At 66.1% G+C, this 56,431-nt stretch carries 57 protein-coding genes and 1 tRNA gene (1 of these 58 cut by a window edge); 42 read left to right on the top strand and 16 right to left on the bottom strand.

Annotated elements, in window-relative coordinates; translation table 11 throughout:
• Both Q4G50_RS06975 and acnA read right to left on the bottom strand, forming a co-directional pair.
• Positions 1–35, bottom strand: partial view of a TetR/AcrR family transcriptional regulator gene (locus Q4G50_RS06975; protein WP_303376928.1) — the 5' end (the start) only. The gene continues 532 nt to the left of window position 1, outside the view; 35 of the gene's 567 nt are visible here — the first part of the coding sequence; it begins with the start codon at positions 33–35; the stop codon falls past the left edge of the window.
• A gap of 116 nt (positions 36–151) precedes the next feature.
• A complete protein-coding gene (acnA, locus tag Q4G50_RS06970) occupies positions 152–2,929 on the bottom strand; it encodes an aconitate hydratase AcnA (protein WP_303376927.1) in 2,778 nt (925 codons plus the stop codon).
• A gap of 268 nt (positions 2,930–3,197) precedes the next feature.
• Between acnA and Q4G50_RS06965 the strand changes: the two genes are divergently transcribed.
• From Q4G50_RS06965 to Q4G50_RS06955, 3 genes are all read left to right on the top strand, one after another.
• Entirely contained in the window at positions 3,198–3,701 is a 504-nt protein-coding gene (locus tag Q4G50_RS06965; protein WP_303376926.1) for a DUF6676 family protein, read from the top strand.
• A 447-nt stretch (positions 3,702–4,148) separates the two neighbouring features.
• A complete protein-coding gene (locus tag Q4G50_RS06960; protein WP_303376925.1) occupies positions 4,149–5,918 on the top strand; it encodes a DIP1281 family NlpC/P60 protein in 1,770 nt (589 codons plus the stop codon).
• Between the two features lie 37 nt (positions 5,919–5,955).
• On the top strand, positions 5,956–7,020 hold the full coding sequence (locus Q4G50_RS06955) for a ferrochelatase (RefSeq protein ID WP_303376924.1): 1,065 nt from the start codon (positions 5,956–5,958) through the stop codon (positions 7,018–7,020).
• Here Q4G50_RS06955 and Q4G50_RS06950 read toward each other — a convergent pair.
• On the bottom strand, positions 6,987–7,700 hold the full coding sequence (locus Q4G50_RS06950) for a hypothetical protein (protein ID WP_303376923.1): 714 nt from the start codon (positions 7,698–7,700) through the stop codon (positions 6,987–6,989). The two genes, Q4G50_RS06955 and Q4G50_RS06950, sit on opposite strands and share 34 nt — an antisense overlap.
• Positions 7,701–7,733: 33 nt before the next feature.
• On the opposite strand from Q4G50_RS06950, the gene Q4G50_RS06945 reads away from it, so the two are divergent.
• The 3 genes from Q4G50_RS06945 to Q4G50_RS06935 are packed head-to-tail and all read left to right on the top strand — an operon-like array spanning position 7,734 to position 10,276.
• Positions 7,734–8,582 (top strand): DUF3097 domain-containing protein, encoded by an 849-nt coding sequence (locus Q4G50_RS06945; RefSeq protein ID WP_303376922.1) that lies wholly within the window; start codon positions 7,734–7,736, stop codon positions 8,580–8,582.
• A 23-nt stretch (positions 8,583–8,605) separates the two neighbouring features.
• Positions 8,606–9,034 carry an NfeD family protein gene (locus tag Q4G50_RS06940; protein WP_303376921.1) on the top strand — a complete coding sequence of 143 codons (429 nt, stop codon included), beginning with the start codon at positions 8,606–8,608 and terminating at the stop codon, positions 9,032–9,034.
• A 6-nt stretch (positions 9,035–9,040) separates the two neighbouring features.
• The gene (locus Q4G50_RS06935) at positions 9,041–10,276 is read left to right on the top strand and encodes an SPFH domain-containing protein (RefSeq protein WP_303376920.1); all 1,236 of its coding nucleotides are present in this window, start codon (positions 9,041–9,043) and stop codon (positions 10,274–10,276) included.
• A gap of 3 nt (positions 10,277–10,279) precedes the next feature.
• Here Q4G50_RS06935 and Q4G50_RS06930 read toward each other — a convergent pair whose 3' ends face one another.
• Complete coding sequence (locus Q4G50_RS06930; RefSeq protein ID WP_303376919.1) at positions 10,280–10,852, bottom strand: MarR family transcriptional regulator; 573 nt, start codon at positions 10,850–10,852, stop codon at positions 10,280–10,282.
• A 10-nt stretch (positions 10,853–10,862) separates the two neighbouring features.
• Positions 10,863–11,564 carry a TVP38/TMEM64 family protein gene (locus Q4G50_RS06925; RefSeq protein ID WP_303376918.1) on the bottom strand — a complete coding sequence of 234 codons (702 nt, stop codon included), beginning with the start codon at positions 11,562–11,564 and terminating at the stop codon, positions 10,863–10,865.
• 64 nt (positions 11,565–11,628) lie between these two features.
• Between Q4G50_RS06925 and Q4G50_RS06920 the strand changes: the two genes are divergently transcribed.
• Complete coding sequence (locus Q4G50_RS06920) at positions 11,629–12,054, top strand: cupin domain-containing protein (protein ID WP_303376917.1); 426 nt, start codon at positions 11,629–11,631, stop codon at positions 12,052–12,054.
• 164 nt (positions 12,055–12,218) lie between these two features.
• Here Q4G50_RS06920 and Q4G50_RS06915 read toward each other — a convergent pair.
• A tRNA-Leu gene (locus tag Q4G50_RS06915) sits at positions 12,219–12,307 on the bottom strand.
• A gap of 291 nt (positions 12,308–12,598) precedes the next feature.
• Here Q4G50_RS06915 and Q4G50_RS06910 point away from each other — a divergent pair.
• From Q4G50_RS06910 to Q4G50_RS06895, 4 genes are read left to right on the top strand one after another with little or no spacing between them, the layout of a single operon-like run.
• The gene (locus Q4G50_RS06910; protein WP_303376916.1) at positions 12,599–14,026 is read left to right on the top strand and encodes an ABC transporter ATP-binding protein; all 1,428 of its coding nucleotides are present in this window, start codon (positions 12,599–12,601) and stop codon (positions 14,024–14,026) included.
• Between the two features lie 56 nt (positions 14,027–14,082).
• Positions 14,083–15,795: an ABC transporter ATP-binding protein gene (locus Q4G50_RS06905; protein ID WP_303376933.1), complete on the top strand. Its 1,713-nt coding sequence runs from the start codon at positions 14,083–14,085 to the stop codon at positions 15,793–15,795.
• A 25-nt stretch (positions 15,796–15,820) separates the two neighbouring features.
• Complete coding sequence (locus tag Q4G50_RS06900) at positions 15,821–16,360, top strand: YbhB/YbcL family Raf kinase inhibitor-like protein (protein ID WP_303376915.1); 540 nt, start codon at positions 15,821–15,823, stop codon at positions 16,358–16,360.
• A gap of 12 nt (positions 16,361–16,372) precedes the next feature.
• Complete coding sequence (locus tag Q4G50_RS06895) at positions 16,373–16,771, top strand: hypothetical protein (protein ID WP_303376914.1); 399 nt, start codon at positions 16,373–16,375, stop codon at positions 16,769–16,771.
• A gap of 66 nt (positions 16,772–16,837) precedes the next feature.
• Here Q4G50_RS06895 and Q4G50_RS06890 read toward each other — a convergent pair whose 3' ends face one another.
• From Q4G50_RS06890 to Q4G50_RS06880, 3 genes are read right to left on the bottom strand one after another with little or no spacing between them, the layout of a single operon-like run.
• Positions 16,838–17,947: a quinone-dependent dihydroorotate dehydrogenase gene (locus tag Q4G50_RS06890; RefSeq protein ID WP_303376913.1), complete on the bottom strand. Its 1,110-nt coding sequence runs from the start codon at positions 17,945–17,947 to the stop codon at positions 16,838–16,840.
• Between the two features lie 13 nt (positions 17,948–17,960).
• Positions 17,961–18,980, bottom strand: a complete 1,020-nt coding sequence (locus Q4G50_RS06885; protein ID WP_303376912.1) for a hypothetical protein — start codon at positions 18,978–18,980, stop codon at positions 17,961–17,963.
• A 24-nt stretch (positions 18,981–19,004) separates the two neighbouring features.
• Positions 19,005–19,910 (bottom strand): aldo/keto reductase, encoded by a 906-nt coding sequence (locus Q4G50_RS06880; protein ID WP_303376911.1) that lies wholly within the window; start codon positions 19,908–19,910, stop codon positions 19,005–19,007.
• A gap of 78 nt (positions 19,911–19,988) precedes the next feature.
• Here Q4G50_RS06880 and Q4G50_RS06875 point away from each other — a divergent pair, with 78 nt between their 5' ends.
• From Q4G50_RS06875 to Q4G50_RS06835, 9 genes are all read left to right on the top strand, one after another.
• Complete coding sequence (locus tag Q4G50_RS06875) at positions 19,989–20,816, top strand: undecaprenyl-diphosphate phosphatase (RefSeq protein WP_303376932.1); 828 nt, start codon at positions 19,989–19,991, stop codon at positions 20,814–20,816.
• Between the two features lie 132 nt (positions 20,817–20,948).
• Positions 20,949–22,184: a cysteine--1-D-myo-inosityl 2-amino-2-deoxy-alpha-D-glucopyranoside ligase gene (gene mshC, locus Q4G50_RS06870; RefSeq protein WP_303376910.1), complete on the top strand. Its 1,236-nt coding sequence runs from the start codon at positions 20,949–20,951 to the stop codon at positions 22,182–22,184.
• A gap of 24 nt (positions 22,185–22,208) precedes the next feature.
• On the top strand, positions 22,209–22,586 hold the full coding sequence (locus Q4G50_RS06865) for a hypothetical protein (protein WP_303376909.1): 378 nt from the start codon (positions 22,209–22,211) through the stop codon (positions 22,584–22,586).
• Between the two features lie 4 nt (positions 22,587–22,590).
• The gene (locus tag Q4G50_RS06860) at positions 22,591–23,283 is read left to right on the top strand and encodes an HAD family phosphatase (protein ID WP_303376908.1); all 693 of its coding nucleotides are present in this window, start codon (positions 22,591–22,593) and stop codon (positions 23,281–23,283) included.
• Positions 23,284–23,311: 28 nt separating this feature from the next.
• A complete protein-coding gene (locus tag Q4G50_RS06855) occupies positions 23,312–23,575 on the top strand; it encodes a phosphoribosyl-ATP diphosphatase (protein WP_303376907.1) in 264 nt (87 codons plus the stop codon).
• 10 nt (positions 23,576–23,585) lie between these two features.
• Entirely contained in the window at positions 23,586–24,431 is an 846-nt protein-coding gene (hisG, locus tag Q4G50_RS06850; RefSeq protein ID WP_303376906.1) for an ATP phosphoribosyltransferase, read from the top strand.
• Between the two features lie 86 nt (positions 24,432–24,517).
• Complete coding sequence (gene aspA / locus Q4G50_RS06845) at positions 24,518–25,972, top strand: aspartate ammonia-lyase (RefSeq protein ID WP_303376905.1); 1,455 nt, start codon at positions 24,518–24,520, stop codon at positions 25,970–25,972.
• A 101-nt stretch (positions 25,973–26,073) separates the two neighbouring features.
• Entirely contained in the window at positions 26,074–27,384 is a 1,311-nt protein-coding gene (locus Q4G50_RS06840; RefSeq protein ID WP_303376904.1) for an anaerobic C4-dicarboxylate transporter, read from the top strand.
• Between the two features lie 16 nt (positions 27,385–27,400).
• Positions 27,401–29,065 carry a formate--tetrahydrofolate ligase gene (locus tag Q4G50_RS06835; RefSeq protein ID WP_303376903.1) on the top strand — a complete coding sequence of 555 codons (1,665 nt, stop codon included), beginning with the start codon at positions 27,401–27,403 and terminating at the stop codon, positions 29,063–29,065.
• A 92-nt stretch (positions 29,066–29,157) separates the two neighbouring features.
• On the opposite strand, the gene Q4G50_RS06830 is transcribed toward Q4G50_RS06835, so the two are convergent.
• Complete coding sequence (locus Q4G50_RS06830; protein WP_303376902.1) at positions 29,158–29,970, bottom strand: RecB family exonuclease; 813 nt, start codon at positions 29,968–29,970, stop codon at positions 29,158–29,160.
• Positions 29,971–30,005: 35 nt separating this feature from the next.
• Between Q4G50_RS06830 and Q4G50_RS06825 the strand changes: the two genes are divergently transcribed.
• From Q4G50_RS06825 to tatC, 10 genes are all read left to right on the top strand, one after another.
• A complete protein-coding gene (locus Q4G50_RS06825; protein ID WP_303376901.1) occupies positions 30,006–31,268 on the top strand; it encodes a M18 family aminopeptidase in 1,263 nt (420 codons plus the stop codon).
• Between the two features lie 16 nt (positions 31,269–31,284).
• Positions 31,285–32,121 carry a tRNA (adenine-N1)-methyltransferase gene (locus tag Q4G50_RS06820; protein ID WP_303376900.1) on the top strand — a complete coding sequence of 279 codons (837 nt, stop codon included), beginning with the start codon at positions 31,285–31,287 and terminating at the stop codon, positions 32,119–32,121.
• A 163-nt stretch (positions 32,122–32,284) separates the two neighbouring features.
• A complete protein-coding gene (gene arc / locus Q4G50_RS06815; protein WP_303376899.1) occupies positions 32,285–33,790 on the top strand; it encodes a proteasome ATPase in 1,506 nt (501 codons plus the stop codon).
• 4 nt (positions 33,791–33,794) lie between these two features.
• Entirely contained in the window at positions 33,795–35,357 is a 1,563-nt protein-coding gene (dop, locus tag Q4G50_RS06810) for a depupylase/deamidase Dop (protein ID WP_303376898.1), read from the top strand.
• A gap of 16 nt (positions 35,358–35,373) precedes the next feature.
• A complete protein-coding gene (locus Q4G50_RS06805; RefSeq protein WP_303376897.1) occupies positions 35,374–35,562 on the top strand; it encodes a ubiquitin-like protein Pup in 189 nt (62 codons plus the stop codon).
• A gap of 21 nt (positions 35,563–35,583) precedes the next feature.
• Entirely contained in the window at positions 35,584–36,978 is a 1,395-nt protein-coding gene (gene pafA / locus Q4G50_RS06800; RefSeq protein WP_303376931.1) for a Pup--protein ligase, read from the top strand.
• Positions 36,979–37,932: a YafY family protein gene (locus Q4G50_RS06795; protein WP_303376896.1), complete on the top strand. Its 954-nt coding sequence runs from the start codon at positions 36,979–36,981 to the stop codon at positions 37,930–37,932.
• Positions 37,929–38,933: a YafY family protein gene (locus Q4G50_RS06790; RefSeq protein ID WP_303376895.1), complete on the top strand. Its 1,005-nt coding sequence runs from the start codon at positions 37,929–37,931 to the stop codon at positions 38,931–38,933. Before Q4G50_RS06795 ends, Q4G50_RS06790 begins: the two co-directional genes overlap by 4 nt.
• Before the next feature lie 7 nt (positions 38,934–38,940).
• Entirely contained in the window at positions 38,941–39,243 is a 303-nt protein-coding gene (tatA, locus tag Q4G50_RS06785; RefSeq protein WP_303376894.1) for a Sec-independent protein translocase subunit TatA, read from the top strand.
• A gap of 97 nt (positions 39,244–39,340) precedes the next feature.
• Positions 39,341–40,249 carry a twin-arginine translocase subunit TatC gene (gene tatC / locus Q4G50_RS06780; protein ID WP_303376930.1) on the top strand — a complete coding sequence of 303 codons (909 nt, stop codon included), beginning with the start codon at positions 39,341–39,343 and terminating at the stop codon, positions 40,247–40,249.
• On the opposite strand, the gene Q4G50_RS06775 is transcribed toward tatC, so the two are convergent.
• Positions 40,246–40,692 carry a tautomerase family protein gene (locus Q4G50_RS06775; protein ID WP_303376893.1) on the bottom strand — a complete coding sequence of 149 codons (447 nt, stop codon included), beginning with the start codon at positions 40,690–40,692 and terminating at the stop codon, positions 40,246–40,248. The two genes, tatC and Q4G50_RS06775, sit on opposite strands and share 4 nt — an antisense overlap.
• A gap of 59 nt (positions 40,693–40,751) precedes the next feature.
• On the opposite strand from Q4G50_RS06775, the gene Q4G50_RS06770 reads away from it, so the two are divergent.
• Positions 40,752–43,532: an RNA helicase gene (locus Q4G50_RS06770; RefSeq protein ID WP_303376892.1), complete on the top strand. Its 2,781-nt coding sequence runs from the start codon at positions 40,752–40,754 to the stop codon at positions 43,530–43,532.
• Between the two features lie 91 nt (positions 43,533–43,623).
• Here Q4G50_RS06770 and Q4G50_RS06765 read toward each other — a convergent pair whose 3' ends face one another.
• The gene (locus tag Q4G50_RS06765; protein WP_303376891.1) at positions 43,624–44,232 is read right to left on the bottom strand and encodes a trypsin-like serine protease; all 609 of its coding nucleotides are present in this window, start codon (positions 44,230–44,232) and stop codon (positions 43,624–43,626) included.
• Positions 44,233–44,261: 29 nt separating this feature from the next.
• Between Q4G50_RS06765 and Q4G50_RS06760 the strand changes: the two genes are divergently transcribed.
• Genes Q4G50_RS06760 through Q4G50_RS06750 form a run of 3 tightly spaced genes read left to right on the top strand, consistent with a single transcriptional unit; the run spans position 44,262 to position 46,873 of the window.
• Positions 44,262–45,371: a Xaa-Pro peptidase family protein gene (locus tag Q4G50_RS06760; RefSeq protein ID WP_303376890.1), complete on the top strand. Its 1,110-nt coding sequence runs from the start codon at positions 44,262–44,264 to the stop codon at positions 45,369–45,371.
• Positions 45,372–45,376: 5 nt separating this feature from the next.
• Positions 45,377–46,150, top strand: coding sequence for a 4,5-DOPA dioxygenase extradiol (ygiD, locus tag Q4G50_RS06755; protein ID WP_303376889.1), 774 nt, complete (start codon positions 45,377–45,379; stop codon positions 46,148–46,150).
• A 3-nt stretch (positions 46,151–46,153) separates the two neighbouring features.
• Positions 46,154–46,873, top strand: a complete 720-nt coding sequence (locus Q4G50_RS06750; RefSeq protein ID WP_303376888.1) for an SDR family oxidoreductase — start codon at positions 46,154–46,156, stop codon at positions 46,871–46,873.
• On the opposite strand, the gene Q4G50_RS06745 is transcribed toward Q4G50_RS06750, so the two are convergent.
• The gene (locus tag Q4G50_RS06745; protein WP_303376887.1) at positions 46,870–47,502 is read right to left on the bottom strand and encodes a hypothetical protein; all 633 of its coding nucleotides are present in this window, start codon (positions 47,500–47,502) and stop codon (positions 46,870–46,872) included. The genes Q4G50_RS06750 and Q4G50_RS06745 overlap by 4 nt on opposite strands.
• Positions 47,503–47,531: 29 nt before the next feature.
• Here Q4G50_RS06745 and Q4G50_RS06740 point away from each other — a divergent pair, with 29 nt between their 5' ends.
• From Q4G50_RS06740 to Q4G50_RS06725, 4 genes are read left to right on the top strand one after another with little or no spacing between them, the layout of a single operon-like run.
• Positions 47,532–48,818 (top strand): lipase family protein, encoded by a 1,287-nt coding sequence (locus Q4G50_RS06740; protein WP_303376886.1) that lies wholly within the window; start codon positions 47,532–47,534, stop codon positions 48,816–48,818.
• Between the two features lie 9 nt (positions 48,819–48,827).
• Entirely contained in the window at positions 48,828–49,328 is a 501-nt protein-coding gene (locus Q4G50_RS06735) for an FxsA family protein (protein ID WP_303376885.1), read from the top strand.
• A complete protein-coding gene (gene lnt / locus Q4G50_RS06730) occupies positions 49,325–50,824 on the top strand; it encodes an apolipoprotein N-acyltransferase (protein ID WP_303376884.1) in 1,500 nt (499 codons plus the stop codon). The genes Q4G50_RS06735 and lnt overlap by 4 nt, the downstream gene beginning before the upstream one ends.
• The gene (locus Q4G50_RS06725) at positions 50,821–51,627 is read left to right on the top strand and encodes a polyprenol monophosphomannose synthase (RefSeq protein ID WP_303376883.1); all 807 of its coding nucleotides are present in this window, start codon (positions 50,821–50,823) and stop codon (positions 51,625–51,627) included. Before lnt ends, Q4G50_RS06725 begins: the two co-directional genes overlap by 4 nt.
• 58 nt (positions 51,628–51,685) lie before the next feature.
• Here Q4G50_RS06725 and Q4G50_RS06720 read toward each other — a convergent pair whose 3' ends face one another.
• Complete coding sequence (locus Q4G50_RS06720; protein WP_303376882.1) at positions 51,686–52,075, bottom strand: RNA polymerase-binding protein RbpA; 390 nt, start codon at positions 52,073–52,075, stop codon at positions 51,686–51,688.
• 115 nt (positions 52,076–52,190) lie between these two features.
• Between Q4G50_RS06720 and Q4G50_RS06715 the strand changes: the two genes are divergently transcribed.
• Genes Q4G50_RS06715 through Q4G50_RS06705 form a run of 3 tightly spaced genes read left to right on the top strand, consistent with a single transcriptional unit; the run spans position 52,191 to position 53,415 of the window.
• Complete coding sequence (locus tag Q4G50_RS06715) at positions 52,191–52,520, top strand: hypothetical protein (RefSeq protein WP_303376929.1); 330 nt, start codon at positions 52,191–52,193, stop codon at positions 52,518–52,520.
• An 8-nt stretch (positions 52,521–52,528) separates the two neighbouring features.
• The gene (locus Q4G50_RS06710; RefSeq protein WP_303376881.1) at positions 52,529–53,233 is read left to right on the top strand and encodes a YceI family protein; all 705 of its coding nucleotides are present in this window, start codon (positions 52,529–52,531) and stop codon (positions 53,231–53,233) included.
• A gap of 8 nt (positions 53,234–53,241) precedes the next feature.
• Positions 53,242–53,415, top strand: a complete 174-nt coding sequence (locus tag Q4G50_RS06705) for a hypothetical protein (protein WP_303376880.1) — start codon at positions 53,242–53,244, stop codon at positions 53,413–53,415.
• 672 nt (positions 53,416–54,087) lie between these two features.
• Here the strand turns inward: Q4G50_RS06705 and Q4G50_RS06700 are convergent.
• Positions 54,088–54,618 carry an SRPBCC domain-containing protein gene (locus tag Q4G50_RS06700; RefSeq protein ID WP_303376879.1) on the bottom strand — a complete coding sequence of 177 codons (531 nt, stop codon included), beginning with the start codon at positions 54,616–54,618 and terminating at the stop codon, positions 54,088–54,090.
• A gap of 18 nt (positions 54,619–54,636) precedes the next feature.
• A complete protein-coding gene (locus tag Q4G50_RS06695; protein ID WP_303376878.1) occupies positions 54,637–55,911 on the bottom strand; it encodes a class I SAM-dependent methyltransferase in 1,275 nt (424 codons plus the stop codon).
• Positions 55,912–56,040: 129 nt separating this feature from the next.
• Here Q4G50_RS06695 and Q4G50_RS06690 point away from each other — a divergent pair.
• A partial coding sequence (locus tag Q4G50_RS06690) for an NAD(P)/FAD-dependent oxidoreductase (protein ID WP_303376877.1) occupies positions 56,041–56,431 on the top strand: 391 nt, incomplete at its 3' end.

Raw genomic sequence — 56,431 nt, 5'->3', positions numbered from 1 at the left:
CGACGCGAGAGTTCGTAGTCGCTGACCACGGGCATGGGGAACACTCCTGGAGGGGGAAAAGGGGAGAGGGGGCTGCCCTCCCCGGCGGCGTGGACGCCTTATCCGGGGATGCAGCCCCCTCTCAGAGGCAGTTCACACTGCGGGAGATGAACTACTTGGACGCAGCGATCATCTGACGCAGAACGTACTGCAGGATGCCGCCGTTACGGTAGTAGTCGGCCTCGCCGGGGGTGTCGATGCGGACAACCGCGTCGAACTCGACGGTGGAGCCGTCCTCCTTGGTGGCGGTGACCTTGACGGTCTTCGGGGTCTCACCGTTGTTCAGAGCGGTGATGCCCTCGATGTCGAAGGTCTCGGTACCGTCCAGGCCCAGGGACTCGTGGGACTCGCCGGCCGGGAACTGCAGCGGGATGACACCCATACCGATGAGGTTCGAGCGGTGGATACGCTCGAAGGACTCGGTGATGACGGCCTTCACGCCGAGCAGGATGGTGCCCTTCGCAGCCCAGTCACGGGAGGAACCGGTGCCGTACTCCTTGCCACCCAGGACGACCAGCGGGGTGCCGGCCTCCTTGTAGTTCATGGCGGCGTCGTAGATGAAGGCCTGCGGGCCACCCTCCTGGGTGAAGTCACGGGTGTAGCCACCGGTGACGTCGACCAGCTGGTTGGCCAGACGGATGTTGGCGAAGGTGCCGCGCACCATGACCTCGTGGTTACCACGACGGGAGCCCAGGGAGTTGTAGTCCTTGCGCTCGACACCCTTGGAGTCCAGGTACTGGGCTGCCGGGGTGCCCGGCTTGATGGAGGAGGCCGGGGAGATGTGGTCGGTGGTCACGGAGTCACCGAGCTTGGCCAGGACGCGGGCGCCCTTGATGTCCTCGACTGCCTCCGGCTCGAGCGGCATGCCGTCGAAGTAGGGAGCCTTGCGGATGTAGGAGGAGTTCTCGTCCCACTCGAAGGTCTTGCCGGTCGGGATGTCCAGGTTCTGCCACTGCTCGTCGCCCTTGAAGACGTCGGCGTAGTCAGCCTCGTAAAGCTCGCGGGAGATCGCGCCAGCGATGGTCTCCTCGATCTCCTCAGTGGAGGGCCAGACGTCCTTGAGGAAGACGTCGTTGCCGTCCTTGTCCTGACCCAGGGCATCGTTCTCGAAGTCGAAGTCCATGGTGCCGGCGATGGCGTAGGCGATGACCAGCGGCGGGGAAGCCAGGTAGTTCATCTTCACGTCGGGGGAGATACGACCCTCGAAGTTACGGTTGCCGGACAGGACTGCGGTGGCGGCCAGGTCGTGCTCGTTGATGGCGGAGGAAACCTCAGCCGGGAGCGGACCGGAGTTACCGATGCAGGAGGTGCAGCCGAAGCCGGAGAGGTAGAAGCCGAGGGCCTCCAGGTCCTTCCAGAGGTCGGCGCGCTTGAAGTAACCGTCGACGACCTGGGAACCCGGGGCGCAGATGGTCTTGACCCACGGCTTGGACTTCAGGCCCAGCTCGTTGGCCTTGCGGGCCAGCAGGCCAGCGGCGACCAGCACGGACGGGTTGGAGGTGTTGGTGCAGGAGGTAATGGAGGCGATGGCCACCATGCCGTGGTCGAGGGTGTACTCGCCACCCTGCGGGGACTCGACGATGACCGGCTTGGAGGCGCGGCCCTCGGCGGAGTCGGCGGCGGACTCGCCGTTGCCCGGGAAGGACTGGTTGTAGTCGTCGCCCTCGGCCTTGGTGGCGCGGACCGGCTCAGCGGTCTCGTCGGAGGCGTAGGTCGGCAGGTCCTTGCGGAACTGAGCCTTGGACTCGGACAGCAGGATACGGTCCTGCGGGCGCTTCGGGCCGGCGATGGACGGCACGACGGTGGACAGGTCCAGCTCGAGGTACTCGGAGTACTCGGCCTCCGGGGCATCCTCGTGGAGCCACATGCCCTGTGCCTTGGCGTAAGCCTCGACGCGGGCGATGTCCTCCTCGGAGCGGCCGGTGAGCTCGAGGTACTTGATGGTCTCCTCGTCGATCGGGAACATGGCACAGGTGGAGCCGAACTCCGGGGACATGTTGCCGATGGTGGCGCGGTTGGCCAGCGGGACGGACTTGACGCCGTTGCCGTAGAACTCGACGAACTTCTGGACCACGCCGTGGTTACGCAGCATCTCGGTGATGGTGAGCACCACGTCGGTGGCGGTGACGCCAGCCGGGATCTCACCGGTCAGCTTGAAGCCGACGACGCGCGGGATGAGCATGGAGACCGGCTGGCCGAGCATGGCTGCCTCGGCCTCGATGCCGCCGACGCCCCAGCCCAGGATGCCCAGGCCGTTCTCCATGGTGGTGTGGGAGTCGGTGCCGATGCAGGTGTCCGGGTAGGCGACGCCCTCGTTGTCGAAGACCACGCGGGACAGGTACTCGATGTTGACCTGGTGGACAATACCGGTTCCCGGGGGGACGACGCGGAAGTTGGAGAAGCTCTCAGCACCCCAACGCAGGAACTGGTAACGCTCCTCGTTGCGCTGGTACTCGATCTCGACGTTCTTCTCCAGGGCCTCCGGGGTACCGAAAGCCTCGACGATGACGGAGTGGTCGATGACCATCTCAGCCGGGTTGAGCGGGTTGACGTCATCCGGGTTGCCGCCGAGGGTCTTCACAGCCTCGCGCATGGTGGCCAGGTCGACGGCACAGGCGACACCGGTGAAGTCCTGCATGAGAACTCGTGCCGGGGTGAACTGGATCTCGATGGAAGGCTCAGCCTTCGGATCCCAGTTGGCGATTGCCTCGATGTGCTCGGTGGTGATGTTGGCGCCGTCCTCAGTACGCAGCAGGTTCTCGCCGAGAACCTTCAGGGAGTACGGCAGCTTCTCCATGCCCGGCACGGCGTCGAGTGCGAAGTAGTCGTAGGACTTCTCGCCGACCTCGAGGGTGCGCTTGGCGTTGAAGGAGTTCTTGCTTTCGGTCACAGGGAGCTCCATTTCCTCTTCATTGAACTGGAATGTTCGATACCTGTACCCGTCCGGCCCGATCAAGGCAGGCGTGTACCGGCAGAACGCGGTGGTACTCCTCCAAGTCTAGGGATTCGTACCAACGACCGCCGCTAATTCTAACAGTACGAGCGTTTTGTTTGTGGCTTTCGGCTGGCTGGGCGGCGCGTCGCCACCCCCGTCCCACCCGCGGGGGATAGAAAAGGGGTGAACCGGAACTACATTTCGCCCCCGAAAGTGATTGCTGATGATTCCTGAAGGTGTCGATATCGACGACCTTGCCCGCCAGATCGACGAGGACTCCGTCGCCTTCGGCTCCTTCGTGCCGGCGGAGAAGATGGGGGAGTTGGAACCTGGGCTTATCGACGCCGCGTCGCACGCCGAGTCCTCCGGTTTTGGGTCGTTGGGGGTCGTTGTTTTAGAGCACACGCCAGCGCATACCCCGGATCTGCGGGATATCGCCCAGGATGTGCTGGTGGCCACGGAGGTGGAGACGGTAATTGTCCGGGCGCCGGGATCGGGGGCGATTGTCTCCGATGTTCACTCGCGGGCTGAGATAGAGACCGCGCAGTACCCCTTCCTGGCGGACGGGGATGTGGTGGGGGGCGTCCATCGCTTTATCGACGACGTCAACGGGTGGTCACTGAACTGGGTGGGGATCCTGGTGGTGGTGTTGCTGCTGGTCGCTGTGGCGGCTGCGCTAACGGCATGGAACGCCCGGAGGGTGGCGCCGTCAAGGTTGAGCGCTTGACGCGCTGAGATGTTTTGACGGGCAAACTGTTGCCGCATTGTTATGTGGCTAGCATGCCGACACGCCGGGTGGAGCACAAAGTGTGACTGAACTCACACATTTGTTATCGATTCGTCATTTCGCAGGTCAACCGGCCCTGTTGGTCATGGGGTCAGGCTTTACTGATGTGAATCTTGATAAACGTTGGGTCACAGGAGCCTCACGTGTTCTATGGTGCCAATATCGGCTCACGGGTCGATGGAAGCCACCGGCATCTAACAGAGTCACGGCCAACCGGGTCGTCATCGTCATCGCACGGGCATGTGGGGAAGCACGCCAAGCGCGAAGAGACACTTAAGGATGAGGCGGGTCCGGATACCCGTGTGCCTACACCGATGATCAACCGATTCGGCACCCGCCTTCGTCAAGCCTGAGGTCTTGTCATGGGTGGGTTCGTGAGGAGTTCACGTGGCCTCGACCACCGCCATCCGCGCACGCCTGCGCACCGTGCTTGCCACCGCCCTGTGCGCAGGCAGCCTGACAGCCTTCACCCCGGCTGTCGTCTCCGCGACCCCCGCTACCCCGACGGAATCGGGCGTGGCCTCGCTCGCCACCGACGTCTCCCGCACGGAGTCTGAGATGGACCGCCTGGCGCTGGAGATCGGTGGACTCCACGAGGAGGTCAACAAGGCTCTCGTTGATCTGCACGATGCCCAGGCCACCGCCGAACAGGCTCGCCAGGCCGTCATCGTCGCCCGCGCGGAGCTGGACAAGACCCAGGCCGAGATCGATGAGGCGCAGGCCAAGCTCGACGAGATCTCCCGCGCCGCCTACCGTCGCACGGCTACCCCCACCGCCGTCGCCACGCTCGCCGGCGAAGAAGCCTCCAACGACTCCCTCGACCGCCAGACGTACCTGCGCACCAATGCCGAAAAGCAGCGCGCTGCCATCGAGGAACTGGATCAGCTGCGCACCGAGCAGGCCAACCGCGAGTCCGAGCTGCGCTACCTGCGCAACGTCGCCGAAGCGCGCGAGGCCCGCGCCGCCGAGCGCGAGACGCAGGCCCGCGCCGCCATCGAGACCAACAATTTCCGCATCGGTGAGTTGACTGCCGAGCGCGATCGCCTGGCTGCTGAGCGCGATGCTGCCCAGGCCCAGCTCAATGAGGCCCGCGAGGAGATCGCCGCCGGCAACGCCGCCCGCCAGGACGCTGAGGAGTACCGCGCGGCAGATGCCCAGCGCCGCGCCGCCGAAGACAATGCGGCGGCGGACACGGCCGCGGCTGAGGAAGCACGCCGCGTCGCCGCAGAAGAGTCCGCAGCCGCGGACTCCGCCCGCCAGGCCGCTGAGACCGCCGCCGCTGAGGCCGCCGCAGCGGAAACAGCGGCGCAGGAAGCTGTGGAGCGCGACGCACGCGAGCGTCGAGAAGCAGAAGAAGCCGCCGCGGCTGCCCGCCAGGCCGCCGAGCAGGCCGAGGCAGAGGCCGCGGCCCGCCAGGAAGCGCAGGCCCGCGCCGAGGAAGAAGCCGCCGCCACCGCCGCCCGCGAAGCCGAGGCCCAGGCCTTCCGCGACGCCGCCACCGCTGCTGCCGTGGCTGCCGCGGCCGCCGTCATCGTCGCCTCCCAGCCCGACCACGGCAACCTGGACAACCCCTACCCGTCCACCAGCGATGAGGACACTGCCCCTGCCCCCATCGCGGCGGTGCAGAACCCGGAACCGGAGGTCGTCGAGGAGGATCTGCCGCAGGCGCCGGTGCTGGAGACCATCGAGGATGTCACCGAACAGGCCGCCGAGCAGGTCGCTGACATCGGTGACCGTTCGGCGAAGATCGAGGCAGTCATCGCCCGCGCCCAGTCCCAGATCGGCGTGCCCTACGCCTGGGGCGGCGGCAACGCCAGCGGCCCGACCCGCGGCATCCGCGACGGTGGTGTGGCCGACTCCTTCGGTGACTTCAACAAAATCGGTTTCGACTGCTCCGGCCTCGTGCTCTACGCCTTCGCCGGTGTCGGCATCGCTCTACCGCACTACACCGGCTACCAGTACAACCACGGCACCAAGGTCGACCCCAGCCAGATGCAGCGCGGTGACCTCATCTTCTACGGCCCCGGTGGCAACCAGCACGTGGCCATCTACCTGGGGGACGGCACGATGATCGAGGCCCCGAACTCCGGTTCCTCCGTTAAGATCTCCCCGGTCCGCTGGTCTGGAATGTCGCCCCACGCCGTGCGCCTGATCTAGCGCAGCCCTCAACCTAAAGGTTGATAGGCTCGGGTGCATGACTGAACTGAATTTCGACGCCCTCCTCGTCCTCTCCTTCGGTGGCCCCGAAGGGGACGAGGAGGTCGTCCCCTTTCTGGAGAACGTCACCCGCGGCCGCGGCATCCCGCGCGAGCGCCTGGCCCAGGTCGGTGAGCATTACTTCCACTTCGGGGGAGTCAGCCCGCTCAACCGCCTGAACAAGGAGATCATCGCGAACCTGAAGTCCGAGCTCGCCTCCCGCGACCTGGATCTACCGGTCTACTTCGGCAACCGCAACTGGCACCCCTTCGGCGAGGATACCGCCGAGCAGATGGCCGCCGACGGTGTGCGGCGGGCGCTGGTGTTCGCGACCTCCGCTTGGGGAGGTTATTCCGCGTGCCTGCAGTACAACGAGGACATCCGGCGGATTATCGCCCACCTGGAGGACAAGGGCGTCGCGCCGATCGAGTTCACCAAGCTGCGTCAGTTCTACGATCATCCCACCTTCATCCGGCTCATGGCCGAGGCGTTGGCTGAGTCGCTGGCGAAGGTGCCTGCGGGGCGTAATACCCGGGTGCTGTTTACCGCACATTCGGTGCCCACGGCCGCCGATGAGGCGGCGGGTGGCCCGGAGGATTCCCACTTGTATTCCCGTCAGGTCGCCGAAGCTTCCCGTCTTATCGCAGAGGCCGCCGGGGTGGGGGAATACGACGTCGTGTGGCAGTCCCGTTCCGGTAACCCGCGCACCCCGTGGCTCGAGCCGGACATCGTCGACCACACCACGGCCATTGCCGCGGAGGGTATCGAGGCCGTCGTTGTGTGTCCGGTGGGTTTCATCTCCGATCACATGGAGGTGATCTGGGATCTGGACACCGAGCTTGCCGACGCCGCCCGCGACCTCGACGTCCACGTCGAACGCACCCGCACCGCCGGCCCGGAGCAGGATTTCGCCGGCATGGTTGTCGATATCATCGACGAGCTCGTGGCCAACGATCCGCCCGCCTCCCTCGGCGAGGTCACCGTCCAGGGCTGCACCGTCAACGGGCAGGCCTGCCGCCCGGGCTGCTGTCAGATCAGCCGGTCGAAATCCCGCACCGCGTAGTCCACCCCGGCCATGCGCGCGGCCCGGATGTGTCGCCACAGCCCCAGCAGTTGCGGGTCGATGCGGTGGTCCTTCATCCGGGTTTTCACCGTCTCGATGATCGCTGCCACCCGATCGGCGCGGGCAAAGAGCTTCGCGGCGCGCGGCGGGACGGCCGCCGGGAGCCCGGGGGTGTCGTAGAAGTCCGCCAGCGTGCCTACCGTCAGGCGTGGGGCCTCCAGCACGTCCGTGCGGTAACCGGAGTCGGTGACCAGCTGCGCAGCCTGCGCCGTCGCCCGGGTGAGCAGCTCATCAGCCTCGCCGGGGCTCAGCCACGCGGGCGCCGGCAGCGGATCCTCCTCCTCGAACCACTGCCAATTCCCCTCCTTGTCGGGGACGAGCACGTGCCTCTCGGCCAGCACCAACGCTTGTCCGCTTATCGACGCCGCCCGCGCCGCCGCACCACCCGCCGGCAAGGCGGGAGCCTCCCCGGGACCGGACAGGATGAGCCTGACGGCGGGGGACGCGGCGTCGATAAGCGCGCAACGACGGATATCGCCCAGGACCTCCACCAGGCCTTCCGCGCCGAGATCGTGCAGCGCATCGACGAGATTGTCGGTGGCCTCCAGGCCGTGGAGCCAGGCGCCGAGCCAGACGGCGGTGTTTTGCAGCGGTGACCAGACCTCGGCGCGGATATCCATGGCGGGGCAGTCTAGCCGATAAGGTGTGCGGCCATGAGCTTTCACGATCCCTACTCCGGCGACATCCTCTCCGGACACGCCCGTTCCCGCCCCCGCGAATACCCCAAGGTCCCCGCCGAGCCGGGCCTGGTCGTCGAGGTCCGCGGCGAGGATTATGTGGGCGCCGTGGTCGGCTGGGAGCGCACCTACGACGGCGAGTTCGTCCGCCTGGAGGACCGCCGCGGCGTCACGCGCCTGTTCCAGCTGGTCTCGGGAGGCTTTCTTATCGACGGCCGCCCCGTCACCCTCATCCGCCACCTGCCGAAAAAGCAGCCGGTGGTGCAGCGCTCCAACTCCGGCTCCCGCCGGGTCGACAACGTCGAGGCAAAGGTCGCCGCACCCTCGCGTATCTGGGTGGAGGGTGTGCACGACGCGGCGATCGTCGAGAAGGTGTGGGGGCATGACCTGCGCGTCGAGGGTGTCGTCGTCGAATACCTCGAGGGCCTGGACAACCTGGAACACCGCCTGGCCGAATTCGAACCGGGGCCAGGCCGCCGCGTCGGTGTGCTTGCTGACCACCTCGTCGAGGGCTCCAAGGAGACCCGCATGACGCAGACGGTGGGGGAGCACGTGCTGGTCACCGGCCACCCGTACGTCGATATCTGGGCGGCGGTGAAGCCGCAGGCCGTCGGCATCCGCGCCTGGCCCGACGTTCCCTATGGCGAGGATTGGAAGACCGGTGTGTGCCGACGTCTCGGCTGGTCCGACCCCCGGGAGGGATGGAACCGCGTGTATTCGGCCGTGGGGAGCTTCCGGGATCTGGACTCCACCCTCATCGGCGCGGTCGAACGCCTCGTCGATTTCGTCACCACGCCCGAGCTGTCCAAGGCCGACCTCATGTAGCCGCCTTCGGTACCTTGGATCACGTGGGAGCAATAGTCTGGTTCATCGCAGCACTCGTCCTCGCCGGCCTCGAGCTGGCCGTGGGCGAGCTCACCCTGCTCATGCTCGCTGGCGCCGCCTTGGCCGCCGCGGGTGTGTCCCTGGCCGGAGCACCCCTGTGGGCCTCGGTCGTGGCCTTCGCCATCTCCGCGTTCGGCCTGCTGGTGTTCCTCAAGCCCGTCCTGCGGCGCCGTATGGCCGCCCCGAAGGCGCTGGACACCTCGCCGCAGGCCCTGGTCGGCTCCTCGGCGGTGGTCCTCGACGCGGTCGGGGAGCACGGCGGTCAGGTCCGCCTCGACGGGTCGATCTGGTCGGCCCGTTCCCTTGACCCCACCCACACGTTCGCCGCAGGTGAGCGCGTGTCCGTGATCAGTATCGACGGCGCCACCGCAGTCGTCTGGAAGGAAACATAAACACCCATGGCCGGACTCATACTTCTTATTGTCCTCCTCATCTTCGTCGCCGTTGTCGTCATCAAGTCGATCGCGCTCATCCCCCAGGGTGAGGCCGCGGTCATCGAGCGACTCGGCAGCTACACCCGCACCGTCGCCGGCGGGCTCACCCTGCTGGTGCCCTTCGTCGACCGCATCCGCGCCCGCGTGGACACCCGCGAGCGCGTTGTGTCTTTCCCGCCGCAGGCCGTGATCACCCAGGACAACCTCACCGTCGCCATCGACATCGTGGTCACCTTCCAGATCAATGATCCGGCCAAGGCGATCTACGGCGTGGACAACTACATCGTGGGCGTGGAGCAGATCTCCGTGGCCACCCTCCGCGACGTCGTCGGTGGTATGACCCTGGAGGAGACCCTCACCTCGCGCGAGACGATCAACCGCCGCCTGCGCGGCGAGCTGGATGCCGCCACCTCCAAGTGGGGCCTGCGCATCAGCCGCGTCGAGCTCAAGGCGATCGACCCGCCGCCGTCCATCCAGCAGTCCATGGAGATGCAGATGAAGGCGGACCGCGAAAAGCGAGCCATGATCCTCACCGCCGAGGGTCGCCGCGAGTCCGACATCAAAACCGCCGAGGGTGAGAAGCAGGCCCGCATCCTCTCCGCCGAGGGTGAGAAGCACGCCGCCATCCTTCAGGCCGAGGCCGAGCGCCAGGGCATGATCCTCAAGGCCGAGGGTGAGCGCGCCGCCCGCTTCCTGCAGGCACAGGGTGAGGCCCAGGCCATCCAGAAGGTCAACGCCGCCATCAAGTCCTCCAAAGTCACCCCCGAGGTGCTGGCCTACCAGTACCTGGAGAAGCTGCCGAAGCTCGCCGAGGGCCAGGCCTCCACCATGTGGATGATCCCCTCCCAGTTCGGCGATTCTCTCGAGCAGTTCGCCCGCGCATTCGCCCAGAAGGACGACGAGGGAGTCTTCCGCTACGAGCCCTCGCTTGTCGACGACGAGACCCGCCAGATGGCCGGCACCGAGGACACCGACGAGTGGTTCAACACCGCCACCGACCCCGAGATCGCCGCGGCCGTCGCCGCCGCCACCGCCGTGGCCAACAAGCCCGTCGACCCGGAGCCGCACGAGATCAAGGTGCAGAAGGCATCGGCGCCCGCGACGTCACCGTCGCCGGAGCAGCGCGAGATTGAATCCACCCCGCCTGCCCCGAGCTTCGATTTCGGTGAGCAGCGAGAGCCAGAGGTGGAGGGGCGCTAACAGCTACTGGTCGGCGTCCGCCCGCGCCAGGAGGTTGACCGCCAGCTGCCAGCCGGCGGTCTCCGCCTGCCACCCGGCCGCCTGGAGACGCTGGGACATCGCCTGCTTGGAGATGCCCAGCGCTTCCGCGGCCTCATTCTGATTCAGACCCGAACGCACCAGGGACGTGGCCTCCCGGCCCTCCAGGGTGCGCTTGCTCAGCACATGGCCCAGCAAGGCGAAAGCGGCGGCGATATCGACGCCGAGCCCCTCAGCGCCCCGCGGGTGGCGCAGCACCTTGACCACTCCCGCCCGAGCTGATCCTTTCAGCGCTCGGGTGGCGGTGGCCCTGGCCTGGGCCTGGGCACCGGAACCCGGGGTAACACCGATTCCGATGGCCCAACTGCCGTCGGACAGCAGCGCCATGACGGTGTCGCACACAGACTCCGGGGAGTCGACGACCGCACAGATATCCTCCACGCCGAGGACCTCGAATTCACCGACCCCGTCTAGCGTTGAGAGAGCTTCCGCGGAGCGGCGCACCAACTCGGCGCGGCGTACCTCGCGCCCCCGGTACCGTGCATGAACAGCCAACATGACTGTGAGTCTACGTCACAGACTTGACCGGGAGGCGTTGGTCGACGGCGAGTCCCACCAACCCCAGCACCGCCAACACCACCGTCAACCCGATGACCAACGGGTCGAGCTCCCCTGTCAATGCATCTCCGAGCACCACCGTCACCACTGTTCCCGGTGCCGAGCCGATCAGGGTGGCCACCGTGAACATCCCCAACGGCACGCTCGTCAGCGCGGCGGCGTAGTTCATGATGGAGAAAGGCACGCCAGCGATCATCCGCAGACTGGTCACTGCCAACCACCCACGTTGCTCCAGGCGTGCGTTGATGCCCGCCACCGCCGGATGCCGCAGCCGCGGGGCCATCCACTCACCCAGCAACCCGCGCACCACCGACAGGCTCAGTGCCGCGGCCACGGTGGTCGCTGTCAAAGCCACGATGATGCCCATCCACGGGCCGAACAGCAGTCCGCTCGACAGCGTCAGGATCGTCCGCGGCACCGGAAACTGCGTGATCACCACATAAGCCAGCCAGAACAGGCCCACAAACCACGGGCCGGCGGCCTCCGACCATTGGCGCAGGGTGGTGATGGCGGGGACGTCGATAAGCAATGTGACGGCCAAAAACGCCGCCAACGCCCCCGCAACGACGATGCGACGGGCCCATGACCAGGCGGCGACGGCCCCGGCGGCGTCGCTCAGCAGAGCCAGGAAGTACTGCCCGAACCGTTTCACAAGGGGTCAGTCTACGCCCGCGTCTACACTGGGGAGGCGTACGTCAACCAACAAAGGAGTATCAATGGCAGACCTGCGCACCGACCACGGCCCGAACCCCTACGTCCTCGACATCGAGGATGTCACCAAGGAGAACGAGGCCTTCCGTGACACCCTGTGGACCGGCCAGTTCCTGCAGATGACCGTCATGGCCATCCCAGCTGGCGGCGAGATCGGCGCCGAGGTCCACGACGACCACGACCAGTTCCTGCGCCTCGAGGCCGGCAAGGGCCGCATCATGATCGGCGACAGCGAGGACAACCTCGACGTCGATCAGGAAGTCGAGGACGATTTCGCGATCTTCGTCCCGGCCGGCAAGTGGCACAACTTCGTCAACGAGGGCACCGAGACGGTGAAGCTCTACTCGATCTACGCCGCCCCGGATCACGTCGCTGGCACTTACCACGAGACGAAGGAAGACGCGGACAACGATCCGAACGAGCAGCACTAAGCTTCTCGACGCCCCGCGCGGCGTCCAGGCCTCCCACTAGGGGCGTGGGGCCGCGGGGCCCTGGGTTGGTGCATATACGCCATACTTGAGTACAGCCAAAATGCACCAACCGAGGGTGACTATCCATGATGATGCAAAAAGGGCCACCTTTCGGTGGCCCTTCATGGTGCCCGGAGGGGGACTTGAACCCCCACGTCCGTTAATAGGACACTAGCACCTCAAGCTAGCGCGTCTGCCATTCCGCCACCCGGGCTGGGTGTCATTCACTTGTTTGTGCTCACCCTCTCGGCTGGGCACCTGCACTACTGTAGCCGCACTTCTGACAAAGACACAAATCCGCATGTCAACCGTAGTTACACGGCTGTAAGTGGTAGTTTTTCTAAGCATTATGGATCGCTTGTATCGCCCGCCCCGGCGGATACCAACCTGGTCGTGGTTCGTACCCCGGCGTGCCCCGGAGCGAGATGTCGAGGTGCGGCCGGAGGCGTGGTCCTCGCGGGCTCGCGGCGCAGTAGTGTTGGCGGGTCTGCATGGACGCGCGGTGATGGTCCTGCTGGTCTCGACCATCGTGGGGATGGGTGCATCGGTGCTTGTCTCGGTGGTGGTGGCCCAGGGCGGTACGCGGGCCTTCGAATCGGCCTCGCTGCCGGTGGCGCTGATCGCGGTGCTGGTGATAGTCGGGGTGGCTTTGGCGTCGTGGGTGGCGGAGTCGACGGGTGATGCGATGGCGGATATGGCAGCTGCCCGGACGGTGCATTCGGTGCGCCTGTCGCTGACGGAGCGCTTGGTGGGGGCGGAGCCGACGGAGCTGACTCCGGGGCAAGTGCTCAACACGGTGGATGGGGATTCCTTCCAGGTGGGTGAGCTGAAGGAGGTCCTCAACTGGCCGGTGATGATGGTGGCCTACTTGTTGGGTTCAGCGGTCGCAGTGGGTGTGGCGCATCCTGTGCTGGGTGGTCTGTTGGTGCTGGCAGGTGTTCTCACGACCGTGACCACGTTTGCCACCGCAGGTCCGCTGGCGCGGGTGGGGGCGCGGCGTCGAGAAGCAGAAGGTGCGGCCGTATCTTTGGCGACGGACGTGGCGCAGGGTTCACGGGTGGTGAAGGGATTGGGGGCAGTTGAGGTGTCGGAGGAGCGTTTCGACGCCGCGACCGGCCGCGCCCTGCGCATCATGCTCATGGAGGCGCGGCTGACGGGCTGGCTGACACTGGTGCGCCAGGTGGTGCCCACGTTGTGTGTGGTGGGGATCGTGGTCGTGGCGGCCCTCATGTTGCGCCGCGACACGATCACAGATGCGGAGCTGGTAACCGTCGCGCTCATGGTGCCGCCCGCGCTGATGTACCTGGGTTTCGCATTGAGTTTTGCAGTGGATTATTGGTCGCGCGGGATGGTTTCGGCGGGGCGGATCCAGAAACTGGTCGGTGATCTGCAAGTTTCGGAGTTCCGCCCCCATCACTCGGACATCCCGGAGGCGGGGGTGATTGTGTGGTCGGCCCACAGCGCTGCCGGTATCCGGCGGGTACGGCAGCGCCTCGCGGAATTGGAGGCCTCTCCGGAGGTGGTCGTCGCCCCGCATGCGGCGGCCGTGTTCGAGGGCACTCTGGCCGACAACATCGACCCCTTGGGCACCGCCCACCCGGAACAAGTGCAGGCGGCATTGTCGGCAGCGGCGTGTGGGGACATCATCACCCGGCTGGGTGGGATGGATGGTGGCACGCTGCCTGATTTTCCGATCGGGGAAGCTGGGCTCAATCTATCTGGCGGGCAACGCCAGCGCGTCGCCCTCGCCCGGTGGCTGGTGCACGACCCAGAGGTGCTCGTGCTGGATGAGCCGACCACCGGGTTGGATGCCGTCACCCTCGACCTCGTGGCGCAGAACGTGGCGCGCTTGCGGCGGGGGCGGGCAACCGTCGTCGTGAGTACCTCGGCGGCATGGCGGGCCGTGGCAGATCAGGTGGAGGAATTCCGGTGAGCTGGAAGACAAGCGATCGAGAGGATGTCCTCGCCCCGGCTTCAGTACGGCACTCAATGGAAACGTTGCGTGCCCTGCCGTCCAGCCCCGGGTTGGCCTGGTTGTTGGGTACAACCACAGTGTTTAGCGTGGCAGTTGCCGCGATGACGGTTTCGGCCACACTTTTAGGTCGCGCGGTGGATGTCGCGGAGGGGCCGGTGGAGCCCTTCGTGTGGCTGCTCGTCGCAGTGGCTGTGGCACTGCTGGTAGAGACCGCGGCCCGCGCGGCTGGCGGGTGGTTGCTCACGGCGCGTACGCGGATGATGTCGGTGGATCTGCGCCGCCGCGCGCTGGGCTCGGTGCTGCGAGCCCCGGTGCCCGATGTGCTGGAGTTGGGGACCGGCAATGTCATCACGCGCATGACGCAGGACATTGACACGGTCGTGCGGATGATGTCGGCGACCGGTATTCGTCTGGCGGTGACCATCCTCATGTTCCCGGTGACGCTGGTGGCCTTGGTGGTGATCCGCTGGGAGTTCGTTCTGGCGCTAGGGCTCACCCTGGCTGTCGTGTTTCCGCTGTTGCGCCTGGTGCTGCCGCGGATGCCGCAGGCGGCGAATATCGTGGCGACGGCGGAGGCACGTCGTAACGCGGTGCTCCTCGATACTGTCCGCAGTTTGCCGACTCTGCGTGCCCTGCACCTGGGTCCCTGGGCCCTGCAACGCACCCGCCGGGCATCGTGGGATGCGGTGCAGGCTCGGGCGGACCGCGCCCCGTTGTTCGTGCACCTGCTCGGATACGGCAACATCGCCTATGTCACGCTGCTGGCGAGCACAATGGGGCTGGCCACGTGGTTGGTGGCCCGTGACCTCATCACGGTGGGGGCGGCAACCGCCGCGATGGTGCTGGTCGTGCGTTTGGAGGGGCACGTGTTCAATTTGTTGTTCCTTGCCGGGGACATCCAGGAGGCCGGCACGTCGCTCGGTCGCGCGGTGGCGCTGGCTCGCCTGGCCCCCACGGAGGCGCGTGAGATGCCAGCGGACCTGCCGTCCCCGCCGGAAATCCGCATCGAGAACCTGCGTTTTTCCTATCCCGGGGGTGCGGTGATCCTCCCGGACATTTCCGTCACCCTGCCCGCGGGGAGCACGACGGCGCTGGTGGGAACCTCTGGGGCGGGGAAATCCACGTTGGCGGGCCTCATCGCCGGTCTGCAGCGCCCAGATGCAGGACACATCCTGATCGGTGGTGTGGATACGGCACAGGTCGATGACGCCTGGGCTACCCGTCAGGTCACCCTGCTGACCCAGGATGTGCACCTGTTTTCTGGTTCCCTCCGCGAGGACCTGCTGATGGCCGCCCCGCAAGCCCCCGACACCCGCTTGCTGCGCGCCCTGGCCAGCACTGGTCTCAGCCCCGAATCCCCGGCCTGGGCCCGACACCTGCCCGCCGGACTGGACACCCTCATCGGGGCGGGGGCGCAGCCCCTGCCGCCGGAGGTGGCCCAGCAGATCGCGCTTACCCGGGTGATTCTTCGCGACCCGCCGGTGCTCATCATGGACGAAGCCACCTCGGAGGCCGGCAGCGACGATGCCCGCGTACTCGAGGAGGCGGCGGCTGAGGCCGCCCGGGACCGGACGAGTCTCATTGTCGCCCACCGCCTCGACCAGGCGATGGGCGCCGACCACATCCTCGTCATGGAGCAAGGCAGGATCGTGGAGGCTGGCACCCATGATGAACTGCTGCAGGCGCAGGGCCGCTACGCCACCCTTTTCGCCCGTTGGAGCATGTGAGCGGAATCTCAGGTAGAACGGGTATATGACCTCTTACGCATCTGATTCCCGTTTCCCCGGCCCCGATCCCTACGCCCCGCTCAAGGACCTGCCATCCTTCCCGCTCAGCTCCACGGACCTGGCGGAAGGCGAGAAGCTCGCCGAGGAGCAGTGCGCCCCGGCGAACGTCTCCCCGCAGCTGGCGTGGTCCGACCTGCCGGAGGGCACCAAGTCCCTTGCGGTGACCTGCTTTGACCCGGACGCGCCGACGGCCTCCGGTTTCTGGCACTGGGCGGCGTTCAACATCCCGGTGGACACCTCGGAGCTGGCCACCGGCGCCGGTTCGCAGGAGGATCTGGGCCTGGACGGCGTCATCGCCCTGGCCAATGACTCCGGGCAGCGCGAGTACTACGGTGCCGCCCCGCCGGAGGGCCACGGCCCGCACCGCTATCTTTTTGCGGTGCACGCGGTGGACGTCGAGAAGCTGGACATCGACCCGGGTGCCACGGCGACGGTGTTGGGTTTCAACCTGTATTTCCACTCTCTCGGCCGGGCCATTCTCTGGGGTTGGTACGAGAACAAGTAGGCTCTTCAGGCTATGAGCCAAAAGAACTCCCGCCCCGAGCGGACCTACCGGGTGCCCGCGGCCCTGCGCGTCGGCGGTGCCTTCATGGCGCTGGCCGTCGCGCTGGCCATTTTCGCTGTCGTGGCGGTGTTCACCGACGGGTGGATGGCGCCTTTCGCCGTCACCCCGCGTTTCCTGGCGATCCTGCTCGCCGCGGTCATCCTCGGTGCTTTCGCCACGATCCGCACTGATCAGGCGTCAAGCCGCACGCAGGTGATCGCGCTGGTGGTGGCGGTCGCGCTGATCATTTTCGCGCGTTTCCTCCCTTCTGAGCCGTTGACCACCATGGCGCAGTACTGGCTGGCGATGTACGCGGTTTTCGCGTTTCTGTGCGCCCTGATCATCCGTCGGTCGATGATACCGAAGGCCTGATCGGCTGCTTATCGACGAACGCTCGTGGCGCCCCGCAGTCGGGGTACCACGAGCGTTTTTCTTCGGCTAGTCGCGCGCTGGGTTGGCCAGCCAGGGCTCACCGCAGCCGATGGCCTCGGTAATGTCGGCGAAACCGTGGCGGTGGATCTGATCGGCGATGCCGCGGTGGATGTCACGGATCCAGTCGGGGCCACCGTAGATGAAGCCGGTGTAGCCCTGGAGGAGGGTGGCTCCGGAGGCGATGCGCTCCCAGGCCTGCTCAGGCGTGGAGATACCGCCGACAGAAATTAGCACGAGCTGGTCGCCGACGCGGGCGTAGAGGCGCCGGAGAACCTCGAGCGCGCGCGCAGCCACCGGCGGGCCGGAGATGCCGCCGGCACCCATGTCGGCGACCTCGGCGGCGGGGGTCATCAGGCCCTCTCGAGAGATGGTGGTGTTGGTGGCGACGATGCCCGCCAAGCCCAGGTCGAGAGCGAGATCGGCCACTGCGTCGACATCCTCATCGGAGAGGTCCGGGGCGATCTTCACCAGCACCGGGGTGGCGGTGGATTCCTGGACGGCCGCGAGGATGGGGCGCAGGGATTCCACGGCCTGCAGGTCGCGCAGGCCCGGGGTGTTGGGGGAGGAGACGTTGACCACCAGGTAGTCGGCGAGGTCGCCGAGCAGAGAGGCGGAGCGTCGGTAATCTGCGACGGCCTCCTCAGCGGGCACCACCTTGGTCTTGCCGATGTTGATGCCGATGACGTCCTGCGACTTCCGGCGGCGCAGGTTCTCCGCGGCCGCGGCCGCACCCTCGTTGTTGAAGCCCATGCGGTTGAGGATCGCCTTGTCAGCCGGCAGGCGGAACAGGCGCGGGGTGGGGTTACCGAACTGCGGGGACGCGGTGACGGTACCCAGCTCGGAGTAGCCGAAACCGAGGGCCGACCACGTGTCGGCGGCGGAGGCGTTCTTGTCGAAGCCGGCGGCCAGGCCCAGCGGGCGCGGGAAGTTCACCCCGAAAACCTCCTGGGCCAGGACCGGGTCAGTGACCGGGACAATCTTGCCCAACAGTCGGTTGGCCGGCCCGGCGGCCTGCAGCACCTCGAGACCACCGGCGATCAGCCCGTGAATGCGTTCGGGGCGCAGCGTGAACATGCCCTTGAGGGCCAGCTGATAAGCGGAGCGACGCAGGGACATGGGAAGTCCTTCCTTAGAGTTCGGGGTCGGTGATGACCTGCACGCCACCACCGGTGGCAGAGGCGATCACGAGGGTGCCGTCCGGCAGGGCCACCAGGTTGTGGGCATCCTCGATCGTCTCGATCGTGCCCACCTCTTCCGGCACGCCCGTAGCCAGGGTGAAGGCATGGAGCTGGTTGTCGGCAGTGGTGGTGATCCACGCCAGGTCACGCTCGACGTCCCAGGCCACGGCCCACGGGCTGTTGGTGACCGGCACCGTCTGGTGCAGGCGCACTACATTGTCGGCGGTGTAGACGGCTAACTGTCCACCACGATTGTCCGACGCGAGGACCAGCCCCTCCGGGCCAACGGCCGCCTGGCCGATACCCAGACCCACGCGGAGGGTGCCGCCCTGCCTGCCGTCGCGCCAGTGAATGTCCTGGATGGTCGTGTTCTCGTGGTTGGTGCGCACCACCGCGTCATCCTGGCCGCCCACCGCGGTGGCCAGCAGCTGGGAAGTCATCCCGGCCACCGTGATGGAGGACTGCTCCTCACCCTCCACAAAAACCACCACCCGGTCGTTCTCAGCGGATCCGACGACAAGCTCGCCCGTCGACGTCAACACGGCTGAAGCCGCGGGAGCGGCGTCAGAATCGGCGACGGAATGACTGTCGACGGTGCCGTCGGCGGCGTCGATAAGCAGCACCTCATCGCCGCACGCCAGGACGAACGTCTCCTGCGTCGCCGTGAGATCAGCGCAGGTATCCGGGACGTCCACATCGTGGGTTTGCCCCGCGCGCAGCTCCTCCAGCGTGCCCAGGGTCAGCGTCGCACCGTGCCGCAGGCCAAGGACCTCGCCGGCGGCCTCCATATCGGAGATCTCGCCGGAAAATTCCATCGTCTCACCCGCCGGGGAATCAGCGGCAGGGGAGGACGCCGCCACCGCATTACCAAGATCGGGCACCTCCGGGTTGGTGGGGCTTGTGCCACAAGCAACCAGCAGGCAAACGGGGGCGGTCAGCGCCGCCAGGGCAGTCACACGTCCGGCTTTCACGTTAAATGAGCCTATCAGCGCCGCTTAGCGCGAGACATCATCCAGTGCCTTCACGATCGCCCGCGGTAACACCGTGCCACTCACACTGAGCAATTCCGCGAGCTGCTCCCGGCGCGACGCCCCCACCACCGTCGCGGCAACCCCGGCACGGTCACGTGCCCAGGCCAGCGCCACCACCGCCGGAGGGATCTCCAGGCCCTGGGCCGCGGTGCTCAACGCATCCACGACCGTATGCGCCTTCGTGCCCAGGCGGGCGTGCACCTCGGCCCGTACCCCCGGGGGCACGCCCGCGCGATAACGGCCGGTGAGGACCCCCTGCGCCAGCGGCGCAGCGGCGATCACCCCCACACCCAGGTGGCGGGCGGCGGGTATGAGCTCCTCCTCGATCCCGCGAGACAACAGGGAATATTCGGCCTGGGTGGACACCACCGCCGGGCAGGCAGTCACGGCCAGCTGCCAACCCGTGTAATCACGCACCCCCGCATACCGGGTCCGGCCTGTCCGCACCGCCCAGTCCAGGGTGTCCATCACCTCGGCAGGTGGGGTCTTGTCATCCCAATAGCCCACCGACCAAAGATCCAGATGGTCAGTACCCAGCACGGCGAGAGTCTCCTCGAGCTGCTGCACCAGCGCGCGGCGCGAACAGTCCACCCGCCGGCCCATGGGCGAATCGGGGACCACCCCGGCAGAGGAGGAGAGGATGAGATCGTGGCGGGAAACGTCAGCGTCCGCTAATACCCGGCCCAACACCTCCTGCGCCCGGCCCCCGGCATAGGAGGGCGAGGAATCGACGAGCGTGCCACCGGCGTCGCGGAACATCCGCAGCAACACCTGTGCCTCGGCAGTGTCCGTGCCCGCACCCCAGGTGGCCGTGCCGAGGCCGATATCTGAGACACGCAGTCCGCTGGAGCCCACCAATCGCTGTTTCACCCAGTCCACAGTAGTAGTACGGTTGTCCGGGTGAATGACGTGACCATCCTGGCCTCCGCGGGCGCGGCCGCTGAACAGATGTCCTGGCTCCAGGTCATCGTGCTGTCAATCGTGCAGGGCCTCACCGAGTTTCTGCCCGTCAGCTCCTCCGGGCACCTGCGTATTGTCTCCGAGCTGTTCTTCGGCGTCGACGCCGGTGCCTCGTTCACCGCCGTCGTGCAGCTGGGCACAGAGATCGCCGTGCTGGTCTTCTTCGCCAAGGAGATCTGGCAGATCCTCACCGGCTGGTTCCGCGGACTGTTCAACAAACAGGCCCGCGGTTTCGACTACCGCATGGGCTGGATGGTCATCGTGGGCACCCTGCCCGTGGCGATCATCGGCTTCTTCGGCCGGGACATCATCCGCGAGGGTGCCCGCAACCTGTGGATCACCGCCACCGTGCTCGTGCTCTTTTCTTTCGTGTTCATCTTCGCGGAGAAATTCGGCAAGAAGCAGCGCTCCTTCGAGGAGCTGAACATGAAAGACGCCGTCATCATGGGCTTCGCGCAGTGCCTGGCGCTCATCCCCGGTGTGTCGCGTTCCGGTGGCACCGTCTCGGCGGGTCTGTTCATGAACCTCGACCGCGAAGTCGCCACCCGTTTCTCCTTCCTGCTGGCCATTCCAGCGGTGCTGGCCTCCGGACTGTTCTCGCTGCCCGATGCCTTTGCCCCCCAGGCTGGGCAGGCGGCGTCCGCGCTGCAGCTGGGCGTGGGCACGCTGATCACCTTCGTGTTGGGTTACCTGTCCATCGCGTGGCTGCTACGCTTCGTCGCCCACCACTCCTTCGCCTGGTTCGCCGCCTACCGCATCCCGGTCGGCCTGGCCGTCATGGCCCTGCTGGCTTTCGGAGTGCTGCAGCCGGTGTAGCGGCGTTGTAGCGTACCCCTCTGTGCGCGGTCTGACGTAATGAGCTGGGGTTTTCCGGACGCTGCTTGCACAAAGGGCCACGTCCGCACGCGCCGTGTCGGCGCCCAGTGCTCTAACGCTAAGGTTGTTGACATGCGTTCATGGCCTCAACCCGACATCCCGCGCCTAGACGGCCCGTCCGTCCCGCTCGCCCTCCACGACACCGCCGACGGCGTCATCCGCCCCGTCGAGGCGACAGACACCGCCGGAATGTACGTCTGCGGCATCACGCCCTACGACTCCACCCACCTGGGACACGCAGCGACCTACCTCACTTTCGACCTCATCCACCGGATGCTGCTTGACCAGGGGCTTCGGGTGCACTACGTGCAGAACATCACCGATGTCGATGATCCTCTGTTCGAGCGCGCGGAACGCGATGGCGTCGACTGGCGGGAGCTCGGTTCCGGGCAGATCGACCTGTTCCGCTCCGACATGGAAGCCCTGCGGGTGATCCCCCCGCGCGACTACATCGGCGCGGTGGAATCCGTCGACGAGGTCGTCGAATTGGTGGGCAGGCTGCTCGACACCGGTGCCGCCTACGTGGTCGATGACGCGGAGTACCCGGACATCTACGCCTCCATTTCCGCCACCGAGAACTTCGGTTACGAGTCCAACTACGACCGCGCCACCATGGAGGAGTTCTTCGCCGAACGTGGCGGCGACCCGCAGCGCCCCGGCAAACGTGACCCCCTCGACGCACTGGTGTGGCGCGCCCACCGTGAAGGTGAGCCCGCCTGGGATTCGCCGTGGGGTCCGGGCCGCCCGGGATGGCATATCGAATGCTCGGCGATTGCGACGAATCGTCTGGGATCCTCCTTCGCCATCCAGGGCGGGGGCAGCGACCTGATCTTCCCGCACCATGAATTCTCTGCGGCGCACGCGGAAGCCGGCCTGGGTGTTGAGCGTATGGCGGGGCATTACGTGCATTCCGGCATGATCGGGCTGGAGGGGACGAAGATGTCCAAGTCCCTGGGCAACCTCGTCTTCGTGCACAAGCTCACCGCCGCCGGGCATGAGCCGGACGCCATCCGCCTTGGCGTGTTCGCGTCCCACTACCGGGCTGATCGTGACTGGTCGGAGGAGATTCTGGCCGACGCGGAAGCGCGGCTGGCCACCTGGCGTGCCGCCTGCCGGCAGGCTGGCTCACTGGCCGGTGCCCAGGCGCTGGTGCAGGAGCTACGCACCCACCTGGCCGCAGATCTGGACACCCCGGGGGCACTGGCGGTGGTGGACACCTGGGCGGCGGCCACTCGCGGGGCAAACGAGGCGCGAGCCGCGGAGCTGGTCCGTGACGCCCTCGACGCTTTGCTGGGCGTGCGGGTCTGAGGTTTTTCAGGGACAATGGCCGGCATGAGCATCCGCAGGGATTTCCAGAAAAATGTCGATGAGTTCATTGCCGAACTGCACGAGTTCGGCACCGGTAGCTACCTCAAGGAAGAAGAGAAGGAATTCTGGGACCAGCCCTTCGATCCGGCCGCGCTGCCGGAGTTGAAGAGCATCCTGGAAAAGCTCCTGGACACCCTCGACCTGCTCTCTGACCCGGAGGGGGAGGACCTGTCCAAGGTGGTCCAGGCCGCTATCGATGAGCTTGAGGCCTTCAACGCCAAGCATGACGGTGCCATCCTCGAACCGGAGGAGACCGCTGTGCTCAACGAACTCATCCATGACGCCTCCGCCGCAACCGGCGCGGAGGATGAGGCCCTGTCTGAACTTCCGGAGATTGATTAACCCCTTGAGTAGCTCACCCGCCGCCATCTTCTGGGATATGGACGGCACCCTTGTTGATACCGAACCCCTGTGGGAGCAGTTCACCTATGAACTCTCCGAGATGATGGGGCGTCGTCTCACACCCGAACTGCGGGAAACGACCATCGGTGGCAGTTTCCGCCACACCGTCGCCGTGTGCGCCGGGCACGCGGGCTTGGAGATCAGCGAGGATGATCATCCGCGCTACCGCGCGTTCATGAACGCGCGCATGGCGGACCTGATGCGTTCTTCTCTGGCACCGAATCCGGGGATCACCGAGCTTCTCGACGATCTCGCGCGGCGTGATCTGCCCATGCTCGTCACGACGAATACCGAGCGGACGTTGGCGAACATCTCGATCGGGGCCGTCGGTAAGCAGTATTTCCGCGACTCGGTGACCGGGGATGAGGTGCCCAGCCCGAAGCCCGCCCCCGATATGTATTTGCGCGCCGCGGAGCTGGTGGGGGCCGCACCGGGGGAGTGCCTCGTGTTCGAGGATTCCTTCACCGGGATGAGTGCGGCCGTCGCGGCCGGGTGCCGGGTGATCGGCCTGCCCTGGTACGCCGACACCGTCGTCCCGGAGGGTGTGGTGACACTGGAGTCCCTGCACGGGCGCAATGATTTCGTCCGGGTGGACGCGGACACGGTGTACCGGTGGTTCGCCCAACTGCAGCGCTGAGGTGGGCGGCGTGGAATAATGCTCCCTCGTGAAGAACTTTGACTCCCTGTTTGCTGAACTCACCGAACGTGCCGCCTCCCGCCCTGAGGGCTCGGGAACGGTGGAAGCCCTCGACAAGGGTGTGCACCACATCGGCAAGAAGATCATCGAGGAAGCCGGGGAAGTCTGGATCGCCTCCGAGTACCAGTCCGATGAGGAACTGGCGGAGGAGATGAGCCAGCTCATTTACTGGACCCAGGTCATGATGGTCGCCCGTGGGCTGACCCCCGAAGACATCTACAAGAACCTCTAGGAGCTCCGTCATGATCAAGATCGCTGTGCCCAACAAGGGCTCGCTGTCGGAGGCTGCCGTCGAGATTCTCGAGGAGGCCGGGTACAAGGGCCGCGGAGATTCCCGCGCGCTGGCCGTGTTCGACAAGGCCAACGACGTCGAGTTCTACTTCCTGCGCCCGAAAGACATCGCCATTTACGTGGCCAACGGCAAGCTCGACATGGGCATCACCGGCCGTGACCTGGCCCGCGACTCGGGGGCTGACGTCGATGAGCTGCTGCCCCTGGGTTTCGGCGCCTCCACCTTCCGCTACGCCGCCCCCGCCAACGAGACCTGGACCGTGGAGGATCTGGCCGGCAAGCGCATCGCCTCCGCCTACCCCAACCTGGTCAAGGACGATCTCGCGGCCCGCGGCCTGGAGGCGGAGGTCATCCGCCTCGACGGCGCGGTGGAGATCTCCATCAAGCTCGGTGTCGCCGACGCCATCGCCGATATCGTCTCCACCGGCAACACACTGCGCAAGCAGGGGTTAGCGCCGTTCGGTGAGCCGCTGGTCACCTCCGAAGCCGTGGTCGTCGGGCGCCGTGACCTGCAGCCCACCGGCGAGCACAACCTCGTGCTCCGCCGCATTCAGGGCGTGCTCACCGCGCAGAACTACCTCATGATCGACTACAACATCTCCCGCGAGAACCTCGAGCAGGCCTCCGCCGTCACCCCGGGTCTGTCCGGTCCGACGGTGTCCCCGCTGGCCCGCGAGGACATGGTTGCGGTGCGTGCCCTCGTGCCGCGCAAGGGAGTCAACGCCGTCATGGACCAGCTCGACGAGCTGGGCGCGGAGGCCATTTTGGCCTCTGAGCTGCGCATCGCCCGGATCTAAGTGGTGAGGTGGTCGCCGACGGGGCGTCGATAAGCAAAATCGCTACGATGGGCGATTGAGTGTTTATCCAGCGAAAGGACCGCACCATGGCCGACAACCCCGAGACCACCGCCGTAGCCCGCAAGACCCGCACCGAGGAGGATCTCCTCGGCTACCTGGAGGTCCCTGCGAATGCCTATTACGGCATTCACACGATGCGCGCGGTGGAGAACTTCCAGATCTCGCGTACCACCATCAACCACGTGCCGGAGTTCATCCGCGGCATGGCGCAGGTGAAGAAGGCCGCGGCCATGGCCAACCGGCGCCTGCACACCCTGCCCGCGAAGAAGTACGAGGCAATCGTGTGGGCGTGCGACCAGATCATCCACGAGGGTCGCTGCATGGACCAGTTCCCGATCGACATCTTCCAGGGCGGTGCGGGCACCTCGGTGAACATGAATACCAATGAGGTGATCGCGAACCTGGCGCTGGAGTACCTGGGGGAGGAGAAGGGGTCCTACGATGTCATCAACCCCAACGATGACGTCAACATGTCGCAGTCGACCAACGACGCGTACCCAACCGGTTTCCGTCTCGGGCTCTACGCCGCGCTGAGCACACTCATTGAGCAGATGGAGGACCTGCAGAAGGCGTTTCGGGAGAAGGGACGCGAGTTCCAGGACATCCTCAAGATGGGCCGCACCCAGCTGCAGGACGCAGTGCCCATGACCTTAGGCGATGAGTTCAACGCCTTCGCCCACAACCTCGCCGAGGAGCAGGCCGTGCTGCGCAACGCCGCCGACCGTCTCCTGGAGATCAACCTGGGTGCCACCGCCATCGGCACGGGTGTCAATACCCCGGCCGGCTACCGTCACCAGGTCACCGCGACGCTGGCAGAGGTCACTGGTCTGGACATCAAGTCCGCCCTCGACCTCATTGAGGCGACCTCGGATACCGGCGCCTACGTCCACGCCCACTCGGCGGTCAAGCGGGCGGCGATGAAGCTGTCGAAGATCTGCAACGACCTGCGTCTGCTGTCTTCCGGGCCGCGCACCGGAATCAACGAGATCAACCTGCCGCCGCGCCAGGCCGGCTCCTCGATCATGCCGGGCAAGGTCAACCCGGTGATCCCGGAGGTGGTCAACCAGGTGTGCTTCAAGGTCTTCGGTAACGATCTCACCGTCACCATGGCAGCCGAGGCCGGTCAGCTGCAGCTCAACGTCATGGAGCCGGTCATGGCGGAGGCGATGTTCCAGTCGATCCGCATCCTGGGCAACGCGGCCGTGACCCTGCGGGAGAAGTGCGTCGAGGGCATCACCGCCAACGCTGATGTGTGCCGCGCGTATGTGGAGAATTCCATCGGCATTGTCACCTACCTCAACCCCTTCATCGGCCACCACAACGGTGATCTGGTGGCGCGCGAGTCCGCGGAGACGGGGCGTTCGGTCAAGGAGATCGTCCTGGAGAAGGAACTGATGGATGCGGACACCCTGGAGCGGGTGCTGAGCAAGGAGAACCTCATGCATCCGGAGTTCCGCGGCCGCCTGTACCTGGATCAGTAGGGGAGCGCGTAGGCGCCCGTTTGTGTGTGATTCCACACAAACGGGCGTTTTTGCCTGCCCGTAACTGGGTTCCGGACATGGTCAGACCATAGGCTTGGGGCATGATCCTCGCCCTCCAGATCCTCATCGTCATCGGTGCCATCGTGCTCGGTGCCCGGCTGGGCTCCATCGCGATCGGCTTCGCAGGCGGTCTCGGCGTCCTCCTCCTCAGCCTCACCGGCGTGCCCGTCACGGCGGAGGACATCCCCTTCGACGTCATCGGCATCATCATGTGCGTCATCGCCGCGATCTCCGCAATGCAGCGCGCCGGCGGCATGGACTACCTTGTCCACCTCGCGGAACGCTTCCTGCGCCGCAACCCCCGCCAGATTACCCTGTGGGCGCCGGTGGTCACCTGGCTCATGACCGTCTTCGCCGGCACCGGCCACACCGCCTTCTCCACGCTGCCCGTCATCGTCGAGGTAGCCAAGGAGGGCAAGGTGCGCCCCTCGCGCCCGCTGTCGGTGGCGGTCATCGCCTCCCAGATGGCGATCGTCGCCTCGCCGATTTCTGCGGCTGTTGTCTTCATGGCCTCCCTCCTCGAGCCGCTCGGCGTCAGCTACCTCACGCTGCTGGGCATCATGATCCCCGCCACTTTCCTGGCGATCTTCCCGACGGCCCTGCTCACCAACCGTATGGGTAGGGAGCTTCTCGACGACCCCGTCTACCTCGACCGCCTCGCCAAGGGTCTGGTCCGTGCCCCGCAGGACGCTGGCCACTGGCGCCCGCAACCGGGAGCGCAGGCCTCGGTGTGGATTTTCCTCGCCGCCATCGTCGGCGTCATGGCCTACGCCACTGCGATCTCCGAGCAGGTGGGCCTCATCAATGATCCCACCCTGCCGCGCAACGAGGCCATCATGACGATCATGCTCGGAGCCGCCACCGTCATCGTGTTGGCCACCAGCATCCCGGCGGACGAGATCATCAAGACCCAGGTGTTCCGCTCCGGCATGTCGGCCTCCGTCTGCGTCCTCGGCGTCGCCTGGCTGGGCACCACGATCATCAACCACTACATCGACGACATCCAGGTACTGGCCGGAGATGTTCTCAGCGCCAGCCCCTGGCTGCTCGCAGTGGTCCTCTTCTTCGCCGCGGCGTTGCTGTACTCTCAGGCAGCCACGGCCAAGGCGCTTATGCCGGCTGCCCTGGCGATCGGTGTCTCCCCGCTCACCGCCATTGCCGCCTTCCCGGCCGTGTCCGCGCTGTTTGTCCTCCCGACCTACCCGACCCTGCTCGCTGCCGTCGAGATGGATGACACCGGCTCCACCCGTATCGGTCGTTTCGTCTTCGACCACCCCTTCATGATCCCGGGCGTGGTCAACATCGCTCTGTCTGTACTTTTCGCCTACGGGCTGGGCGCGATCCTGCTCTGAGGTTTAGCCTTGAGGCATGAGTCAGCCGCTTTCCGACGTCGCCATCGCCCAAGCCCACACCCTCGAACCCATCACGGAGATCGCCCTCCGGGCGGGGATCCCCCCGGAGGCGCTGATCACCTTCGGCCCCTATAAGGCGAAGGTGGACATCACGCAGTTGCCGAAGCGTCCGCAAGCGGGGAAGTTGGTGCTGGTCACCGGCATGTCGCCCACGCCTGCGGGGGAGGGCAAGTCGACGGTGCTCATCGGGCTGACTGACGCCATGTCCCGGCGCGGCCTCAACGCTGCCGCCGCGCTACGCGAACCCTCGCAGGGCCCGGTCATGGGGATCAAGGGCGGGGCCGCGGGCGGCGGATACTCCCAGATCGTCCCCATGGAGGACATCAACCTCCACTTCACCGGCGATTTCCACGCCATCGCCGCGGCCACCAACACGCTGGCGGCACTGGTAGACAACCACGTGCAGCAGGGCAACAAGCTGCGTATCGATGTCCGCCGCATCGTCTGGCAGCGCTGCCTCGACGTCAACGATCGTTCACTACGCGGTGTCATCACCGGTCTCGGCGGTACGGCGCACGGCACTCCGCGCGAGACGGGTTTCACCATCACCGCCGCCTCCGAGATCATGGCGGTGCTGTGCCTGGCCAGCGATCTGGAGGATCTCAAGGCCCGCCTCGCCCGTCTGACCGTGGCGTTCACCTTCGACGGCGAGCCCGTCACCGCCGAGCAACTCGGCGCTACCGGGGCACTGGCTGCCCTGATGAAGGAGGCGCTTAACCCCAATCTCGTGCAGACCCTCGGCGGCACCCCGGCGTATGTGCACGGCGGGCCCTTCGCCAACATCGCGCATGGCTGCAACTCGCTGATCGCCACGCGCGTGGCCCTGCAGCACGCCGACATCGTCCTCACCGAGGCTGGCTTCGGTTCCGATCTCGGCGCCGAGAAGTTCTTCGACATCAAGGCCCGCCACGGCGGTCTGGACGTGGCGGGTGTGGTGATCGTGGCCACCATCCGCTCCCTGAAATATAACGGTGGCATGGCCCGCACGGACCTGACGACCGAAAGCCTCGAGCACCTGCGGGAGGGCGTGGCAAACCTGGCCCGGCACGTGGCGAACATCCAGCAGTTCGGCGCGCGCCCCATCGTTGCGCTCAACCTCTTCAATACTGACACCGACGCCGAGCGGGCCTTCATGCGCGCCTGGGCGAAGGACTTCCACGTCGCGCTGGAGGAGTGTCAGGTGTGGGCCCGCGGCGGGGCCGGGGCGGAGGCATTGGCGCAGGTGGTGCTGGATAACCTCGGCACCGGCTCGGCGCCACTATACGACCCGCGTCGCGGGGTGGAGGCCTCGATCGAGACCATCGCCCGGAGGATCTACCGGGCGGAGAAGGTGGAGTACGCGCCTCAGGCGCTCAAGGATCTGGCCGTGCTGCGCGCCAACGGTTGGGATCAGTTGCCGGTGTGCATCTCCAAGACGCAGTACTCGTTTAGCGATGAACCCGGCGCACTGGGCGCCCCGACCGGCCACACTCTGCACGTGCGTGAGCTCATCCCGCGCACGGGCGCCGGTTTCATCGTGGCGCTCACGGGTGCGGTGATGACCATGCCGGGGTTGCCGGCCCGCCCCGCGGCGGAGGGTATCGACATTGGCGGCGACGGGAAGATCACCGGGCTGTTCTAGCGGTTATGTCACCGCTCTTACGGGGGCTATGAGTACTTACGGGTGGTTCAAACCACCGGGAAGTACTCATAGCCCCCGTAACATCTGTGACTTCAGTCCGCGGTCGAGCCCGGCCAGCCCGGATACTCCGGCGGGGTCCCGCCAAACGCGGGGCACAGCGACTGAAAAGAGCACCAGCCGCACAGCTTGGAGGTCTGCGGCCGAAAACGCCCCGCGGCACCGTCGGCGGCGATCTTGCCCCAGAGGTCGGCGAGATCCCGCTCGAAGTACTCCAGCTCTTCCTTCGAGGGCGCGAGGAACATGTTGTCCAGCACCTTGAGGTACATCAGTCGCAGCTGGTGGGGGATGACCCCGTAGAGCCGCCAGTACACCAGGGCGTAGAAACGCATCTGGAATTGCGCGGCCTGACTGTAGCGGGGTAGTGGTTTCTTGCCGGTCTTGTAGTCGACGACGCGCACCTCACCGGTCGGCGCCACGTCGACGCGGTCGATGAAACCGCGCACGGGCACCCCGTTGGGCAGCACGGTGTCCACGTACATCTCCACGGCGTGGGCGTCGAAACCCTGCGGGTTCTCCATCTCGAAGTAGCCGCGCAGCAGGCTGCGGCAAGCGATAAGGAAGTCCAGCAAGTCTTCCTCCGGCACCAGCTCGTTGAGCTCCGCGTCGGCTTCGACCATGGTCGCCCAGTGGGGTTTGAGCTGTTTGACGGCCGCCGGGTAGGTGCGTTCCTCCCGCGGTTGCGCGTGCATGTACTCGAGGACCGCGTGCACGAGGTTGCCCTTGACCTGCGGGATTGTCTTCGGTTCCGGGAGGCGGTCGATGGCGCGCAGCCGGTAGAGCAGGGGGCATTGCTGGTAGTCGGAGGCGCGGGAGGGGGAAAGTGCCAGCGGGCGTGGGGTGGTCATGATGGCCACCACCTTATCCGTGGCAAGCTGGACACATGAACCAGACTCTCGACTTCCTCGATTTCATTGCGGCGTCACCGAGCAGCTATCACGCCGCGCGGGTCGTTGCTGACATGCTTATCGACGCCGGCTTCCACCCCCAGGACGAGTCCGCACCGTGGGATGCCACCCCGGGTGGGCATGTGATGGTGCGCGGTGGGGCAGTGATGGCGTGGTGGGTGCCGGAGGACGCGTCCCCGGAGTCGGGCTTCCGGATCATCGGTTCCCACACAGATTCGCCCGGTTTCACCCTCAAGCCCTCGCCTGAACTGGGCACGGCCGGGTGGGCGCAGGCCGGTGTGGAGGTCTACGGCGGGCCGATCCTCGCCTCCTGGCTCGACCGCGAGCTCACTTTCGCGGGCCGGGTGGTCCTGGCGGATGGTTCCCAGCGTCTGGTTAACACCGGGCCCATCGCGCGGATCCCGCATCTGGCGATCCACCTGGACCGCTCCACAGAGCTCACCCTTGATCGGCAGCAGCACATGCAGCCGATCACCGGGCTCATCGGGGAGGGGCATACCCCGGTGTTGGAGGTGGTGGCGGGGCAGGTGGGCGTCGATAAGCGGGATATTGACGGCCTTGACCTGATCACCTGCGATGCCCAGCGCGGCGAAGTATTCGGCGCGGACGCCGAGCTCATCGCCGCCGGACGCATGGACAACCTGTCCTCGGTGCACGCCTCGCTCATCGCCTTGCTGCGCGCCATCGAATCGGGCGACACCGGCAGCGACGTCCTCGTGCTCGCCGCCTTCGACCACGAGGAGGTCGGCTCGGCATCCGCGACAGGCGCGGCCGGTCCCATCCTGGCCGATGTGCTGGAACGCACCGCCGCAGCCCTCGGCGCTGACCTGGACGCCACCCGCCGCATGTACGCCCGCTCCTTCTGTGTCTCCGCCGACGCCGCCCACGCGGTGCACCCCAATTACGTGGGCAAACACGACCCGGCCCATCATCCGATCATCGGCGGCGGCCCCGTGGTGAAAATCAACGCCAACCAGCGCTACGCCTCCACCGCCGACACCGTCGCCCGCTGGCAGCGGGCCGCCCGCGCCGCCGGGGTTCCCTCGCAGAGTTTCGTCTCGAACAACGCCATGCCCTGCGGCTCCACCATCGGCCCCATCACCGCCACCCGGCTGGGAATTCCCACCGTCGATGTCGGTGTACCGCTGCTGTCCATGCACTCCGCCCGGGAGCTGGCCGGCGTGGCGGATCAGCTGTGGTTCGCCGACGCTCTTGAGGCATACTTGATTGGTTCTTAAACGATAGGAGACCCCCGTGGCCTATTCCGGCCCCTTCCAGCCCGGCGACCGCGTCCAGCTCACCGACGCCAAGCGCAGGCACTTCACCCTCATCCTCACCCCGGGGGAGAAGTTCCACACCCACAAGGGTGAGATCCTGCACGAGCAGATCATCGGCATGGACGAGGGCTCGGTCATCCAGTCCTCCCTCGGGGCCGACTACCTGCTCTTCCGCCACCTCATGGTCGACCACGTGCTCTCGATGCCGCGCGGAGCCGCCGTGATCTACCCGAAGGACTCCGCCCAGATCCTCATCGAGGGCGACATCTTCCCCGGCGCCCGCGTGCTCGAGGCCGGCGCCGGCTCCGGTGCCCTGTCCATGGCGCTGCTGCGCGCCATCGGTCCGGAGGGCGAGCTCATCTCCTATGAGATCCGCGAGGACCACCTCGAGTTCGCCGAGTCCAACGTCGATGAATTCTTCGGCGGCCGCCCCGCCACGTGGAGCCCGCGCCTAGGTGACCTCAAGGAGGTGAAGGTCGAGGACCTCGGCGGCCCTGTCGACCGCGTCATCCTCGACATGCTCGAGCCCTGGGAATGCCTCGACGTGGTCAAGGACGTCCTCATCCCCGGGGGCGTGTTCATGACGTACGTGGCCACTGTGCCGCAGCTGATGAAGGTCATGGAAGGTATCCGCGAGCAGCAGTGCTTCACCGAGCCCAAGGCCTGGGAGTCGCTGGTGCGCGAATGGAAGGTCGAGGGCCTGGCCACCCGCCCCGAGCACCGCATGAACGCCCACACCGCCTTCCTCGTGTGGGCCCGCCGCCTGGCTGATGGGGTCACCCCGCCGCGCCCGCAGCGCCGCGCGCGGAAATAGACCCGGGCGTCTGCAAACTGCGGCGTAGTAAGAAGCGGCGAACAGGGACAATGCAGGAACTTGAACACCGTTCGGGTGGAGTTTTGCACAACGTCCCAGGGCAAACCCTAGGTATCGCCCGGGGATGAATCCGGCCCAGGGTGGTGCAGGTTACAGTTGGGGCATGAGTAACGCCGACACCACGGACGCAGTCGCCCTGCAACGCGAGATCCGGACCTTAAGCAGCCGCAACTCCAAGCTTTCCCAGCTGCTCAAGGCCTCCCGGGACAAGCTCAAGGACCTCTCCGCCCAGATCGACGCCCTCGCGGAGCCCGCCTCCACCTACGGCATCTACCTGGCCGGGGGAGTGGGCCGCGACGCCGAGGTATTTACCTCCGGCCGTCTCATGCGCCTCAAGGTCTCCCCGAACCTCAACACCGAGGAGCTCGCCCCCGGCGCGCTGGTGCGCCTGGGCGACGGGTCCATCGTGGTGGAGGATTGCGGCTTCCCCGACACCGGTGAGCTGGGCATGCTCACCGAACGCATCGGGCAGGGGCGCGCCCTGGTGGCCAACTCCACCGGGGAAGAGCGCCTGGTACGCCTGGCCGAGCCCATCGCCACCTCCGCCCGCGCCGGTGACACCCTGCTGGTCGACACTAAGGCCGGCTTGGCCTATGAGCGCATCCCCAAGACGGAGGTCTCGCAGCTTTCGCTGGAGGAGGTCCCGAATGTCACCTACGCCGACATCGGTGGCCTCGACGAACAGATCGACCAGATCCGCGACGCCGTGGAGCTGCCGTTCTCCCACCCGGATCTCTACCGCGACTACCAGCTCAACCCGCCGAAAGGTGTCCTGCTCTATGGCCCGCCCGGGTGCGGTAAGACGCTCATCGCCAAGGCGGTGGCCAACTCGCTGAGCCAGCGGGTGGGTGATGGCTCGGCCAGTTACTTCCTCAACGTCAAGGGCCCGGAGTTGCTGAACAAGTTCGTCGGCGAGACCGAGCGCCGCATCCGCCTGATCTTCGAGCGGGCGCGTGAGCTGGCGGGGGAGGGCCGGCCCGTGATCATCTTCTTCGATGAAATGGAGTCCATCTTCCGCACCCGCGGATCAGGTGTGTCCTCCGACATGGAGACCACCGTCGTCCCGCAGCTGCTCACTGAGCTGGATGGTGTGGAAAACCTCGCCAACGTCATCATCATCGGCGCCACCAACCGTGAGGAACTCATTGACCCCGCACTCCTGCGCCCGGGGCGCCTCGACGTCAAGATCCGCGTCCAGCGGCCCACTCGCGAGGGCGCGCGCGATATCTTCCAGCGCTATCTCACCGACGACGTCCCGCATGCGGAGCCGGTGGCGGATCTGATTGAGGTGGGCGTCGAGAAGCTCTTTGCGCCGCGTGCCTTCGTTGAACTGACCCTGGTGGACGGGGAGATTGAGATCCTGGATTACTCGGACTTTGTGTCCGGGGCGATGGTCGCCAACATCGTCGATAGGGCGAAGAAGCTGGCCATCAAGGACCACCTGGCCGGCATCAGCGAAGCGGGCGTGAGCCGCCAGCACATCGCGGAGGCGGTCCTCGCTGAGCAGAACGAGTCGGAGGATCTGCCGAACACGGCGAACCCGGACGAGTGGTCACGGATCACGGGGCGGCACGGCAAGCGTGTCGTCCAGGCACAAGTGATTGGATAGGGATATGAGCAGGTATATGGGCACGGAGACCGAATACGGCATCTCCACACCGACGGATCCGGGGCTGAGCCCCATCGTCACCTCGACCCACGTGGTGGTGGCGTATGCCGCGATGAACACCGGCGCGCGCTCCCGCTGGGACTATGAAGAAGAGTCCCCGCTCAAGGACACCCGCGGCTTCGACCTGCGCCGCTACCACACGGTGCCGGTCGTGGAGCCGGACGCGGTGGGTATCGCCAACGTGGTCACCACCAACGGCGCCCGCTTCTACGTCGACCATGCGCACCCGGAGTACTCCTCCCCGGAGGTCTCCAATGCCTATGACGCGCTGGTCTATGACGCCGCTGGTGATGTCATCATGCGCAAGGCCGTCGCCAATGTGGCGGAGCTCTATGAGCAGGGCGTGAGCATCCTCAAGCATCACGACCCGTGCCCGCCGCTGAAGATCTACAAGAACAACGTCGACGGCAAGGGTGCCTCTTACGGTGCTCACGAGAACTACCAGTACTCCCGCAAGACCGATTTCCAGGTGCTCACCCAGGCGCTCATCCCGTTCTTCGTCACCCGCAACGTCATCATCGGCGCCGGTCGCCTGGGCATCGGCGAGGCGGGTGAACAGGATGGTTTCCAGATCTCCCAGCGTGCCGACTACTTCCACCAGGAGATCTCCCTGGAGACGACGCTCAACAGGGGCATCGTCAACACCCGCGATGAGCCGCACGCCAACGCCGTCCACTTCCGTCGCCTGCACACCATCGTCGGTGACGCGAACATGTCGCACACCGCGAATTTCCTCAAGTTCGGCATGACGAAGCTGGTTATCGACGCCATTGAGAACGAGGTCGACTTCTCCGACCTGCGCCTGGCCGACCCGGTAGCGGAGATCAAGCGCGTCTCCCACGACCTCACGCTCACCCACACACTGCAGCTTCGCGACGGCCGCGAGCTCACCGCCCTCGACATCCTCGCGCTCTACCGCGAGCGTGTCACGGCCGTCGATGAGGTCGACGAGCGCGTCATCGCCTTGTGGGGGCAGGTGATGGACATGCTCGCCGAGGATCCTCTGTCCACCTCCCACCTCCTCGACTGGACGGCAAAGTACGCCCTGATCAAGGGTTATCTTGACCGCGGCGTGGACATCGGCGACCCGAAGCTCAAGCTCATCGATCTGCAGTACGCCGACATCGACCCGGCGAAGTCCCTCTACCACGCCCTGGTGCGCAAGGGCCGGATGGAGACCATCGCCAGCGAGGAGGAGATCAACCGGGCCGCCGAGGAGCCCCCGGCCGATTCCCGCGCCTGGTTCCGCGGCGCTGTCTCCGCGCGTTTCCCCGACGACGTCATCGCCGCCAGCTGGCAGACGATGATCCTCAAACACTCCGAGGGCACCGCCCGTTTCCAGACCAATGAGGTGGATAAGCTCACTCGGGAGCACGTGGGGGAGATCATCAACTCCTCCGCCGACACCGACGAGCTGATCGCCAAGTTGACCGGGGTTAACTACGCCCCGGACCACTACGTCACCCACCACAACAAGTCCCACATCAACAAGCCTCACCAGCACTAGAAGGAGCACCCCCATCATGACCGGACCCCAGTCCCAGATCTCCGCCGGCGGCGGCCACGACAACAACAACGATGACGCCTTCGAGGCCGGCCAGGCCCAGCTCAACACCACCGGCACCGATGATCTTCTCGATGAGATCGACGGCCTGCTGGAGACCAACGCCGCCGAGTTCGTCCGCTCCTATGTGCAGAAGGGCGGCCAGTAAGTGATCTTCGCCCGCCGCATCATGGGCGTGGAGACCGAATACGGCATCACCGCCACCACCGGTGATGGCACCCGTTCGCTCACCCCGGATGAGATCGCGCGCTACCTGTTTCGCCCGATCGTCGAGAAGCACTCCAGCTCGAACATCTTCACCCGCAACGGCTCCCGCCTCTACCTTGATGTGGGCTCCCACCCGGAGATCGCCACCGGCGAATGCGACAGCCTGACGCAGCTGCTCAACCATGAGCAGGCGGGGGACATGGTCGTCGACAAGCTCGCCCAACGCGCGGAGGAAGTGCTGGCTCAAGAGCGTATCGACGCCCGCGTCTACCTCTTCAAGAACAACGTCGACTCAGTGGGCAACTCCTACGGCTGCCACGAGAACTACCTCGTCGGCCGCCACCTGCCGCTGAAAAGCCTGGGCAAGCAGCTGCTGCCGTTCATGATCACCCGCCAGCTCATCTGCGGCGCCGGCATGGTGGGGCGCGCGACGGGTGGTTTCCAACCCGGCTTCGTGCTCTCCCAGCGTGCGGACCAGGTGTGGGAGGGCATTTCCTCGGCGACGACCAGGGCCCGGCCGATCATCAACACCCGCGATGAACCGCACGGCGATTCCGAGCGCTTCCGCCGCATGCACGTCATCGTCGGTGACTCGAACATGTCGGAGACGACTTTCGCCCTCAAGGTCGGTGCGACCCTGCTCGTGCTCGAGATGGTCGAGGCGGGCGTGGAGCTGCCCGACTTCGAGATGGACAACCCCATCGGCCACATCCGCGACATCGCCCGCGACATGACCGGCGCCACCGAACTGCTGCTCAAGGACGGCGGCACCGTCACCGCCCTCGAGGTACAGGAGGCGACACTGGCAGCCGCCACCGACTGGCTGGACGAGCGCCCCGATGAGGGCACCCCGACGGAGGAGTTACGCCGGGCCGTGGACCTGTGGACCCGCCAACTGCAGGCCATCCGCACGCAGGACTTCTCGCAGGTGGACCGGGAAATCGACTGGGTGATCAAGCTCAACCTGCTCAACCGCTACCGTGAGCGCCTGGGGGAGGACTGGACCAACCCGAAGCTGGCCCAGATCGACCTCACCTACCACGACATCCGCCCCGGCCGCGGCCTGTTCCCCCTGCTCGAATCCCGCGGGATGGTGGAGCGCTGGACGACGGATGAGGCCGTTGCGCGGGCTGTCGATACGCCTCCGGAGACCACCCGCGCCCGGCTACGCGGCCAGCTCATCGCGCGCGCTGCGGAGCTCGGCGCGCCGATCACCACCGACTGGGTGCACCTGAAAGTCAATGAGCCGGAACCGCAACTGGTGGAACTTCTTGATCCTTTCTCGGCCGTTGACGCGCGCGTCGATAAGCTCCTGGCCTATCTTGATGAGAACGCAGGTGCCTACGGAAGGTCATAGATGGGCAAGCAGGACAAGGCGGTCCACCGTCTGATGAACCTAGTGTTCGCGCTCCGGGAGGCGGATCGCCAGGGTGGGCGCATGCTCACGCCGGAGTGGATCCGCCGCCACGTCGACGGTTACGACGACGGTAACCGGGACGCCTTCCACAGGCGTCTCACGCGCGATATCGTCACGTTGGGGCGCGCGGGCGTACCGCTGGAGCAACGGCGTTCTGAGGACGGCGGCACCGCCTACCGACTGCTCAACGACCGCTACGAGCTCCCCGAGGTGACCTTCACCCCGGAGGAGGCCGCCGTGCTGGGTCTGGCCGGGGACATGGGGCAAAGCAGTGAGCTGGGCGTGTTCGCCCGCTCCGGCTGGACGAAGCTGGCGGCGTCAGGGGTGAGCCGGGACCTGCAGGAGGCACCGGTGTTCACCGCCGTCAACGACACCCACCGCCTGTCCCCGCAGATGCTGGGCAACATCCTCACGATCATCCGGGAGGGGCTGCGCATGAGCTTCGACTACGTGCCCACCCCGACCTCCGAGCCGGTACGCCGGACGATGGATCCGTGGGCGATTGTGCCGCTGCAGGACAAGCTCTACCTCGTCGGCCACGACATCGACCGCGACGCCCCGCGCTCTTTCCGCCTGCTGCGCATCTCACAGGTCTACGCCAAACGCGAGCCAGCGACACACCCGCAGCCGACGCAGGACCTGCAGTCAATCGTCGAGGATTCCCTGCGGGCGATGAACCAGCGTGTCGACGCCGTGCTCACCATCCCCGCAGGCGTCGCCTTCGAGCTCAGTGATGCCGGTCAGCGCCTGGCAGACGGTCGTTTTTCGCTTATCGACGTCGACCGTTCCTGGCTGGTGCGCACCGCCAGCGGATTCGCCCCGGAGGTTATCGTCCACGAACCCGCCGATGTCCGCGAGGATGTCATCGCACTGCTCCAGGAGGCCGCCCGATGAGCCAGACCGTGGATTCGACCGGCAAGCTCGATACGCTGGTCCGCGCGCTCAACCTCATTCCCTACTTCCAGGCCCACCCGGATCGCTCACTCATGGAAGCCGCCAAGGACCTCGGGCGCGACCCCGCCTCCCTTTACGAGGAGATCCAGCGCCTGGCCTGCTGCGGCGTCGGCCGCTGGCCGGAGGAGCTGGTGGACCTTAAGGCCGACTGGTCGAAGGTGTCGATCGCCAACTCCCAAGGCATGGATCGCCCCCTGCGCCTGACGCCCACCGAAGCGGGTGCACTGCTGCTCACCTTAGAGTCCCTGGAGGCCGTGCCGGGGCTGGCTGACCGCGCGGCCGTGATGTCTGCCGCGAGGAAGCTGCGCGACATCATGGGTGATCGCGCTGTCGCCATCTTCGACTCCCTTGCCGCGGAGGACCCGGCAGAGGCCACCCCGCAGGAGCTTCTGCGGGAGGCCATCGCCGGGGGACACCGCGTCGCCTTCACGTACCGTTCCCAGTCCTCGGACACCACCCGCCGCCGTGTTGTCGACCCAGCGAAGATTTTCGTCACCGGCGGCGAAACCTATCTCACTGCCTGGGAGGAAGAAGCCGGGCGGCACAAGAACTTTCGCGCCGACCGCATGAGTGACATCGAAATCCTGGACGAATCCGCCCAGCCACACCTGGATTCCCTGCCCTTCGATGAGAAGGACCCCTTCGGCTACCGCATGATCGCCGACCAGGCCGACCTGCTCATCCACCCCGAGCACACGTGGATCGCCGACTATTTCCCCATCACGCTGGGGGAGGTGGCCGCCGATGGCTACGTCCACGCCCGGATGCCGGTCGGATCAAAGGACTGGTTCATCCGCTTCGCCCTCGGCCAGGCCGACCGGCTGCGCGTCATCGGGCCGCAGGTCTTGGTGGAGGAAGTGAGTCGGAGGGCGGCATCGGCATTGACAGCGTATGATCAAGGCCCTACGTTCGACACCAACCGAACTTGTCTCGAGAGGTAATACACACATGACCCCCGGTCCCTGGGAAATCCTGATCATCGTGCTCGTCGTCGTGCTGCTGTTCGGCGCTAAGAAGCTTCCCGACGCCGCACGTTCCATCGGCCGCTCCATGCGCATCTTCAAGTCTGAGGTCAAGGAGATGGGTAACGACGATCAGCCACAGGCCCAGCAGCCGCAGCAGCCCCAGCAGGGCCAGATCGCCCCGCCGCAGCAGCCTCAGCAGCCGGCACCCCAGCAGGACTTCTGGGAGCAGCCGCAGAACCAGCCGAACCCGAACTACGATCCGCGCCAGCAGAACCCGAACCAGTAGAGCAGGGTTGTAGCTTTCCATGTCCCAGTCCGGTGAGCTCACCCAGCGTCGGTTGCGCTTCAGCAGGAAGAAAAAGAAGAAGTCCCCGACCGGTGACATGTCCCTGGTGGAGCACCTGCAGGAGCTCCGCCGCCGCGTGATCATTTCGCTGCTGGCCTTGTTCGCCGGCACCATCATCGGTTTCATGTGGTACCAGTACGCGCCTTTCGGCACCCAGCCTCTCGGGGAGATCCTCCGCGGGCCCTACTGTGAGTTGCCCCCGGAGATCCGCGCCGACTTCACCCGCGACAACGAGTGCCGTCTGCTGGCCACCCGCCCCTTTGAGATGTTCATGCTGCGTCTCAAGGTCGGAGCGCTGGCCGGTATCGTGCTTTCCTCGCCGGTGTGGCTGTACCAGATGTGGGCCTTCATCGTCCCGGGTCTGCACAAGAAGGAACGCCGCACCACGTTCACCTTCGTCTCCCTCGCCGTGCTGCTTTTCGTGTTGGGCGCTCTCATCGCCTACTTCATCGTCGGTTTCGCGCTGGAGTTCCTCATGACGATGGGCACCGAGTTCGCGGTCTCCGCCCTGACCGGACAGGACTACTACAACTTCCTGCTCGGACTGCTCGTCATCTTCGGCGTGAGCTTTGAGGTGCCGCTCATCATCGTCACGCTCAACATCATCGGGCTGCTGTCCTATGAGACGCTCAGGGACAAGCGTCGCATCATCATCCTCATCCTCTTCGTTTTCGCGGCGTTCATGACCCCGGGCCAGGATCCTTTCTCCATGGTCGTGTTGGCCGGCTGCCTCACGCTGCTCGTGGAGATGGCCATCCAGTTCACCCGCTGGAACGACAAGCGCCGCCAGGTGGAGCGCCCCGAGTGGATGGATCTCGACGACGAGGCCGCCTCCCCGCTCGACACCGCACCCGGTGGAACCCACGCCCCGTCGCCGATCGCGCGGCCCGCGCCCGTCGACATGCCCCGGGCCCCGCAGCCGGGTTCTTTCGACGATGTGCTCTAGCTGGCGTCCCCCAGCGATCTGAGGTGACGCTGTGTCTCGGCATCAAGTGACGCCAACCACGTTGCCTCGTCACCCGCCGCGGGGAGGACGTAGCCGTACTCCACCATGTCAGACGGCGGGAGTTCGAGCAGGTACACCCAGACGGCGCGTCGTGGAACGCCCAGCACCGTCTGTACCGCATTGTTCAGGGCACCCAGCAGCGCTTCCTTCTGTTCAGGTGTGCGGCCCGCCCGAATCTGTCCGTGCACGAACACCAGATCGTCGGCGATGGGCTCCCCGCCGACAAAATGTCGCTCCGGGTCGATGTCGTGGAACACCACCTGGGCGAAGAACCCTGGGGCACCGGTGGCCGCGGTATGGGCGCGGGTGATCGCACGGGCCAGGTTGGCGCGGACTGAATGATCGAGGTGGCCCGCACGGGCGTGGACTGTATAGGTCGGCATGGGCGCAATCGTAGTGTGGGCCGGTTCCCGGCACCTGCAATTTCAGTAACGTGGGTGACATGAACGACACCCATGTCACACACCTCCGGGAGTTCGCCTCCCGCTTCTCCTTCCCCCTCGATGACTTCCAGTTGGAGGGGTGTCGCGCGGTGGAGGAGGGACACGGAGTTTTGGTCTGTGCACCCACTGGTGCCGGCAAGACCATCGTCGGTGAGTTCGCCGTCTCCCTGGCCCTCTCCCAGGGCACGAAGTGCTTCTACACCACGCCGATCAAGGCGCTGAGCAACCAGAAGTTCAACGATCTGCGCAAGGACTACGGCGAGCAAGTCGTCGGCCTGCTCACTGGTGATGTGTCGATCAACTCCCATGCCGAGATCGTCGTCATGACCACCGAGGTGCTGCGCAACATGATCTATGCGGGCTCCCCGACCCTCGACCGTCTCAGCCACGTCGTCATGGATGAGATCCACTACCTCGCCGACCGGGAGCGTGGTGCGGTGTGGGAGGAGGTCATCCTCAACCTGGATGAATCGGTCAACATCGTCGGCCTGTCGGCGACGGTGTCCAACTCGGAGGAGTTCGGCGACTGGTTGTCCACCGTTCGCGGCGACACCAAGGTGATCGTCACCGATCAGCGTCCCGTTCCGCTGGAGCAGTGGATGATGGTCGGCCGCAAGGTCTATCCGCTCTTCGAACCCGGGACGGGTGGTGAGGTCAACCACGAACTTGAGCAGGTCATCGCCCGCATTCAGGCCGATGAGGCAGAAGAGGGGCGAGCGGACTACGAGTCAGGGCGTGGCTTCCGGGCCCGCGCCGAGGGACGCCGCTCGGGCATCAAACGCCCCCAGGATCGCCGGAAGCCGGTCGGTCGCCCGGATGTCATCCGCGTCCTGCAGGGCCGCGACATGCTGCCGGCGATCACCTTCATCTTCTCCCGCGCCGGCTGCGACGGCGCCCTGTTCCAGTGCCTGCGCTCCAACCTGGTGCTCACTAACTACGAGGAGTCCCAGAAAATCGAGGAGATCATCGACGCCGGCGTCGAGGGCATCCCCGAGGAGGACCTGGAGGTCCTGCAGTTCTCCCAGTGGAAGGCCGCGCTCAAGCGCGGATTCGCGGCCCACCATGCGGGCATGCTGCCGGCGTTCAAGCACATCGTCGAAAAGCTCTTTGTGCAGGGGCTGGTGCGCATGGTGTTCGCCACCGAGACTCTGGCGCTGGGCATCAACATGCCGGCGCGCTCCGTGGTGCTGGAGAAGCTGGTCAAGTTCGACGGCGAAGGGCATGTCGAGCTCACGCCGGGCCAGTACACGCAGCTGACGGGCCGTGCGGGACGACGCGGTATCGACGTCATCGGCCATGCCGTCGTCCAGTGGAGCCCGGCGATGGATCCACGCGCGGTGGCCGGGTTGGCCTCGACCCGCACTTACCCGCTCATCTCCACCTTCGCGCCCGGTTACAACATGGCTGTCAACCTGCTGGGCATGATCGGTTTCGAGCCCTCCCTGCGCCTGCTGGAGAAGTCCTTCGCGCAGTACCAGGCGGACGGTTCCGTCGTTGATGATGTCCGCGAGATCGAACGCGCCGAACACAAGGTCCGCGAGCTGCGCTCGCAGCTTCTCGACGCCATCGCCACCTTCGCCCCACCCGTCCGCGACGGGGAGGACCCGGCGGATCAGCTCATGGAGTACATGAGCCTGCGCCGGGACCTGAGCGAGGAGGAGAAGTCCTCCCGCGTGCACTCCCTGGAGCAGCGGCAGCAGGAAACGGTCACGATCCTGGGCAAACTGCAGCTTGGCGACGTCATCGTCACCCCCGGCCGCAAGCACCCCGTACTCGCCGTGGTGGTCACCCCAGCCAACCAGACCCGCGACCCCCGCCCCTGGGTGACCACCGAACAGGGCTGGTCCGGGCGTATCGACGCCTCCCACTTCAACAACCCGCCCCAGACCATCGGCCGCATGAAACTGCCGCGCAAGGTCCTGGACAACCCGCGCCGCAACACCCGCCACATCGTCGACCAGTTCCAGCGCACCAGCTTCAAACGCCCGAAGAAGATGCGCCAGCAGGCCCGGGTGCGGGACTCAAAGAAGGTCATCGCGCTGCGCGAGGCCATGCGCAACCATCCGGTGCACTCCTGGCCGGCCACCGACCGCGAGCAGCTGGCGCGGGTCGCCGAGAAGCTGGCCCGCCGCGAACGGGAACTGACCCGCCTGAACGCCCGTGTGGAGAAGGCGACCGATACCCTCGGCCGTCACTTCGAGCGCATCATCGGTCTGCTCTCTGAGATGAGCTACGTCGAGTTCGAGGGGCCTGAGCGGGAGCCGGTGATCACCCCGGAGGGCGTGCTGCTCTCCCAGATCCACAACGAGTCTGACCTGCTCGTCGCCCAGTGCCTGCGCCGCGGCATCTGGAACGACCTGGACCCGGCGGAACTCGCCGGCGTGGTCTCGCTGTGCACGTTTGAAAACCGTAAGGATTTCGGCGGGGAACCCAACGCCGCCACCGACCGCATGGCGGAGGCGATGGACGCCACCATCCGTATCTGGCAGGAGCTGGCCGCTGATGAGCAGCGTCACCGGCTGCCGATCACCCGCGAGCCGGAGGCCGGTTTCTCCCTGGCGATCCACCAGTGGGCGGCCGGCGCGCCTCTGGGGTACTGCCTGGCCGCGGCCGCCGAGTCCGGGGCGGAGATGACCCCCGGCGATTTCGTCCGCTGGTGCCGCCAGGTCATGGATCTGTTGGGCCAGGTGGCCAAGACCGCCTACACCGACGACGTACAGGCCAACGCCCGTCGCGCCATCGACGCCATCCGCCGCGGAGTGGTGGCCATCGGCAGCTAAACGGTCGAGAGGCCGCGGTCGAGTTCACACTGATCTCGACCATTCAGAAGGACCGATGGACGGCCCCCGTCCAACGTCTCTCGAAGGTTTCTCAGTAGGCCTGCTCCAGCGCCGCCACCGCCGCCAGAATAGAGCGCCGGTGCGCGGCGACCTGCGCCACGGTCGCCAGCCCGGTGTTGACACCGAAGGGGTCGGTGATCATCGACTGCACCGCCACCACCTCGTCGCCGATGATCACCGGCCCACCCGAATCGCCCTTGATCGCCTTGGGGCTGTTGTGCAGGATCGCCGCCGAAGTAACGAACGTGGATAGGTTACGGCCCAGTGCGAAGGGGGTGCGCAACACCACCCGACCCAGCCGTTGACGCTTCCGGTGCCAACTTCCCCCGAATCCCTCGGTGCGGGTGGGGGCGAAGAAGGGGGCGGGGTGCGCTGCTAAGCCGAGGAGGTGTTTCGGCGGTGACGGGCGATCCATCCTCAGGACGGCGATGTCGGTGCGGGGGATGCGCACGGCCCCGCGGATGCGTGCGTGGAAGAAGGCCCCGCCGACCTTGATCTCCCCGGTGCGTTCTCGCAGGAAATGCGCACAACTGAGGATGTATTCGGTGGAGGACTCCGCGGCGGCAAGGTCCGGCGCGATGAGTACCCCGGAGCAGTAGGAGCGGCCGGAATTCAGGCGGACGGTGATGGCGTGCGACACGGTTTCCCAGCGTACCTACGATGGGTGATATGACTGATCTGTTTCCCACGCATGTATACGCCGAGCGTCTTACCCGAGCCGCCGAATTGTGCCGTGAGCAGGGCCTTTCAGGGCTCATCATCGGCACGGGTCCGGAGCTGGCGTATCTCACGGGGTCCTGGATCAGCTCGCATGAACGACTGACGGCCCTGGTGATTCCGGCGCACGGTCACCCGGTGCTGCTGGCCCCGCAGACGGATATCGGGGATCTGGCGCTCTCGGCGTTGCCCCATCTGGATGTCATCGTCCGTGGGTGGGTGGATGGGGAGGATGCCCACGCCCGCGCTGTCGCGGTGCTGGATCCCGGCCCCGTGGCGCTGGGTTCGTCGTTGACCACGCTGCATGTGCTGCGCTTGCAGGAGCTTATCGACGCCCCCGTGCTCCCCGCCGCCACCACCCTCAAAGAGCTGTTCATGCGGAAGGATGCCGCCGAGATCGAGCAGCTGGCGCTGGCCGGAGCGGCCATCGACCGGGTCCATGAGCGGGTGCCGTCGCTATTGCGGGCCGGCCGTACGGAAAACCAGGTGGCCGCGGATCTTCGCACGTTGATCCTCAAGGAGCATGCGGTGGTGGATTTCGTCATCGTCGGCTCGGGGCCGAATGGGGCGAATCCGCACCACTCGCATTCGGCCCGGGTGCTGGAGGAAGGTGACGTCGTGGTCGTTGACGTGGGTGGCACGCGCGGTCCCGGGTACCACTCGGATTCCACGCGCACCTACATTGTGGGTGGTGCGGAGCATGCTCCGACAGATGCTGCCGCGGCCTACGAGGTCCTGCAACAGGCCCACGCCGCGGCGATGGCGCAGGCGCGCCCCGGGGTGACGGCGGCCTCGGTGGACGCCGCCGCCCGCGAGGTGATCACGCAGGCTGGGTTCGGCGGGTATTTCATCCACCGCACCGGGCACGGCATCGGATTGTCCACCCATGAGGAGCCTTACATCATGGCTGGTAACGAGCTGGTGCTGGAGGAGGGGATGTGTTTTTCCATCGAGCCGGGCATCTATCTGCCGGGGCAGTGGGGAATGCGACTGGAGGATATTGTTGTTGTGTCTCCTACAGGCGTAGAATCGCTGTCACATCAACAACGTGATCTGAGGTAGACATCATGACCACCACCCGCGCCCTCTTCGTCGGCCACGGCACTCCCATGAACGCCATCGACGACAACGACGTCACCCGCACCTGGTCCCGACTGGGGGAGGAGACGACCCCGCGCGCCATCCTGTCCGTCTCCGCCCACTGGTACACCAAGGGCACCGGGGTCACGGCCATGTCTGATCCCCGCACGATCCATGACTTCTACGGCTTCCCGCAGGAGCTTTTTGACGTCCAGTACAACGCCCCCGGCGATCCCGAGATCGCGGAGCTGGTGCGCGACGTCGCGAAGCCGACCCTCGTGCAGCAGGACCATGACTGGGGCCTCGACCACGGCACCTGGTCCGTGCTCAAGCACATGTACCCGGAAGCCGACATCCCCGTCGTCCAGCTGTCCATCGACGCCACCAAGCCCCTGTCCGAGCACTACGACCTGGGCGCGCGCCTCGCGCGGCTGGCCACCGAACACGGTGTGCTCATCGTCGGTTCCGGCAACGTCGTGCACAATCTCTCCCTCGTCAACTGGCACGGCGGGGACACCGGCTACGCCTGGGCCGATGATTTTGACGCCGCCGCCCGCGACATCATGCTGGGCGATCCCGATCGCCTCGAATCCCTCCGGGAGCACGACGCTTACACCCGTTCCGTGCCCACCCCCGATCATTTCCTCCCGCTGGCCTATGTCGCCGGGGTGTCCTCCGCACTCGGCGGGACAGTCGATGTGTTCAATGACCACCGCACGATGGGTTCACTGTCCATGACGGGTTACCGGGTAGCGTCTTAAGGTATGAACGCCATCCTGTTGCTCGGCGGCACCTCCGAGATCGGGCTCGAGCTGGCCACCCGCCTGTGCGCCGGGCGGGAGGTCGTGCTCGCCGCCCGTCGTGAGCCCGACGTCCAGCTGCTTATCGACGCCGGCGCCACCGCCATCCACCACCTCCCCTTCGAAGCCACCGATCTGGCCTCCCACCGCCCGGTCGTGGAGGAAGCGATCGAGCTCAGCGGGGGAGTATCCACCGCCATCGTGGCCTTCGGCGTCCTCGGTGACCAGGCCCGCGCGGAAGCAGATGAGGCGCACGCCGCAGAAATCGCCACCATCGACTACACCGCGCAGGTCTCGATGCTCACGGTGCTGGCGGATGTCATGACGCAGGGCGAGATCATCGCTTTCTCCTCGATCGCCGGGTGGCGGGCCCGCCGCGCCAACTACGTCTATGGCTCCACCAAGGCCGGCCTCGATGCCTTCTGCCAGGGCCTGTCCGATCGCCTCCACGGCTCCGGGCTGCGGCTGATCACCGCCCGCCCCGGCTTCGTTATCGGCACCATGACCGCAGGGATGGACCCGGCACCCATGTCGGTCACCCCGGCAGAGGTCGCCGACGCCATCGCGGCAGAGATCACCGGCGGCCGCGGTTCGCGCACCCTGTGGATCCCGCGCCGCCTGCGCCTGCTGGCCTGGGTCATGCGCCTGGTGCCGCGCCCCGTCTGGCGGCGCATGCCCCGCTAACTGACCTCGTATTCCCCTTCGCCCAAGGCCAGGTACTCGACGTGATCCCCGCTCGGGGCGCCACAACGATGCCCACAACCGGCGAAATGGGTCGGCCCATCCACCCCTTCCGCGGCGGCCTGCAGGGCGTCGAGGTGGACGTCGGAACGCGAGAGCCCACAGTTGCCGCAGGCGCTGACCTGCAGCAACGAGGAGCCGGCGTCGAAAATCAGCCCCAGCGGCGCCAGCACCCGCACCACCTGCTCCGCGACGCCTTCCTCCAGGCCCTCGATCTGCAGGATGCCGCCGCGGCACACGCGCACCGGCGCCTCAATCACATCGAGCATCCGGGCGATCTGCGTGCTCATCATCCCCAAGCGCAGCCCGGCCCCCAGATGCACGTGCCCGTCGGTCTGGCCGAGCCAGCCGATCTCGCCGGGCTCCGGTGCGGGATCCCTGGCGGGGTGGAAGCCGGCGACGTCGATAAGCGAATCTGCTGAAGCACCATAAAGCCGGACATGACCGGCCTCGGTGAGGTGGATGCGGGCGTCGGAAAGCTGTTCGGCCAGGACGGCGAGCGGCTCCCAGCCACCCGGGGTGACGATTCCGGAGGCGGGCACAAGGTCGACATATAGCTTGGCGTGGGTCACAGGGGGCCATTCTAGTTAAGGTGGGACGCATGTTCTTTTCGCGCGCGACACCGGTCCACCGCGCCGGCGTGGGCTCCACGCTTACCCGCGCGTGGTTGCCGCTGGCCCACGAAATCAGCAGGGGAGTGCTGCGCCGCCGACACCAACCGACCCGCCCCACGCATGCCGAATGGGACGCCGAACCCAGCTTCGGCGACGCCACCTGGGTCATCGGCCAACCGCCCGGAACGCTGCTTGCCGACGCCCCCATGCAGCTCATAGGCGGTAGCCGCGTCACCGCCACCCGCATGGAATACGTCACCACGGATGCCCGCGGCCGCACCATCACCGCCACCGGCGCCTACCTCCACTCGCACAGCCCCTGGCGCGGCGGCACCCGCCCCGTCATCGCCTTCGCACCCTCCACCCAGGGCGTGGCGCCGCACTGCGATCCCTCCTATTCCATGTCCGTGGGCATGTCATTCACCCTGCGCGGCCCCATCGATATCGTCGCCAGCTATGAACTGCCCGCCATCACCGCCATGCTCGCCGCCGGCATGCACGTCGTGCTCACCGACTACCCGCGCGACCCCGACTTCGGCTGGCAGCTCTACTGCGATCATGCCTCCGGCGCCAACTCGCTTCTCGACGCCGTCCGCGCCGCCCGCCACCTCGGTCTACCCACTCACACCCCGGTCGGCATGTGGGGCTTTTCCCAGGGCGGTGCGGCCGTGGGCGCGGCACTGGAGAACGCCGACTACGCCCCGGACATCGCCCCGGTGGCAGCCGTGATCGGCGCACCACCCTCGCGCCTGGATGAGGTCCTCGCCCACGTCGACGGCTCGCTGGTCACCGGCGTGCTCTCCTACGCCGTCGCCGGGCTCATGGTCGCCTCCCCGGACATCCGCGCTGAGATCCTCGGCGCGCTCACCCCTGAGGGCCTCGACCACATCACCGCGGACACCGCCACCTGCGCCGTCAGCTCCGTGTTCACCTCCGGGTGGCGCGGCACCCACCGCTGGACCCACGCCGGGGTGCCGCTCGGTGAGCTTCTCGACGACCTCCCGTGCGTCTCCGCCGAGTTCGAGGCCCGGGCGCTGGGCCGACGGGCACCGGACGTGCCCGTCCTGCTGTGGGGCTCGCGCCACGATGACGTCGTCCCCTTCTCACAGGTCCTCGACCTGCGCGACATGTGGCGCAGCGGGGGAGCAGACGTGGAGTGGTTCGCCGACGACACCTGGCCCATCCCGGGCCGTACCGGCGCCAATCACTTCGGCCCCTATTACCGGCACCTGACCCGCCACGTCGGGTGGTTGATCGATCAGCTACGCCGGTAGGGTGGGCTCGTGCCGTTTCTACTTGCCGTCCTTCCCATCCTCATCATCGAGGCCCTCGTCTTCTGGGCTTTCGGTTCCTGGCTCGGTGTGGGCTGGGCCCTGCTGCTCATGTTCGGGCTCATGGCCCTCGGAGTGGTGGCTGCACCGATCGAAATGCGCCGCGTCGGCCAGCTCGCCGCCGGACAGAAGATCTCCGCCGGTCGCCTGGCCGGTGACTACGGCCTGCTCTCCTTGGGCGGCGTCCTGGCGGGCACGCCCGGTATCGCCTCCTCGATCCTGGGACTGCTGCTGATTTTCCCGCCGACTCGCGCCATTGCGCGGCGGGTCGCCGCGAAGAAGATGATGGCCTCCATTGAGGATCTGGGCGTGCGCAGCTACGAGGCGACTGCTTCTCGACGCCCCGGTACCTCCTACGGCAGCTTCTCCGACCCGTCCCAGGTCATCGATGAACCGGACGACACGGACATCGAGGACTGGTCCCGCGACGTACGCCCGGAGGACTTCAAGTGATCTTCCTGCTGCGACTGCTTCTTGCCGCGGCCACCGGTTTCCTCGCCTACACCTCTAATGAACCCCTCGGCTGGTGGTGGGCTGCGCTGGTGGGCATGGCCGGACTTTATGTCGCGCTTATGCCCTGGCGGGGGCAGGGGCCTGGGTGGTGGTCGGGCGCGCTCATCGGCTTCACCCACGCGCTGGTGGCGTACCTGTTCATGCTGCCGTGGATCGGGGAGTTCGTGGGCAGCATGCCCTACATCGCCCTGTCCGTCTTCTGCGCCCTCTACGCACTGGTCATGGGTGTCGGCGGTGTGGCAGTCGCCCGCTGGCGCTACGGCTTCCTCGCCTTCCCCTTCATTTACGTGCTGGTGGAGTGGGCGCGCAGCTCCTTCCCCTTCGGCGGTTTCGCCTGGGTGCGTCTGGCCTGGGGGCAGATAGGCGGCCCGCTGGCGAACCTCGCCGTGTGGGGAGGCCCGGCGCTGGTGTCCTTCGCGGCGGTACTCGTCGGCGTCGGGCTGGTCGGGCTGGCGGTACGGCAGGTGCGCTGGGTGGCCCTCGGGGCCGTCGTGCTGCCATTGCTCGCCGGTGTGGCGACGGGCCTGACAGTGGTCAACCGGGAAGAACCCACCACCGGCCAGGTCCGGGTCGCCGCCGTGCAGGGCAATGTGCCGCGCATGGGCCTGGACTTCAATGCCCAGCGTCGTGCCGTGCTGGCCAACCACGTGGCGGTCACCGAGGAGCTGGCGGGGGAGGAGCTGGACATGGTCATCTGGCCGGAGAACTCCTCCGACGTCAACCCCTTCGCCGATGAGGAGGCGGGGGAGATGGTCGCCCGCGCCGTCGATAGTGTGGATACCCCGATCCTGGTAGGCACCATCACCCGCGATGAGGTCGGCGACCGCAACACAATGGTCGTCATGGATCCGGACAGCGGCCGCGGCGACCACCACCACAAGCACTTCCTTCAGCCTTTCGGCGAGTACATGCCCATGCGGGACTTCTTCCGCAACTTCTCCGAGTACGTCGACCAGGCCGGCGATTTCAAGCCGGGTGCACCGGAGTTCACGGTGGGCATCCGCGATGTCGTCGTCGGTGTCGCCACCTGCTATGAGGTGGCCTTCGACCCGGCGCTGCGCACCGCCGTGCTCGATGGCGCGCAGATCCTCACCACCCCGACCAACAACGCCACCTTCGGATTCACCGACATGACCTACCAGCAGCTGGCCATGTCCCGCCTGCGTGCGATCGAGGTGGACCGCGCGGTTGTCGTGGCCGCCACCTCAGGGGTGTCCGCCATGGTGCATCCGGATGGATCCGTCAGCCAGGAGACCGGGATCTTCGAGCCCGCCAAGCTGGTGGAGTCCCTGCCGCTGCGCGAGTCCGTGACGTTCGCCGCCCGATTCGGCCATGTCGTCCAGTATGGCCTTATAATTGCCGGTGGCCTGCTCTTCGTCGCCGCGCTGGTGACCGGCCGGCGACAGCACACCGCACAAGCAAGGAGACCTTCGTGACTCAACCCAGTGACGCGACCCTGGTGATCATCCCCACCTACAACGAGCTGGAAAACCTGCCGCTCATCGTCGGCCGGGTCCGTTCTGCCACCCCGGAGGTCGACATCCTCATCGTCGACGACAACAGCCCCGACGGCACCGGCGACAAAGCCGATGAGCTCGCCGCCGATGACACTCACATCCACGTTCTCCACCGCGAGGGCAAGGGCGGCCTGTGCGGCGCGTATGTCGCCGGTTTCCAGTGGGGCCTGGAGCGCGAGTACACCGTCCTGTGCGAGATGGACGCCGACGGCTCCCACGCACCCGAGCAGCTGCACCTGCTACTCGATGAGGTCGACGCCGGCGCCGACCTGGTTATCGGCTCCCGCTACGTGCCGGGCGGCAAGGTGATCAACTGGCCGAAGAAGCGGTGGATCCTGTCCAAGGGCGGCAACATCTACATCTCCCTGCTGCTGGGCGCCGGACTGACTGATATGACCGCGGGTTACCGTGCTTATCGACGCGACGTCCTCGAGTCCCTCGACCTAGATGAACTCTCCAACGCCGGCTACATCTTCCAGGTGGACCTGGCGTGGCGTGCCGTCTCCGGCGGTTTCGACGTCCGCGAAGTACCCATCACCTTCACCGAGCGTGAGATCGGCGAGTCGAAGCTGGACGGCAGCTTCGTCAAGGACTCCCTCTTCGAGGTGACCAAGTGGGGTCTCGCCCACCGCCTGGAGCAGCTTTCCGACGCCGCGGCCATCTCCAAGCGTATGGTCACCCACGAGTACCGCCACTGGAAGCGCTCCCGCCAGCGCGACTGATCACCCTGCAGAAAACCCCCCGGTGCCAGGTGGCACCGGGGGGGTCTTCGTCTGGCGTCTAGCTGTTCTTCTCGGCGGCTTCTGCGGCCTGCTGCTCCTTGAGCAGGCGGGCGGCGGAGCGACGGCGCTTGCGCAGCAGCTCAATGCGCTCCTCCAAGAGGACGTCCAGCTCCTCCAGTGATCGACGCTCCAGCAGCATGTCCCAGTGGGTGCGCGGCGGTTTGACGGGCTTGGACTCGACGCCCTCACCCTCGATGAGGGTGCCCAGCTGGCCGTTCTTGCACATCCACTCCTCGGGGATTTCCGCATCGTCGGCGAACGGGACCTCGTAGATCTCACCGTTGTCGGTGCGGTACTTCACCATCTGGCGCGGGGCAAGGTCATGGTCGCGGTCAGTTTCATAGCTGACAGCACCCATGCGGCTGCCGCGGAGTACGCGATCTGCCATTGCGGCATCATCCTTTTCTTCGGCTCAGTTCCAATAGACGTATCAGTATAACGTGCGGGGGAGGGGGTTTGTTCCCGGGCGGGGTGAGTTCATCCGATATGGTGGTCACGTGACGATATCCACGCCCAATCCCGTCATCTCATGCGCGTGGTGCGGCAAGGAGCTGGTTGTTACCGGCCGTGGCCGACCGCGCAAGTACTGCAGCCGCTCGTGCAAGCAGCGCGCCTATGAGCAACGTCAAAGTGTTTCGGGTACCAGTATTCCGGCGGAAGCGGTTATCATTCATCCGGACCGTGCCGCAGCGTTGAGGGACTCCCTTTTCGAGTTGCGGTGCGCGGCTGAAGACGTCGCCACCGCATCAGCAGAAGGCGCCGAACCGGACGAGATCCGCGTCCTGTGCTCCGAACTGGTGGCACTCGCACGGACGATTGAGAAGTTGAGGTAGTTAGGGCGATGACCACCCAGAGCAAGCCGGCCAGCAAGATCATCATCGCGATCTTCGTGATCCTTATCGTGGTACTGGCACTGGTCGCCGTGGTTCCGATGCTGTTCGCCTTGGCGATGGGCCCCGGCGTGAAGACGGAGGGCCTCAAGGCGGAGGGCGCGGCCCCGGCCAGCACCGACATCAACGGCGAGTGGCACGTGGCGCACCGGCGCGGCGATGCCAACACCACCTCGGTGGGCTTCACCTTCTTCGAGATCCTGCCCTCTGATCGTCGCCAGACCTCCGGCTCCACGCAATCCGTGGAGGGCTGGGCGACCATCGAGCAGGGCACGCTGCAGTCCGGTGAGATCGTCGTGGACATGACCAATGTCACCACCGACAACGAGCGCCGCGACATCAATGTCCGCAACAAGATCTTCCACACCAACGAGTTCCCGACGGCAATTTTCACCATCACCGAGCCCGCCGACGTCACGCACGTCCCTGCCGACGGCACCCCCGGGAAGGTGACCCTTTCCGGGGAGATGGAGATCCGCGGCGAGACCCGCCCGCTGAGCCACGAGTTCGACATCCTCCGCGACGGCGACGAGGTCATCGTCTCCGGCGACATCGAGATCAACCGCAATGAATACGGCGTCGAGTCGCCCGAGTTCGTCGCCGCCAAGATCGACGACACCGGCGAGCTCAACATCCGCATCATGCTGCGAAAGTAGGTCACTCCATGAACCCGTCCCGCATGATCCCGATGATCTGGGTTCGTCTCATCGTCATCCTCGTCTTCGGCCTCTACGTCACGTGGCAGGGCTACTGGTTTATCGGCATCATCGCCGGCATTTTGGTCCTGGTGTCCATCTGGCAGCTCTGGATGGCATACAGGTACCGGGACCAAGAGTAGCCCTTTTTCGTCACTGTGACGTTAATCGGGCGTATTCCTGGACATGGGGAAGCGGGGTCCGGTGGCGATTCTCGCACCTTCCGTCTGCGTAACGCCAGACGGGCCGTATGGGATCCACCAGGTGGGTGCGACCGGGCAACGATAAGGCGTCTGACGTTTGGCAGAAGCCAGGCGGCGTCTGCGTAAGGCCGGACAGGCCCTAAGGGATCGGCCCAGGAAGACGCGGTCTCCTACCTTTGGCGACGAGGCTAATGCGCCGATAATGTACATTATGTCATTTCAGCACTGCCCTAGGATGGGCCCACGCCATCAGCCTGGTACGTCGGGGTTTCGCTCCGGACCTGCCCCATCTCCTGCGGCATGCCCGACCTCGACGGCAAACCCTTCTAGCTCAAATCCGCCCACGGCCGGGCCCGCCTGATTCTCTTACCAAACGAAGGCCAGCGCCGATCGTTTCCCCAGGTCAGGAATGGTGATATGTCAGGGAATCAGGTGGCAAGTTCTCTTCGGGCTCCTCGGGGCACTCTGGGGCACGCGCATAGCACCGGATCACAGAACCCTTCCATCTCAACCCCGCCCACGGCCAGGCCCGCCTGATTCTCTTACCAAACGAAGGCCAGCGCCGATCGTTTCCCCAGGTTAATAATGGTGATATGTGAGGGAATCAGGTGGCTAGTTCTCTTCGGGCATCTGGCCGGGTTCTTCGGGGTGCGCGCAGTCATAATGCTCGCAGAGCACCGGATGGTAGTCGTCCCACTGCAGCGTCGCCACGTCCTCCCCTGCCAAGGACATGACGAGCTTGTCCAGGTAGTACTCCCACCCGGGGCCCAGGTCACGGGCGGCGTACTCGAGGCCGTCGAGGCGCTGGCGGAACTCCAGATCAGTGTCATCACCCTCGGCGCTCAGGGTTACGCTGAGCACCCACTCCCCGGCGGGGCTCTGCAAGGTGACGGCCAGTGCGTGGGGCGCTTCGCAGTGGTCGATGCGCGCGGTACCCGGCGCATCCGGGACCTCGTGGGTGGTCACCGTGACTTCCCCACCGGCTGGATCGCCGGCGAAGGTGCCGTACCAGGTATCGAGAAGCTCGGGGTCGGTGATCTGGTTCCAGACCGCATCGATGACGTGCGCGATGCGGCGGGTGATGATCAACTCAGGCCAGACGGGGCCGGTGGACAGGTATCCGGTGGGTTCACGTGTGGTCATGAGCCCCATGGTGCCAGCTTATCGGCGCCCCCGCCGGTTGCGGTGCGTCATGGTGAACTGGACAGTATCGAGCATGCCGAGGCGGAACAGGGCCTCACGCAGGGCAAATTGGTAGAGCCACAGGCGTCGGAAAGCAATGTCGAAACCGGCGGCCGCAGCTTCCCGCAAGTGCCCCTCGAACAGGGAGCGTTGCATGGCGAGGGATACCTCGTGGTGGCCACCGATATGGGTTTGACCGACGATCCGCAGGCCGGTCTCCCGGTCCGCCATCTTGTGGACTTCCTCGATGTTCATGTGCTCCAACCCGGGCCAGATGTAGGCGCGCAGCGCGTGCAGTGCCTGCTTGGCTGCGCCGCTCAGCGCGTCGGTGGCCACCACGGATTGCATCGCCGCGTATCCCCCGACGCTCAACGAACGGTCGAGCATCTGCAGGTATCGGACGCGGTCGCGGGTTTCCAGCACTTCGAGCTTCTCCACCGAGACGATCGCATCATAGGAACCGCGGTGCTCGCGCGGCACCGGGCCATCGACGACGGAGACCAGCACGTTGGGCTCCACACCGGCCAACAGCAACTGCTCCCCCACGGCCGTTGCCTGCTGCGGATCAGCGGTGAGCGTATCCACGGTAGCCCGCCGGTGCGCTGCCTGGATCGCCACGGCACCGCCGGAACAGGCGAATTCCAAGAGGTGGGTGCCGGCGGAGACGCGGGCGGCGTCGAGAAGCATGGTGGCGGTGCGTGTCTGGGCGTCGCCGAGATCTTCTCGGTCCACGGCAGCCGGGGCGGAAAAAGTGGTCAGATCGACGAAGTGGGTGTCCGGGCCCTTGCCCGCCGCGTGGTTGGGGACGGCGGTGCGCACGGTGGTGGGCACCCCGGAGGCGAAAACCCCGCCGAAGGCGCTCAACCCGTCGCCGGAACCCAGCGCAACGAGCTCGGCGGGCAACTCGCCGCCGCCATAACCCGGCGACTCGGGCACGGAGACGCGCGGTCGGTAGCCGGTGGAAATCAGCGCGGCGAGGACGTCGACAAGCGTGTCTGAACGCCACTCCCCCGCCATGAAACTCTCCGCCAACCCCAACCAACCGGACACAGCCAGACGGGAAAACAACGCCTCGTGTTCAACGACGAGATCAGGCTCGGCATCCGGATCCAACTCCAGCCCGGCGTTGCCGCACGCGCGGGCGAAACTCGCCTCCGCCAGCCGTGCGCGCAGGTCAACGAGCCGCCCAGCAGGAACTCGCGCCACGCCGGGCCACGCGACGGCGTCGATTGCCGCCAGATGGGGATACCTCACAACGAGACATCCTAACGCTGTCTGGCCACAGTTAAGGGCAGGCGCGACCGGTCACGTCGCAGTTCGCGGGGTGAACGATATACGATGGACCCCGTTGAAATTCGCACAGAAGATGAGGAAGCTTTTTTCATGACGAACACCCCTTTCCGTCCTGAGGGCGGCCGCCACCACGTGGTCATCATCGGCTCCGGTTTCGGCGGCCTGTTTGCGGCTCAGGACCTGAAGAACGCAAACGTCGACATCACCATCATCGACCGCACGAACCACCACCTCTTCCAGCCCCTGCTCTATCAGGTAGCCACCGGCATCCTCTCCTCCGGAGAGATCGCCCCCTCCACCCGCCAGGTCCTCAAGGGCCAGGACAACACGAATGTGGTCAAGGGCGAGGTGACCGACATCAACCTGGAGAAGCAGATCGTCACCACCTCGCTCGGCGCGTACACCCGCGAATTCGAGTATGACTCCCTCATCGTCGCCGCCGGCGCCTCCCAGTCCTACTTCGGCAACGACCACTTCGCCG

This window comes from Corynebacterium sp., from assembly GCF_030538285.1.
Classification (GTDB): Bacteria; Actinomycetota; Actinomycetes; order Mycobacteriales; family Mycobacteriaceae; genus Corynebacterium.
The sequence above is the reverse complement of the archived record's forward strand: the minus strand, read 5'-3'. Positions and strand labels throughout refer to the sequence as shown.

Excerpts from the sequence above, each read along its gene's own strand:
- Q4G50_RS06965 (WP_303376926.1), top strand. The coding sequence starts at position 3,198 with ATGATTCCTGAAGGTGTCGATATCGACGACCTTGCCCGCCAGATCGAC.
- Q4G50_RS06955 (WP_303376924.1), top strand. The coding sequence starts at position 5,956 with ATGACTGAACTGAATTTCGACGCCCTCCTCGTCCTCTCCTTCGGTGGC.
- Q4G50_RS06950 (WP_303376923.1), bottom strand. The coding sequence starts at position 7,700 with ATGGATATCCGCGCCGAGGTCTGGTCACCGCTGCAAAACACCGCCGTC.
- Q4G50_RS06945 (WP_303376922.1), top strand. The coding sequence starts at position 7,734 with ATGAGCTTTCACGATCCCTACTCCGGCGACATCCTCTCCGGACACGCC.
- Q4G50_RS06935 (WP_303376920.1), top strand. The coding sequence starts at position 9,041 with ATGGCCGGACTCATACTTCTTATTGTCCTCCTCATCTTCGTCGCCGTT.
- Q4G50_RS06930 (WP_303376919.1), bottom strand. The coding sequence starts at position 10,852 with ATGTTGGCTGTTCATGCACGGTACCGGGGGCGCGAGGTACGCCGCGCC.
- Q4G50_RS06920 (WP_303376917.1), top strand. The coding sequence starts at position 11,629 with ATGGCAGACCTGCGCACCGACCACGGCCCGAACCCCTACGTCCTCGAC.
- Q4G50_RS06910 (WP_303376916.1), top strand. The coding sequence starts at position 12,599 with ATGGTCCTGCTGGTCTCGACCATCGTGGGGATGGGTGCATCGGTGCTT.
- Q4G50_RS06905 (WP_303376933.1), top strand. The coding sequence starts at position 14,083 with ATGGAAACGTTGCGTGCCCTGCCGTCCAGCCCCGGGTTGGCCTGGTTG.
- Q4G50_RS06900 (WP_303376915.1), top strand. The coding sequence starts at position 15,821 with ATGACCTCTTACGCATCTGATTCCCGTTTCCCCGGCCCCGATCCCTAC.
- Q4G50_RS06895 (WP_303376914.1), top strand. The coding sequence starts at position 16,373 with ATGAGCCAAAAGAACTCCCGCCCCGAGCGGACCTACCGGGTGCCCGCG.
- Q4G50_RS06890 (WP_303376913.1), bottom strand. The coding sequence starts at position 17,947 with ATGTCCCTGCGTCGCTCCGCTTATCAGCTGGCCCTCAAGGGCATGTTC.
- Q4G50_RS06875 (WP_303376932.1), top strand. The coding sequence starts at position 19,989 with ATGTCCTGGCTCCAGGTCATCGTGCTGTCAATCGTGCAGGGCCTCACC.
- mshC (WP_303376910.1), top strand. The coding sequence starts at position 20,949 with ATGCGTTCATGGCCTCAACCCGACATCCCGCGCCTAGACGGCCCGTCC.
- Q4G50_RS06865 (WP_303376909.1), top strand. The coding sequence starts at position 22,209 with ATGAGCATCCGCAGGGATTTCCAGAAAAATGTCGATGAGTTCATTGCC.
- hisG (WP_303376906.1), top strand. The coding sequence starts at position 23,586 with ATGATCAAGATCGCTGTGCCCAACAAGGGCTCGCTGTCGGAGGCTGCC.
- aspA (WP_303376905.1), top strand. The coding sequence starts at position 24,518 with ATGGCCGACAACCCCGAGACCACCGCCGTAGCCCGCAAGACCCGCACC.
- Q4G50_RS06840 (WP_303376904.1), top strand. The coding sequence starts at position 26,074 with ATGATCCTCGCCCTCCAGATCCTCATCGTCATCGGTGCCATCGTGCTC.
- Q4G50_RS06835 (WP_303376903.1), top strand. The coding sequence starts at position 27,401 with ATGAGTCAGCCGCTTTCCGACGTCGCCATCGCCCAAGCCCACACCCTC.
- Q4G50_RS06830 (WP_303376902.1), bottom strand. The coding sequence starts at position 29,970 with ATGACCACCCCACGCCCGCTGGCACTTTCCCCCTCCCGCGCCTCCGAC.
- Q4G50_RS06825 (WP_303376901.1), top strand. The coding sequence starts at position 30,006 with ATGAACCAGACTCTCGACTTCCTCGATTTCATTGCGGCGTCACCGAGC.
- arc (WP_303376899.1), top strand. The coding sequence starts at position 32,285 with ATGAGTAACGCCGACACCACGGACGCAGTCGCCCTGCAACGCGAGATC.
- dop (WP_303376898.1), top strand. The coding sequence starts at position 33,795 with ATGAGCAGGTATATGGGCACGGAGACCGAATACGGCATCTCCACACCG.
- Q4G50_RS06805 (WP_303376897.1), top strand. The coding sequence starts at position 35,374 with ATGACCGGACCCCAGTCCCAGATCTCCGCCGGCGGCGGCCACGACAAC.
- pafA (WP_303376931.1), top strand. The coding sequence starts at position 35,584 with ATGGGCGTGGAGACCGAATACGGCATCACCGCCACCACCGGTGATGGC.
- Q4G50_RS06795 (WP_303376896.1), top strand. The coding sequence starts at position 36,979 with ATGGGCAAGCAGGACAAGGCGGTCCACCGTCTGATGAACCTAGTGTTC.
- Q4G50_RS06790 (WP_303376895.1), top strand. The coding sequence starts at position 37,929 with ATGAGCCAGACCGTGGATTCGACCGGCAAGCTCGATACGCTGGTCCGC.
- tatA (WP_303376894.1), top strand. The coding sequence starts at position 38,941 with ATGACCCCCGGTCCCTGGGAAATCCTGATCATCGTGCTCGTCGTCGTG.
- tatC (WP_303376930.1), top strand. The coding sequence starts at position 39,341 with ATGTCCCTGGTGGAGCACCTGCAGGAGCTCCGCCGCCGCGTGATCATT.
- Q4G50_RS06775 (WP_303376893.1), bottom strand. The coding sequence starts at position 40,692 with ATGCCGACCTATACAGTCCACGCCCGTGCGGGCCACCTCGATCATTCA.
- Q4G50_RS06770 (WP_303376892.1), top strand. The coding sequence starts at position 40,752 with ATGAACGACACCCATGTCACACACCTCCGGGAGTTCGCCTCCCGCTTC.
- Q4G50_RS06760 (WP_303376890.1), top strand. The coding sequence starts at position 44,262 with ATGACTGATCTGTTTCCCACGCATGTATACGCCGAGCGTCTTACCCGA.
- ygiD (WP_303376889.1), top strand. The coding sequence starts at position 45,377 with ATGACCACCACCCGCGCCCTCTTCGTCGGCCACGGCACTCCCATGAAC.
- Q4G50_RS06750 (WP_303376888.1), top strand. The coding sequence starts at position 46,154 with ATGAACGCCATCCTGTTGCTCGGCGGCACCTCCGAGATCGGGCTCGAG.
- Q4G50_RS06740 (WP_303376886.1), top strand. The coding sequence starts at position 47,532 with ATGTTCTTTTCGCGCGCGACACCGGTCCACCGCGCCGGCGTGGGCTCC.
- Q4G50_RS06720 (WP_303376882.1), bottom strand. The coding sequence starts at position 52,075 with ATGGCAGATCGCGTACTCCGCGGCAGCCGCATGGGTGCTGTCAGCTAT.
- Q4G50_RS06710 (WP_303376881.1), top strand. The coding sequence starts at position 52,529 with ATGACCACCCAGAGCAAGCCGGCCAGCAAGATCATCATCGCGATCTTC.
- Q4G50_RS06705 (WP_303376880.1), top strand. The coding sequence starts at position 53,242 with ATGAACCCGTCCCGCATGATCCCGATGATCTGGGTTCGTCTCATCGTC.
- Q4G50_RS06700 (WP_303376879.1), bottom strand. The coding sequence starts at position 54,618 with ATGACCACACGTGAACCCACCGGATACCTGTCCACCGGCCCCGTCTGG.